The sequence below is a fragment of the Aquitalea sp. LB_tupeE genome (assembly GCF_013391415.1).
GTDB lineage: Bacteria > Pseudomonadota > Gammaproteobacteria > Burkholderiales > Chromobacteriaceae > Aquitalea.
This window is the reverse complement of sequence record NZ_JACAXB010000034.1, coordinates 1-53,860: the sequence shown is the minus strand read 5'-3', so window position 1 is coordinate 53,860 and position 53,860 is coordinate 1. Positions and strand designations below refer to the sequence as shown.

The window sequence follows — 53,860 nt, the reverse complement described above, 5'->3', positions numbered from 1 at the left end:
ATCAATCTCGACTGTCTCGTCAACAGCGGCCCTGATGTGGTTGATCAGGTCGGACAGGTCGCAGCTAGGTTTCAGCAGCATTTGACCCGTGGCCAGCAGGGTAATGGTCAGGCGGGAAACTTCGGTCAGGGCAGCCATTAGCGCACCTCCACGACAGAAAAACCGACGACGGCAGGGGCAATGCGTACAGCGTGGCCAGTGCGAGCCAGATGCAGGCGGGCAAGGGCTTGGGCCTCGGCTAGATTGGCAGCGGTGCCGATGTTGTGAGTAATGGGGGAAAGGCGCGACAACAGGGCGCGGGAAAGCTTAGGCATGGTGGCCTCCAATGTGGGTTTAGACCCGCCATTCCGAGACCAATCGGGGGTGGCAGGCGCATGGCGGGATTGGTCTACCGGCACATTGGAACCGGCGCGTGCAAGCACGCTCCCACCACGGCCTGCCATAGAAAAAGGCGCACCAGTGGTGTGAAACGGACGCAAAAAATGCCGCAAGTGGCGGCTGTCCGCCAATGTGTTCAGGAGACCAATCCCGGTGCCGCTATTGAACAGCACGGGGCTATTGTTGCCCAGCGTTGCCAAGGGGTCAAGGGCCATCATGCTGTCAGCCTCCCGCTTGCGTCGTTCGCAGCAAGGCGCTGGCGCTGTTCCTGGGCGAAGGTGTGCAGGGCTTGCTTGCGCTCGTCGTAGGCCATGCCACGGCCCAGCAATACCATGTCCTGGGCTTCCAGCAATTCCAGCAAGCGTAGGTCGGTCTTGCTCAGGCTGTTGCGGTCAAGGGCGCTACGCTGACCGGTCAGCACTTCATTGATGAGCAATGCCTCGTTGCTGTAGTGGTGCCGTGCCGTGGTCTTGCCATCGGCTTGGCGTGACAGGTTCAGCATGTCGCAGACGCCGCGGAAGCGGCTGGCGGCTTCAATGCGGGCAGTGTGCCAGTCATCCACACCGGCATGGCCACGCATCAGGCCGTCTATCTGTTCGTCACACCAGATGGCAAAGTCGTCATTCAGCCATTGGGCAAAGCGGACAGCCAGTTTTGGATGAAGCCAGGTGCCGCCAGTCTGGCCGCGCTTCGTTTTGAAATACGGGATTTTCCCGTATTTGCGGGCAAGGGCTGCCAGGTATCGCTCGGTATCAGGAAGCCGAAGCCATTCGTTCGGAACCTTGCCGTATTTCTCAGCAGCCACTGTGGCGTTAAACCAGGCATCAGCAGTGAAGTGCATGGCCTGACCGTTAAAGTCAGCCTGAATGATCTGTTTGCTCATGCGTAGTACCCCCCAGCAGCCACTATCTGGCCATCGCACCAAACACCAAAGGTCGGATTGGCCCAGCGGGCAAAGCACACGTACAGGGCCGGGTGCAGCCAAATTCCATCCGGCTTGTGAGCGTACAGGTCAGCAGCGGTGGGCAGCTCCAGATGCTCTGCCATTGCTGCTAGGTACTCTTGCGTCTCAGGCAGGGCCAGCCATTGCGCGGCGGTCTTGCCAGTGCCGCCAACATGCTCGGCCAGTTCGTCGCCGTGCAGCCAGTCTTTGCCGGGTGCGTGGTCAGTCTTGCAGGGGAAGGTCAGGATGTTTTCCATGTCGCCCCCTTATGCCGCGTCGGCCTGATAGTTGACCGGATCGGCAAGAAACTTCCTGATGTCCTCAACTCTCCAGGCGGTCACTCGCTCAGACAGGCGGATAGGTGCCGGGAACGTTGAATTTTTGACACGTCTCCAGACTGTTGAATCAGAAAACGGGATGATCTGGCGCAGGTCGGCAAGGCGGACAAAGCCGGTTGCAGGCAGTGCGCCGTAGGGGGCGAGGATATTGGCCTGTGCGTCGGCAATCTTGATGTGTTGCTGGGAGTGGGCGCGGGCTTTCATTAAGCGGCCCTCTTTGCACGTTGCGCAGACTCCCATGCCTCAAGCTCTTGGATGTCGAATACGACAGCCTTGCCAAGCTTGATAGGGCGGGGGAAGTCTTGCACGGTATCGCCATTCAGCCAGCGATAGATGGTGTTCCGTGTAACGCTATAACGTGCCGCGACTTGCGGCAGGGGAAGAAAATACGGATGCATAAGAATGCCTTTGTGAAAAGGCAAGGGGCATATCGCCAAGCAAAGCAAATATGTCATGCATGACACAATGCGCCACAAAATGGGGCAGTGTGGAACATTCAATTTTACTTGCTAGGGAATTGACGATATAAAGGGCGGGTTTAGTGTTTCGCTAAATATCCACGCCACCCCTCGCCAGGGGTTGGTAACCGGGAAGGGTCTCGTAAACCCGACTCGATCAGTTGCTTTGAAGTGACTGGCAAATCAGGCTGCCTTGCCGGGCGGCCTTTTTTGCGTCCTGATTAAGTCACAGGCCATATTGTACGGCATCACTCTATATGTACGCGCAATTTGCGGCTGAAATTATGATTTAGTCTTGAACCATGCAAAAGTGCAGGTGCGCTACCCCACGTAATTTTGCGTTATTGGCACGTTATTCGATTCTGTGGCTGTGTTGTATACCCGCAACTAATTCAGCATCGTTTTGTCACGTTCTGCCGCATTTGATGGCATTTGCTTGCAAGGTGTGGGTTGGGTTGCTAAGGTTCGCCTCCTCACCTGATTGCCTGCCTTTTCCAATCAATATCTTGTATTTTTCTGTTTCATTAATGCAACATTGTGTGTGTGCTCGCACAACAAAGCATCGCCCCCAATTGTCATCTTGATTAGTTTTTTCTGATATTGCTGGTGTAAATTCAGCGTCAGGCTGACTTAAACAGCGGCGTCACTTTTGCGCCAGCCTTCAAGCCGTCCAGGTAGTCTGCCCAAGACTGCATCATCTTGGTTCGTTCTGGCAGGTACTCGGCATAGTTGTAGGTTGCCCGGATGCTATTGCGCTCGGCGTGTGCCATCTGGCGTTCGATGGCATCCCGGTTCCATCCCTGTTCATTCAGCAGTGTGGACGCCATATGCCGGAAGCCGTGGCCGGTCATGTCCTCTTTGCTGTAGCCAAGGCGGCGTAGGGCGGCGTTGACGGTGTTGTCACTCATTGGTCGGCCATTGGTCCGTGCGCCAGGGAAAACATACTGACGGCTGCCGGTCAGGGCTTGCAGCTCGGTCAGGATGGCCACGGCCTGCTGTGACAGTGGCACAAAATGCTTTTCCCGCATCTTCATGCGTTCAGCCGGTATCGTCCAAACCCGGTTTTCAAGGTCGATCTCGGCCCACTCTGCTTGCCGTAGCTCACCAGGGCGTACAAATACCAGTGGGGCCAGTTTCAGGGCGCACTGAGTGATGAAGCTGCCCTTGTAGCCGTCGATGGCGCGTAGCAGTTCGGCAATCTTGCTGGGGTCTGTGATGGTGGGGAACGATGTTTTGACGGCGGGGGCAATTGCGCCCACCAGGTCGGCAGCCGGGTTGCGTTCGGCTCGGCCAGTGGCAACGGCATAGCGGAATACCTGGCCGCAGTTCTGCATTGCCCGGTGCGCCGTCTCGATGGCATCGCGCTTTTCGATGCGCTGCAAGCTGGCCAGCAGCTCCGGGGCGGTGATTTCAGCAATGGGGCGGTTGCCCAGCCAAGGGAATATGTCGCGCTCCAGGCGGCGGATGATGCGGGTGGCGTGGCCTTCGCTCCAAGTGGGCAGATACTTGGCAAACCACTCGCGGGCAACGGCCTCGAAGCTGTTTTCAGCACTCAGCTTGCTGGTTGCCTTGGTAACTTTGCGCAGTTCGCCTGGGTCGATACCTTCGGCCAGCAGGCGGCGGGCTTCGTCGCGCTTCTCTCTGGCCTCGCCAAGCCCAGTAATTACCTTGTCAGCTATTGCCTTTCCCTTTTCGTCATACTGGGTCGGCCCGCAGTACACGCCAAGGGCAAGGCGCTTTTCTTTGTCATTGAAGCGGTACTTCAATCGCCAATACTTTGCGCCGTTTGGCATGACTTCCAGATACATGCCCCGTTCGTCACTCAGCTTGAAGGGCTTGCCGTTATCGCGGGGTTTAATGTTCTTGCAGGCAGCGACTGTAAGGGGCATAGGGGGCATCTTTCAGGGACTTGGGGGCATCGACTTGTGCCCCCGTTGCTTATGCCCCCTTTTATGCCCCCTGGGGTGGGGGCATGTCAAGACACGTCATGACACGATAAAAGCCATAAAAAAACCCCGGAAGGCTTATTTTCCGGGGTTCTTGGCACACCATGACACGGTGTGAAATGCTAATTTGGTGGAGGCGGCGGGAATCGAACCCGCGTCCGAAAGTCCTCTACAGTGAGTTCTACATACTTAGTCGTGTCATTTGGATTTAACCTCCGCTACGCCGACGGACAGGCTGAGCTTTGGCGAGTTACCTAAAGTTTCGCACCAGACCAAGTAACCCGGAAAGGCACTAGCAGATGTAAAGTGACACTACAGGGTTTTGACGCCCCCGGCCCATCTGCGAACCGTTGTAGTGTCTAGCCGGCCGTTAGGCTGCTAGAGCGTAAGTTTCGTCGTTTGCGACTAAAAAAATTCAGTGTTTTACGGGATGACTGAAATCCCGGTATGCCCCCATCTGCTTCGCAACCCCCGTCGAAACCAGGTCGCCCCCAGATAAGACTGACGATTATATAGATAAACCGTGCTCAGCACCAGCCCGCCTGTGCAGGGCGTTTTGGCTTACTTGCTGGTAATCTGCACGCCCTGGGCGTCCTTGTCGGTGTTGTAGCGGACAACAAGGTGTTTTGCCGGTACGCCGGATGCCACCAGGAACTGCTTCACCGCCACGGCGCGGGCGTGGGCTACGGCACGGGCATTGCTGCTGCCGTGATGGCAGTAGCCGCGGATGATCAGCTTCTTGCTGGACTGGAAGCTGGCAATCTGGCGCAGGATCTGCCCTTTGCCTGCTTCATCCAGCTCGCGGCTGTCGGCAGCAAACGGAATGAAAGCCGGGTTGGCTGCCATATTGGCATCAATCTTCTTCTCCAGCGCTGCCTTGGCCAGTGCTGCGCTGTCTGCTACCGGTTTGGCCGCCTGCGGTGCTACAGCCTGTGGGGCAACGGCAGAGGCTTGCGGCGGTTTGTGGCTGGAACAGGCAGACAGGGCAAGGGTAGCAAGGCAGCAAAGCAGAATGCGTTTCATGTTGGTTTTTTCCAATAAGGGAAAGGGAAGGGTGCTGTTACGCACCTGTGCGCGGCACGGTAGCGCCTGTCTGTATAACGCGGTCAAGCCCGGCGGGATGACAAGCTTGTATGGGAATTTGCTAATGTAATGCAGTCGATGCCCCCATCCATGTCGCAGCCGGGGTAAATGATGGCGTGCAAGGGCAGCCCGCCATGCCGCTGGCCATGCTAGTTTTGCGGCTGGTTTCCATACTTTCCTGCACAGGAGGTGACATGCCCGCCACCGTGACACCCGGCCCGCAAGCCGTTGGCCCGCAGTATGCTCTGGCCAAAATGCTGCATGCCCGCAACCGCACCTTTGCCGCCATCCACCGCATTGCGGCACAGATAAAACCGGGCATGACCGAACAGCAAGCCAAGCAGCTGGCCAAAGCCACCCTGGAAGACATGGGCATGGAGCGCATCTGGCACGCCATCGTCATCCGCTTTGGCAGCAGCACGCTGAAAACCTTCCGTCAGAAGAACGACCCGGACCATGTACTGGGCGAGGACGATATCTATTTCATCGACCTGGGCGTGGTGTGGGACGGCCACGAAGGCGATAGCGGTGCCAGTTTTGTGACTGGCAACAACCCGGCCATGCACGCCTGCGTGGATGCCTGCCATGCCTTGTGGCAGAGGGTGAGCCAGCATTGGCAAGCCACCGCTTGTGCTGGCACAGCGTTGTACGACTATGCCGCCGAGTGTGCTGCGACGCAGGGCTGGCAGCTGAATCTGGAGGTGCGGGGCCACCGCGTGTCCGATTTTCCGCACGCCATTTATCAGGCGGGCAAGCTGGGCGATTTTGCCGACTGCCCGGATGCCGGCGTGTGGATACTGGAAATCCAGATCCGCCATCCGGTCTTGCCCTTTGGCGCGTTTTACGAAGACCTGCTGTTGCGCCAGCCCGCGCCATAAGGCCCGTGCACCATGCAAAACGCCGGCAAGTGCCGGCGTGATGATGCGTGACAGACAGTCACCAGATCAGGGCGTGCCGTCGCAATGGCCGCCCTTGGCCAGTTCCAGCTTCAGCACATCGGCCTTGCCTTCCTCTTCCGTCACCGGCTCCAGCCCGGCACCGCCCACAAACACGCCCAGCTTGATGTACTGGCGGACAAAGTAGTTTCGACCAGCCTCGGTCATCAACGCGATGGTGTTGGAAGAGAATTCCGATTCAGTGTCCAGCTTGTGCATCACGCCGCCAGCTACCTCTGTGCGGAAGAACACGTCCGGAGCGCTTTCGCCCACGCACTTGCCATCAACAAAAATGTCTTTCTTCAGCGCCTTGCCCACAAAGCTGTTGCGATAAATATAAAGCCCGGCCTTGCCTGCGGAAGGGGCGGCAAAGGTTTTGGCACGGGCGGATTCTTCTTTGGACGCCATGTCGACCGAGGCACAGCCGGTCAGCAGTACGGCAGCGATAAGGGCAGCAGCGGTGCAAATCTTCACAACAATCTCCAGTGATGCGTTAACAAAGATTTACATTTTATCGGTTTATTCCCACGTCATGATTATTCATGACAAATAATTTATCGTGGCAGATCTATCGTGCAGCGGCCTGGTGCTGCCCCTGCCGATTACCCAGCAGGTGACGGTTTGCCACTGCTTGACTACAATAGCTATTCAATAAGCTATTCAATAAGCTATTCAATAAGCTATTCAATAATTCATTCATATCATGTCACGTCATACCGAAACCCTGCGTCAGCAACTGGCTGGTGGATTGCACACTGCACGGCAACTTGTTGAAATAACAGGCTTAAGCCAGCCAACGGTATCCCGCGCACTGACCGCGCTGGGCGATGAGGTACTACGCCTGGGGGCCGGGCCAGCTATTCACTATGCACTGCGCGACACCCGGCGCAGCCAGCTGGCACTGCCCATTTACCGTGTCAGCGATGCCGGGCAAATTCGGGAACTGGGCCGCCTGCTGCCGGTACGGCCAGACGGCTTTGTCATGCAGCATGCTGATGGCGTTTGGCTGCACAGCAACGGGCTGCCGTGGTGGCTGGAGGACATGCGACCGCAAGGCTACCTGGGCCGCGCCTATGCCTCTGCCCACGCCGCAAGCCTGGGCCTGCCCGCCAATCCGGAACACTGGGGCGATGCCGACATTCTGCGCGCCTTGCTGACCCATGGTCATGATGTGATTGGCAATCTGCTGATTGGCGACGCTGCCCGTCAGCATTTCCTGTCCATGCCCATACCGCAGGCAATTCAGCGCGAGCAGGGCTTCCCGGCGCTGGCACAAGCCGCCAGTGCGGGCGAACTGCCCGGTTCGTCTGCCGGAGGCGAGCAGCCCAAGTTCTGCGCCTACACCGAACACGGCCATGTGCTGGTGAAATTCACCGCCGCCGAAGACAACGCCGTCAGCCAGCGCTGGCGCGACTTGCTGCTGGCCGAACACCTGGCCCTGGCCGTGCTGGGCGTTACTACCACGCTGTGGGATTTCGGCCCCCAACGCTTTCTGGAAGTGCCACGCTTCGACCGCATCGGCCCGCTGGGTCGGGTGGCGGTGTTTTCCCTGCGCGCGCTGGATGCCGAATTTGTTGGCGCAGCCCATGCACCGTGGCCGGTGGTGGTGCAGCGGCTGGTGGCGGCAGGCCATGTCACACCCCAGTCGCACGCCGCTGCCGCCTTGCTGTGGGCGTTTGGCACGCTGACAGGTAATACCGACATGCACAGCGGCAACCTGTCCTTCATCAGCCTGCATGGCCGCCCCTACCAACTGGCCCCGGCCTACGACATGCTGCCCATGGCCTTTGCCCCACGCGGCGGTGGCGCACTGGCCGACACCGTGCCGGAGGCCAATCTGCGCGCCGAAGTACCCGCCGACATCTGGCGGCAGGCCCTGACGCTGGCGCAAGACTTCCACACCCGTTTGCTGGCGCATGACGGTTTCTCCGCCCGTTTTGCCCCCTGCATTGCTGCGCTGGGCGCGCATATCGACACCGCCGCCGCGCGCATTGCGCGGCTGGGCTGACCCCGGCCCGGCATGCCGCCGGGTTTTACTCCGGTTCCACCGTTCTGTCTTCCGCTGCCTCAATCCGCCACGCCTGTTTGTTCATCCGTCTGGCCAATAGCTGATGGCAAGCCTCCGCCAGTCGCAATAATTCTGCATTGCTGCTGGGCAAACCGTCCGGCGCGGCAATGTGCTGGGCCAATGCCTGCAAGGGCGTGGCCTGGCTGTTGAGTGCCAACAGTCGGCCATGGGCATGGCGGCTGGCATGGTTAGGGGTAAAGCGCAGCGTCAGCAGCCAATGTCCGTGCTGCCAGCCTTGTCCCTGTTCCAGTACCGCACGTAATACCGCATGGCTGATCTGCTGCCCGGCCTCGGCGGCCATGGCCAATGCCTGGTCGTGGCGTGGGGCGTCGCTTGGGCGTTGTTGCAGGGCGGGGAGGACATGGCGGTTCAGCCAGTGGCGCAGCCGTTGCGTAGCGGGGCGATGGCATTGCAGCAGTGCACGCTGCAGATTGGCTTCCGGCCAGTAGATGTCTGTGTTGCTGTGTTGGTGGTGGGTGCAGTGCTGGGTGGTGAGCAGTTGTTGTAGCCGTAGGCGTAGTCGGCTGCCGAACAGGGCGATGATGTCGTCGGCGCGCAGGCAGCAGGTGTGGGGGTGAAGGTGGAGGCGGATGGGTTTGCCGAGGTAGGACAGAGTAAGGGGAGGGGGATGCAGCTTGGTGTCAGTCATGGCGATGTCCTTCACGTGCAATAGACGCAAGTTAATAGGTTGCTTACTTGGTTTTTTGCTGGTGATGGGTCGCCAAACCCGATGCGTTGTTGAACGCAAGTCTTGGAGGCTAGCGGTCAATATCCATTGCGGCAATAGATGGTTGAGCGGATTTGGTGGGCCAAAAGTTCAGTCTGAAGCGGGAATCCGCTGCGCGGATGATGATTTGTGTTGCCGCTTCCGCGCGGCGGACGGGAAAGAGGGCTTGTGTGGCCAAGCCCTCCTTCACCTCCAAGGCCACCCCACAAGCATGGCCTGCGGCTGCCCGACAGGTCCCGACCGAGGCGAGGCGCGCCTGAACTCGCGATTTGCTAACGTCAAATCGCTCAAACAAAGCAGGCGCTTAACACCTCGCCCCGGCCACCCGTCGGCATGCTTGACGGGGCCGGTGGGCGCGTTGGTGCGGTGGTTTTTCGATCGGAAAAGTGGATTTATTCGAAAGTGTGGCGCGGTGGATCGCCCCTTTGGGGCATCCACCCTACGGGTAGGTGCGTAGGGCGGAAGCCCCAGCGATTTACCGGGGCGTTCCGCCGCGAAATATGCCCGTGTTCGCGATTCGCTAAGGTCAAATCGCTCAAACATTACAGGCGATTACATACCTCGCCCGGTCACACAGTATGTGTATTGGTGTTGTAGATTTTGAAAGTGATAGGCTAGCGACAACTACTGGCCAACATAGACTTTCTTTTCTTTATCCCACTGATAAGTTCTGTGCCATGTTCCATTTTTTTCACGTAACAGAATATTTTTATAGCCATGCATTTCTTTGCTTGAAATGATCAGATAGTTTTTGGCAAAGGCTTCTTCAACCATCTGTTTTGTGTGCTTGCTGTTCCATTCCCCTTCAATCGATTTGAAATAACTCATCGGGGCCGAAAAGATGACTTTCAGTTTGTCATCAAACTGGGAAATCAAATACAGTGCAGATGAAGTGCTGGTGCCACTGCCAGCAAAATTGTTTCGCCATTCGGCATTAATGCCAAATGTTGGATATTCTTTATTGATGCGATAGGGCGTGTTGTCAATATATGTCCATACATCAGGAAATGAACTGCCTTTGTTACATGCCTTGAGGTTGCTCAGGCAGTCAGCATCATTGCCGTCTATGTTGGATGCTGTCCAGTCTACCTTGTCTGTTACAGGCATCTCTGTTTTAGCCAATAAAATATACGCTGACTGTTTTTGCGTTATTTCCAGTCCAAAAACGCCAAGATAGAGTTCCGAGCTTTCGTTTGAGCAGCCATCTGCCCTAAGATCAAGTTGATGTCTTGAAATACCATCCTTGGTGGTGCAAAGCGCGACAATGAATTTTCCATTTTCTCCTGGCCACGGCTTGATGATTGCACCAACAAATGCTGACTTGTCCTTTTGGGGCGCTATTGTGCGGATCAGGTAATCTGAACTCCAGCCAGTTGGCAATTTTTCTTCAAAGGATTTGTTAGGTTCTCTGATGGGCTTGGGGGTGGCCTTGGCTAAGTCGGCGTGGCTAAAGCTGCTCAAAACAGCCAAAAATATCACACGGGTTTTTCTTGAGTCGTTCATGCGGTATCCCTTGATTTAAGAACAACTGTCGAAGTTGACCCAGGCCCGTCAGTCCAAGTCTACACAGCCGTGCCTCTCAGGGTAAATGGGCGGTCGGCTGCGAATACACCCGTTAGCGGATTTCAACTGTCTGACCGAGCGCCGCCGCGATATTGACCAGGGCATCCAGCGAAAACGATGCAATCTGGCCGTTCATCAACTGGCTGATGCGCGGCTGGCTGACACCGCAGCGCTGTGCAGCTTCCGCCTGGGTCAGTCCTAGTTCACTCAGCGTGGTGGAAATCTGGCGCATCAATGCGGCACGCACACGCAGATTGGCCGCTTGTTGCGGGTTGGATTCAAGTGCATCCCATACGCTGATGGTGCTGGGTTCCGTGCTCATGGTTTGCCTCTCAATAGTTGGTTTAAGCGCTGCCGTGCCAAGTCAATATCATGCCTTGCTGTCGCCTGGCTTTTCTTCTGGAAGGCATGCAGCACATAAACAGCATCAGCCCTGCGCGCGATGTAGATCACGCGGTAGCTGCCTGTTGCATCCCGGATTCTGATTTCCTCTACGCCACGGCCAATGGTGGTCATTGGCTTGCTGTCTGACGGTTGCAAACCATGCTGCAAGCGATCCAGTTGGTAGCCCGCGTTCTGCCGGGCGGCATCAGGAAATTCCCGCAGGCAAGCAAGCGCGTTGCCTAAGAAATGGACTGGTTTCATTGAGAACTTTATATCGTTATCAGTATAAGTTCCAATGGAAGCATGATTGTGTTTGGCACTCTACCGACCTTTAGGGAGTGTTCGGCAGGCTTGTCCGGCGTGAAAACGCTGGAGAATTAATCGCTTTGCGGGTGATGTCCTGTGTTACCGCTTCCGCGCAGCAGACGGGAAGGAGGGCTTGCTTGGCCAAGCCCTCCTTCATCTCCAAGGCCACCCCACAAGCATGGCCTGCGGCTACCCGACAGGACCCGACCGTGGCGAGGCGCGCCTGAACTCGCGATTTGCTAACGTCAAATCGCTCAGACAAAGCAGGCGCTTAACACCTCGCCCCGTCCACCCGTCGGCATGCTTGACGGGGCCCATGGGCGCGTTGGTGCGGTGGTTCATTTCAGGGCCGCTGATTGCGTCTGGTTTGGCACATATTTCCCGCAAATTACCCTGATATTTATTATTAAAACCTTTGCCGACAGTGACTGGTCCCGTCAGCGCAAGCCGACGCAGCCGTGCCGCCCAGGGTTTTAAGCGGTCGGCTGTCTGAAGCGGCGCGACGCTAGCGCGCCGCAAGTTCCGGCCGCGCCCTGGGCGGTGTGACTGTGTCGGGGTTTCGACGTGCTGCGGGTCGCCTTTTCTTTGGATACTTTCTTTTCGGCGAAGCAAAAGAAAGTATCTCGACGGCGGGGCGAGACCCGCGAAGTTTGTTTTGTCTTGGATTTTTCAGTATTTTCTCGGGCAGTCGGCGCATAGTGCCACCCATGTCTCCGCACACCTGTCAGCCATCTCTCCGGTCTATGCAGGCGAAGAAAAAGCAAAGTATCTTGACGGCAGGGCAAGACCTGCGAAGTTCAATTAATGTGACATTGTGAGTAGGGGTAAGCTGATTGTTGTGTAATTTTGAATGTCGCCATTTTAATTTTATTATGAGGTAATATATGGTTTTTGGTTATGTTGTGTATAAGATAACATTCCCAAATGGTAAAATATATATTGGTAAGGATGAGGGTGGGAAAGGTCACTCCTTGCAGTATTTTGGGAGTTGGGATGCTGAGTCGGTCGAAATGGATTTCAGTAAGGAAGAGTTGTCGGATTTTACATTAAGGAAGGAGATTTTATTTGAAACAAGTGGCAAGGATGAGGTAAGAAGTATGGAAGGTGTTTTTATTCGTCAATTTCAAAGCAACAATCCTGAAATAGGATATAACCGCACTCATAGAAAAGGATGTGATTTTTCATGATCTGATGAATAGAGCATTGTGGTATATATCAATTTTTTATTTGGAATTGGCATGGTTGTTGATTGAAATGATTTTCCAGTTTTGAAGTGATTTAGTATATTTTTATGGATGTGTGCATTTTATAGAAAAGGCCCTGCATTGCAGGGCCTTTGGGTAGGTTTATTGGTTGTTCGTTAACGCCCAATTAGGGAGCATCAATCCCAGCTCAACGCCCCGCCAGTCTGATATTCGGTAACCCGCGTCTCAAAGAAGTTCTTCTCCTTCTTCAAGTCAATCATCTCGCTCATCCACGGGAAGGGGTTGTTCACGCCCGGGAACAGCTGCTCCAGGCCAATCTGCTGCATGCGACGGTTGGCAATAAAGCGCAGGTATTCCTTGAACATGCTGGCGTTCAGGCCCAGTACACCACGCGGCATGGTGTCTTCGGCGTAGGCGTATTCCAGTTCTACGGCGTGCTTGAACAGCTCGACGATTTCGGCCTTGAAGTTTTCGGTCCACAGCTGCGGGTTTTCCAGCTTGATGGTGTTGATCAGGTCGATACCGAAATTGCAGTGGCTGGATTCGTCACGCAGGATGTACTGGTACTGCTCGGCTGCGCCGGTCATCTTGTTTTGACGGCCCAGTGCCAGGATTTGCACGAAGCCGACGTAGAAGAACAGGCCTTCCATGATGCAGGCAAACACGATCAGCGATTTGAGCAGCTTCTGGTCGTTTTCCAGGGTGCCGGTCTTGAAGGCCGGGTCGCACAGTACGTCAATGAAGGGAATCAGGAATTCATCTTTGTCACGGATGGATTTGATTTCGTTGTAGGCGTTGAACACTTCGCCTTCGTCCAGGCCCAGGCTTTCCACGATGTATTGATAGGCGTGGGTGTGGATGGCTTCGTCAAAGGCTTGGCGCAGCAGGTATTGGCGGCATTCCGGGCTGGTGATCTGGCGGTAGGTGCCCAGCACGATGTTGTTGGCGGCCAGGCTGTCGGCGGTGACAAAGAAGCCCAGGTTGCGCTTGACGATGCGCATTTCGTCTTCGGTCAGCTGGCCGGTTTTCCATTGTTCGATGTCGCGCTGCATGTTTACTTCTTGCGGCATCCAGTGGTTGGCACATTGGGCCAGGTATTTTTCCCAGGCCCATTTGTGTTTGAACGGGACCAGCTGGTTGACGTCGGTGGTGCCGTTGATGACTTTCTTGTCCACGGCGTTGACGCGGCCTGCGTTGTTGCTGTCGGTAGGGGCTACGGCCGGTTTTTGTACCGGGGTGTCGTCAAAGCTCAACATGTATTGGATTCTCCGTGTTTATTTGCCGGCCACGCCTTGCGGGGCGGCTGGCTGGATCTGGTATTTGGCGCCGGGCAGGGCATGGGTGCTGGTGGCGGTGTCGGGCTGACAGGGCGCGTGTTCCAGCTCCATGGCGCTCTGGCGCATGATGCGGATGGCGGTACGGGGGCCGGCTGGCGTGTCGCGCAGCGGCTCGGGCAGGTCTACCAGCACCAGGCCCAGTTTGCGAAAGCGGTCTTGTTCCGGGTGCTGTGCGGCGCGGCTGGCGCTGCAAAATAGGGTGGTGCTCATGCCTGTGTCCCCCGTTGTGGTTTGCTTCCGAAGCCGGCTGACTGCCAACCGGCTTGAGAAGCCCGTCCGGCTTAGTGGGCCGGGTGGCTGTGTTCTTCGTACTGGGCTACGCCGTAGATGCGCCAGTCGCCGTCTTCCCGTTTCAGGTGATAGGCGGTAGCAAATATCCACGGTTCGGCCTGCTTGCGTTTGGCGGTCCAGCGGACTTTTACGCTGGCCAGGTCGCTGCCAAAGGCCAACACTTCGGCCACATAGCAGCTGGCGCTGATGACGCCCTGGTCGCGGTAGTAATCCAGGATGCCGACGGTGGCCTGGTACAGGGCGTCGGTATCGCGTTCTCCAAAAACGGCGGTCTGGCCATGGAATACCGCCACAAAAGGGCGGGTGAACATGGCATAGACGGCTTTTGCATCCAGTGCCGAATAGGCCTGGCTGTATTGTTTGAAAAATTCCTGAAGTGTCATGGGCATCTCTGATTGTTAATGCCTTGTGGGCTTGGCTCAGATGATGGCTGGCCGCGGGCTGGCTGCCATCTTGTTTGCTTTTACACTTCCCCATTCTTAAGCGGGCTGCATGGCAACGCGTTTAAGAATGGGTCAGCCTCGTGGGAGGCTGACCATGTGTCTAAATCAGCAATGCCGATTTAGATTTTTATCGACGTCCTTACTGGCAAGCTTCGCACGCCCTGCGGGCTGGACACCGTCGCCTTGCTCCGGTGTCGTCCGGATTGTTGCTTCGCACCAACCGCTGATTGTTCTGCTTGCCTTACTGGCAAGCCTCGCCAGCTTTTCAAGCTAACCCCGCCGCTGTGCGACGGGGATCAGGGTTGTCGCTTCGCGTCAATCCGTCTTGCTTGCCTGCTTACTGGCAGGCTTCGCAATCAGGGTTGTCAATGCTGCAGAACTTGGCGTCGGTGGCCGGGGTGTTGTCCACTTCGGCAACCGGGGCGCTTTGTTCGGTGGCGGCGTTGTAAGCCGGGTTCAGGCCACTGGCCACCGCGTTGAGTTCGCCACCGCGACCGGTGGATTTCTCGGCGCTGGAGGCTGCCAGGGTGCGCAGGTAGTAGGTGGTTTTCACGCCACGAATCCACGCCAGCTTGTACAGGTCATCCAGTTTCTTGCCGGATGCACCAGCCATGTACAGGTTCAGCGACTGGGCCTGGTCAATCCATTTCTGACGACGCGATGCCGCTTCCACCAGCCATTTCGGGTCGATTTCGAAGGCGGTGGCGTAAATGGCTTTCAGGTCGGCCGGAATGCGGTCGATGCGGCCCAGGCTGCCGTCGAAGTACTTGAGGTCGGCTACCATCACTTCATCCCACAGGCCGGCTTTTTTCAGGTCGCGCACCAGGTATTCGTTGGTGACGGTGAATTCGCCGGACAGGTTGGATTTCACAAACAGGTTCTGGTAGGTCGGCTCGATGCTGGCAGACACGCCAATGATGTTGGCGATGGTGGCGGTCGGGGCGATGGCCAGGGTGTTGGAGTTGCGCATGCCGTGTTGCTTGATGCGTTCACGCAGGGCGTTCCAGTCCAGGCGTTCGGTGCGATCCATTTCCAGATAGCCGCCGCGTTCGGCTGCCAGCAGGTTGATGCTGTCTTGCGGCAGCAAGCCACGGTCCCACAGGCTGCCCTTGTACGACGGGTAGCGGCCACGTTCTTCGGCCAGTTCGGTGCCTGCCCAGTAGGCGTAGTAGGCCACCATTTCCATGGATTCGTCGGCAAATTCCACGGCTTCTTGCGAGGCGTAGGGTACGCGCTTCATGTGCAGGCAGTCCTGGAAGCCCATGATGCCCATGCCCACCGGCCGGTGCTTCAGGTTGGAGTTGCGTGCCTTCTTCACCGGGTAGAAGTTGATGTCGATCACGTTGTCCAGCATGCGCAGGGCGATGCGGATGGTGCGTTGCAGCTTCTCGGCGTCCAGCTTGCCGTCGGCACTCATGTGGGCGGCCAGGTTGACCGAACCCAGGTTGCACACGGCGATTTCGTCGTCGTTGGTGTTCAGGGTGATTTCGGTGCACAGGTTGGAGCTGTGTACCACGCCCATGTGCTGCTGCGGGCTGCGGATGTTGCACGGGTCCTTGAAGGTGACCCACGGGTGGCCGGTTTCAAACAGCATGGTCAGCATCTTGCGCCACAGGCTGAGGGCCGGAATGCGCTTGTACACTTTCAGCTCGCCACGTTCGCCCATGGCTTCGTAGTGCTGGTAGCGCTTTTCGAAGGCGGCACCGTACAGGTCGTGCAGGTCCGGGGTTTCGGATGGGGAGAACAAGCTCCATTCCGCGCCTTCCATCACGCGCTTCATGAACAGGTCCGGAATCCAGTTGGCGGTGTTCATGTCGTGGGTGCGGCGGCGGTCGTCACCGGTGTTCTTGCGCAGTTCCAGGAATTCTTCCACGTCGGCGTGCCAGGTTTCCAGGTAGGCGCATACCGCGCCCTTGCGCTTGCCACCCTGGTTTACCGCCACGGCGGTGTCATTCACCACTTTCAGGAAGGGAACAATACCTTGCGACTTGCCGTTGGTGCCCTTGATATGGGAGCCCATGGCGCGCACCGGGGTCCAGTCGTTACCCAGGCCGCCGGCAAATTTGGACAGCAGGGCGTTTTCCTTCAGGCCTTCGTAAATGCCGTCCAGGTCATCGGCAATGGTGGTCAGGTAGCAGCTGGACAGCTGGCTGCGACGGGTGCCGGAGTTGAACAGTGTCGGGGTGGACGACATGAAGTCGAAGCTGGACAGCACGTTGTAGAACTCGATGGCGCGGGCTTCGCGGTTCACTTCGTTCAGTGCCAGGCCCATGGCGACACGCATGTAGAAGGCCTGCGGCATTTCGATGCGGGTGCCGTCGATGTGCAGGAAGTAGCGGTCGAACAGGGTTTGCAGGCCCAGGTAGCCGAATTTCAGGTCGCGCTTGGCGTCCAGGGCGGCACCCAGTTTTTTCAGGTCGAACTCGGCCAGGCGTTCGTCCAGCAGCTCGGCCTGAATGCCTTTCTTGATGAATTGCGGGAAGTAGTCGGCATAGCGCTCGGCCATTTCTTCCTGGCTTACCGATTCATCCATGATTTCCAGGCGGATGCTGTCCAGCAGCAGGCGGGCGGTGACGTAGTCGTAGGCCGGGTCCTGTTCGATCATGGAGCGGGCAGCCAGAATGGCGGACTTGTTCACTTCGTCCAGCGACACGCCGTCGTAAATGTTCTTCAGGGTTTCGGACAGGATGGCGTCGATATCGATACCGGCCAGGCCCTGGGCGGCGGATTCAATGCCGGCGCGCAGGCGGGCAATGTCCAGCGGCTGCTTGCGGCCATCCTTGCGGATGACGTTGATTTGAATCTGGGTCAGCGCTTCGCCACGGGCGGCGCGTTCTTGCGAGCGTTGTTCGCGGTACAGCACATAAGCGCGGGCCACGTCGTGTTCGCCAAAGCGCATCAGGCTCAGTTCCACCTGGTCCTGGATGTCTTCGATGTGAATGGCACCGCCTTCGGGCTTGCGGCGCATCAGGGCGTTGACCACCAGTTCGGTCAGCTGGGCAACCTTGTCACGAATGCTGGCGGAGGTGGCGCCTTGATGCCCCATCACAGCCAGGAAAGCCTTGGTCATGGCGATGGAGATCTTGACCGGCTCGAATGCCACTACGGCACCATTGCGGCGAATGGTCTTGTAGTGGCTGAAGTCGGCCTGGGGGGCGGCGGCACGGCCGAGTTCGGCGGCGGTTTGCCCTTCAAAGGTGGTCAGTTGCATGGAGCCCTCTTTGGGTGGTTTGCGTCTTTCGCGCTGCTGCTGGCAGGTTGGCCAGGCAGGGCTGTGGACAAGTCTGTTGAAAAGCTGTGTGTTCGTTGTGAATAAACACAATATGTATGTTTGTACTGCTAAGTTGGCCCAAATTCTAGTGGTCTGTTCGTTGCGGGACAAGTCTTGACAGGGGGCGGAAAATTGTGAAATCCACGCCAGATAAGGCTTACAGGGGCATCGCTTTTTTTTGGGGCAGGCGCGCCTGTATTTGGTGCCGGCAAGAAATCCAGTAAAGACAAGCATCTGGGTGCTGGTGCGGCTTTACCGCAAGATATGGTGTTGGCCCTGTGTTGCGAAGGCGCTACGCCTTTGGCATGAAAAATTGATGACGTTTCATCTTTTTCTGCATTGCCTGCCAGCAAGACGGTATGAAAAAACGGCAGCCTGCACGGGGCGGGCTGCCGTTCCGGGTGGCGTGCTGCTCAATCTTGCGGCTGCAGCCAGATCAGGCTGGCCATGCGGCCGGTAATCTTGTCACGGCGATAGGAGAAGAAGCGCTCGCGGTCGATGACGGTGCAGAAATCCCCACCGTATATCCGGTCAATACCCAGTGCCGCCAGCCGCTGGCGCGCCAGCAGGTAGATGTCGGCCAGGTATTTGTCTTCACCAATGGCTGTAAAGGCGTGCTCGGCTGCCGTGTCCTGCGCCATGAAGGCGGCGCGTACTTCTGCACCCACTTCGAAGGCATCCGGGCCGATGGCCGGGCCCAGCCAGGCCATCAGGCTGGAGGCTTCCACGCCGGTGGCGGCTACGCTGGCTTCCAGCACACCATCGCACAGGCCGCGCCAGCCGGCATGCGCGGCCGCCACCACGCTGCCTGCGTCATTGCACAGCAATACCGGCAGGCAGTCTGCCGTCATCACCACGCATACCTTGCCGGGCGTGCTGCTGTAGCTGGCATCGGCATCCTGCAGGGTATCGCCTGTTTCGGCAGCATTCACCACATGGGTGCCGTGTACCTGATTCAGCCAGGCCGGTTCGTCCGGCAGGTAGCTGCGCAGCAGTTCGCGGTTGGCGGCCACTGCGTCGGCATCATCCCCGACATGGCTGCCCAGGTTGAAACTGTTGAACGGCTGCAGGCTGCGGCCACCCTGACGGGTGGTAATCAGGGTGTGCACATTGGCCGGGGCAGGCCAGTCGGCCTTGAGCCACTGGCTGGCGGGGTCAGTCGCGGACATAGATCACCTCGATGTCGCCATCGTCGTCTTCATCATCCTCGTCGTCCCAGTCTTCTTCATCGCCCTCATCACCCAGGGCGGCCTGTTCCAGCCGTTCGCCGCCTTCGCCGCGCAAGGTGTTGAGCAAGTGCATGAAGTCATCCGGTATCGGGGCCTGCCAGCTGCGCTCCTCGCCGGTAGCCGGGTGTACCAGTGCCAGCTTGTAGGCGTGCAGGGCCTGGCGGGCCAGCAGCTTGACTGCGTCGGCCACGTAGTCATCCATCTTGTGGCGCGGGTTGCCGTAGACGGCGTCGCCGGCCAGCGGATGGCGCGCTTCGCGCATGTGGACGCGAATCTGGTGGGTGCGGCCGGTTTCCAGCTTGCATTCGATATAGGAATGGCTGTCAAAGCGTTCCAGCACGCGTACATGGGTAATGGCAGGCTTGCCACCAAACTTCAGCACCGCCATTTTCAGGCGGTTGTGCGGGTCGCGGCCTATCTGGGTGCTGATGGTGCCGTCAAACGGCACCACGCCATCGGCAATGGCGCGGTAAATGCGTTTTACCGTGCGTGCTTGCAGCTGACGGACCAGTTCGGTCTGGGCCGGAACTGTCTTGGCCACTACCATCAGGCCGGAGGTGTCCTTGTCCAGCCGGTGCACAATGCCGGCGCGCGGCACATGGGCCAGTGCAGGGCAGTGATGCAGCAGGCCGTTGAGCAGGGTGCCGGTCCAGTTGCCACTGGCCGGATGCACCACCAGACCGGCCGGTTTGTTGACTACCAGGATGTGGTCGTCTTCGTAAATAATGGGCAAATCCATGGCTTCCGCCTGGTAAGCCATTTCTTCATTTGACTGAACAATGGTAACGTCCAGCTTTTCGCCACCCAGCAGCCTGGTTTTCGGGGGGACGACTTTGCCGTCCACCAGTACATGGCCATCCTTGATCCATTGGGTCAGGCGGCTGCGGGAGTAATCGGGGAGGAGTTTGGCAAGAGCTGCATCGAGGCGTTCGCTACACATGGATAGCGGAACCTCCAGCTGTTGACTTGCAGATACCTCGTTTTCCGAGATATCGCTATAATCCTCCGAGTCATAGTAAGGATCGGTCATGAAAAGATACGTTGTAGCAGCAATGTTGGTGATGGGGCTTGCCGGTTGTGCAACCACGGAAACCTACGACGAAACGCGCGGCTGGACCGTGGAAAAGCTCTACTCGGAAGCTCGGGATGAACTGAACAGCGGTAATTATACCCGTGCTGTCAAGCTGTACGAAACGCTGGAAGCGCGCTACCCCTATGGTCGCTATGCCCAGCAGGCCGAAATGGACCTGGCCTACACCCATTACAAGGATAACGAACCCGAGCTGGCTGTCGCCGCTGCCGACCGATTCATCAAGCTGCACCCGGCCCACCCGAATGTGGACTACGTGTACTACCTGAAGGGTTTGGTCTACTACAACGACGACCAGGGCATGCTGTCGAAGTGGGCTGGCCAGGACATGAGCGAGCGCGACCCGAAAGCCGCCCGCGAATCCTTCCTTGCCTTCCGCGAGCTGACCACGCGCTTCCCGAACAGCAAGTATAGTGCGGATGCGCTGGAAAAGATGAACCGTCTGGTGGATGCGCTGGGTGGTGGCGAAATGCACGTGGCGCGTTATTACATGAAACGCGGTGCTTACCTGGCTGCGGCCAACCGTGCGCAGAACGTGGTGAAGGAATACTCCAACACCAAGTATCCGGAAGAAGCACTGGCGCTGATGTCGGTGGCTTACGACAAGCTGGGCATGACCAAGCTGGGTGACGATGCCAAGCGCGTGCTGGCGCTCAACTACCCCAAGAGTGCCTATCTGACCCAGCCGTGGCAGGTGGAAGAAATGCCGTGGTGGAAGGTGTGGAAGTAAGCCATTTCTGATGCAGTATGCAAAAAAGGCCGCGTTTGCGGCCTTTTTGTTTGCCTGCCATCCGGGTGGGCGGGATGGCGCGGGCTGATCAAATCGCGTCTTCGTTGGTTTCGCCGGTACGGATACGCACCACTTGCTCGACGGCAGTGACAAAAATCTTGCCGTCGCCAATCTTGCCGGTGCGGGCGGCTGCCACGATGGCTTCGATGGCGCGGTCTACCAGGTCGTCCGCCAGAATCACTTCCACTTTGACCTTGGGCAGGAAATCCACCACGTATTCGGCACCGCGATACAGTTCGGTATGGCCTTTCTGGCGGCCAAAGCCCTTGACCTCGGTAACGGTCAGGCCGTTGATGCCAAGGTCGGACAGGGCTTCACGCACTTCATCCAGTTTGAAGGGTTTGATCACGGCTTCGATTTTTTTCATGCTCAGGTGCTCCTTGCGGTGACTTTATTGTTCCGTAAATGCGCTGTGGACGATTGATAGCCCGACATTCGCCGCAGAATGGCCTTAATGTACGGCCTGTTTTGCTGTATTATGACGCGCTTTCCTGATACTTGTCGCGAGTGTTGCATGTCGACCATTCTCAAGCTGCGGGGCGGTGCTGCCCTGTCCCAGTTTCGTCTTGAAAAACTTCTCGCTGCCGCCCAAGAGGCCGGTTTGCCCGAGATCAGCCTGAAAGCCGAATTCTGGCATTTTGCCGAGAGCGAAAGCGAACTCTCGACCGAACAGCAAGGCATTCTGGGCAAGTTGCTCAACTACGGCGAGGCACCTTACGCCGAAGCGCCGCAGGGCGAATTGTTCCTGGTGACGCCACGACTGGGTACGCTTTCCCCATGGGCCTCCAAGGCTACCGATATTGCCCGTCACTGCGGGCTGGAACAAGTGCTGCGGATCGAGCGCGGCACCGCTTACTGGGTAAGCACCGCTGGTATATCTTTAAGTGAAGAGGCTCGTCAGATTCTGGCGGGCCTCTTGCACGATCGCATGACCGAAACCGTGCTGGGCGCGCTGGACGATGCCGACAAGCTGTTCGTCCACATGGACCCGCAGCCGCTCACCAGCGTGGACATCCTGGCCGGTGGCCGTGCCGCACTGGAAGCCGCCAACCGCACACTGGGCCTGGCGCTGTCCGAAGACGAAATCGTCTACCTGGTGGAAAACTTCACCCGCATGGGCCGCAATCCCACCGACGTTGAGCTGATGATGTTTGCCCAGGCTAACTCGGAACATTGCCGTCACAAGATTTTTAATGCACAGTTCGTGATCGACGGCGTAGAGCAGGGCAAGTCCTTGTTCCGCATGATTCGTGACACGCATGATGCACATCCGGAAGGCACGCTGGTGGCCTACAAGGATAATGCCTCGGTGATTGAAGGCGCGTTCATCGACCGTTTCTATCCGGCCCCGGAATCGGCCGAGTACGGCTTCACCACCGAACCGACCGACATCCTGATGAAGGTGGAAACCCACAACCACCCGACCGCCATTTCCCCGTTCCCTGGTGCATCCACCGGCTCCGGCGGTGAAATCCGTGACGAAGGCGCCACCGGCCGTGGTTCGCGCCCCAAGGCTGGCCTGACCGGCTTTACCGTATCCAACCTGAACATTCCGGGCTTTGTGCAGCCGTGGGAAGTGTACAGCGAAGACAAGGCCGAATACGGCCGTCCGGGTCGCATTGCTTCCGCCCTGCAAATCATGCTGGACGGCCCGATTGGCGGCGCTGCCTTCAATAACGAATTCGGCCGTCCCAACCTGACTGGCTACTTCCGTACCTTCGAAGAAGTGGTCGACGGCGAAATGCGCGGCTACCACAAGCCCATCATGATTGCCGGTGGCCTGGGCAGCATTCAGCAGCAACAGATTCACAAGAATGAAATTCCGGAAGGTGCCTTGCTGATCCAGCTGGGTGGCCCCAGCCTGCTGATCGGCCTGGGTGGTGGTGCGGCATCCTCCATGGACACCGGTGCCAACAGCGAAAACCTGGACTTCGATTCGGTACAGCGTGGCAACCCGGAAATCGAACGCCGCTGTCAGGAAGTGATTGACCGCTGCTGGCAGTACGGTGCCGACAACCCCATCGTGTCCATTCACGACGTGGGTGCCGGTGGCCTGTCCAATGCCTTCCCGGAGCTGGTGAACGACGCCGGTCGCGGTGCCATCTTCCACCTGCGCAAGGTGCACCTGGAAGAAAAGGGCATGACCCCGATGCAGATCTGGTCCAACGAATCGCAAGAGCGTTACGTGCTGGCCATCCTGCCGCAGGATCTGGACCGCTTCACCGCCATTTGTGAACGCGAGCGTTGCCCGTTTGCCGTACTGGGCGTGGCCACCGACGACGGCCACCTGCAAGTACGCGACGACCACTTCAACAACAATCCGGTGGACATGCCGCTGGAAGTATTGCTGGGCAAGCCGCCGCGCATGACGCGCGACGTGAAGACCGTGCCGCTGGAATTCCGCGTGTTCGACGCTTCGCGCTTCCCACTGAAGGAAACCGCTTACCGCGTGCTGCGCAATCCGGCCGTGGCAGACAAATCCTTCCTGATCACCATCGGCGACCGCTCGGTGGGCGGCATGACCGCACGCGACCAGATGGTTGGTCCGTGGCAGGTGCCGGTGGCCGACGTTGCCGTCACCACCATGGGCTTTAACAGCCATCGTGGTGAAGCCATGGCCATGGGCGAGCGCACGCCGACTGCCTTGTTCAATGCCGCGGCTTCCGGCCGCATGGCGATTGGTGAATCGCTCACCAATATGGCCGCCAGCTTTGTCGGCCATATTGGCAATATCAAGCTGTCCGCCAACTGGATGGCCGCTGCCGGCCACCCGGGTGAAGACGCGCGCCTGTACGAAACCGTGGAAGCGGTATCGAAACTGAGTCAGGACCTGGGCGTCAGCATTCCGGTGGGTAAGGACTCGCTGTCGATGAAGACGGTATGGGAAGAAAACGGCGAGAAGAAGTCGGTGACGGCACCGGTTTCGCTGATCGTCACTGCCTTTTCCCCGGTGGAAGATGTGCGCAAGACGGTAACCCCGCAACTGCGTAACGAAAAAGACACTGACATCATCCTGGTAGATCTGGGTTATGGCCGCTGCCGCCTGGGTGGCTCCATCTACGGCCAGGTCTGGAAAGCCATGGAAGGCCGTGCGCCGGACGTGGAAAGCCCGGCCCAGCTGGCTGCCTTCTTCAACACCGTGCAAAGCCTGCTGCGTGACGACATGCTGCTGGCTTATCACGACCGTGCCGATGGCGGCCTGTTCTCCACGCTGGCGGAAATGATGTTTGCCGGTCACGTCGGCCTGACTGTTGACTTGCAAGAGCTGGTGATCGAACGCAAGAACACCCAGCGCCTGATCGACGACTTTGTACAACCTACCCCGGAAGCCGCAGCACACGGTCGCATCATGCGCGTGCTGTTCAATGAAGAACTGGGTGCCGTGTTGCAGGTGAAGAAGGCGCACACCGCTGAAGTGATTTCCCGCTTCATGGCCGCCGGTATTGGCCGCGAGCTGTTCGTGCTGGGCAAGATCAACAGCAAGGACCGCCTGATCATCAATCATCATGGTGAAGAGCTGTTCAACGAAAGCCGTGTGGATCTGCACAAGGCCTGGAGCGAAACCAGCTATCGCCTGCAGCGCATGCGCGACAACCCGGCCTGCGCCGACAGCGAACACGTGCTGCTGTCCGACACCCAGTCGCAAGGCCTGTTTGCCAAGCTGTCGTTTGACACCGAAGAAAACCCGGCGGCACCGTTCATCGCCACTGGCGCGCGTCCGCGCATGGCCATCCTGCGTGAGCAGGGGGTGAATGGTCAGCTGGAAATGGCTGCGGCATTCGACCGTGCTGGTTTCCAGGCGGTAGACGTGCACATGAGCGACATCATCAGCGGTCGCGTGTCGCTGGCCGACTTCAAGGGCCTGGCTGCCTGCGGCGGTTTCAGTTACGGCGACGTGCTGGGTGCCGGTGAAGGCTGGGCCAAGAGCGTGCTGTTCAATCTGCGTGCCCGCGAGCAGTTTGAAGCCTTCTTCCAGCGTGGTGACACCTTCGCGCTGGGTGTGTGCAACGGTTGTCAGATGATGTCCAACCTGTCCGGCATCATTCCGGGTGCCCAGCACTGGCCGAAGTTCCAGCGCAATGCGTCCGAGCAGTTCGAAGCCCGCTTCACCATGGTGGAAGTCACCGAATCGCCGTCCATCTTCCTGGCGGACATGGTGGGCAGCCAGCTGCCAGTCGTGGTCAGCCACGGTGAAGGCCGTGCCGTGTTTGCCCCGGGCGCACAAGATGGTGTGATCACCGCCCTGCGTTATGTGGACTTCAACGGCAAGCCGACCGAAACCTATCCGCTGAACCCGAACGGTTCACCGGCAGGCATTACCGGTGTCACCACCGCCGATGGCCGCTTTACCATCATGATGCCGCACCCGGAGCGCGTGTTCCGCACCGTGCAAAACAGCTGGCATCCGGAAAACTGGGGCGAAAACGGTGCCTGGTTCCGCATGTTTGCTTCGGCCCGTCGCTGGGTTGGTTAACAGCAGTTCACAGTGCGGCGCGCGTTGCGGCGCTGCAAAACAAAACGGAAGCCTGCTGGCTTCCGTTTTTTTATCTGTGATTGCAGGGAAAGGTTCAGGTTTGACTGGCGGCGTCGGCAAGGTTTTGCGGGCCGAAAGCATGGGGCAGCAGCTGGTCCAGCGTGGTGTTGATACGGGCTTGGCCGTCGCAGATGCTGCGCACCAGCATGTATGGCCCAAATTCGTTCAGCACCTGGCGGCAGGCCCCGCATGGGGAGGTCGGGGTGGCCGTGGGGGTGTAGACGCACACCGCGACCACCTGTTGCAGGCCATGCAGCACCCGGGCGGAAAACAGTGCGGTGCGTTCCGCGCAATTACCCAGGCCATAGCTGGCGTTTTCCACATTGCAGCCAGGGTGTATCAGGCCTTTGTCGTCCAGAATGGCAGCGCCAACGGCAAAGCGGCTGTACGGCACATAAGCCTGACGGGCTGCGGCGCGGGCAGCAGCTTCCAGCGCTGCCCATTGCTCGGGGCTGGGGTTGTTGTTTGCCATGGATTCTCCGGATGGATCAAGCAGGGCGCGTGATCTTGCGCCGCGCACAACATGCTGTCAACCGGCTTTGTGTGTGAATCAGGCTGGATCGCCTTGGCGTAATACCCGGGCAGCATGATGCAGCAAGGCTGCGCTCAGTGCTTGAGCCAGTGACGATTCCACCCGCCAGTGATGCCAGTACAGTGGCAGGTCCACGTACTGACCGGGCAGCAGGTTGATCAGCCGACCGCTGGCCAGATCGTCGTCTATCATCAGCTCCGGCAGCAGGCTGTAGGCCAGCCCCAGCCGGGTTGCCTGCACAAAGCCTTGCGGTGTGGGCAGCGTCAGGTGCGGTGTGCTGCCTTCATACGCGGCAAACTGTTGCAGAAATTCGCTGTGCAGGTCGTCCTTGCCGCTGAAAATGATGGCTGGTGCCTGGGCCAGTGCCGCCGGGGTGAAGCCATCGGCAAAATAGCGGGCGGCAAAATCCGGCGTGGCCAGGCAGAGGTAACGCATGCTGCCCAGAAAGTGACACTCGCCACCCTGAATCGGCGTGGGCCGGGTGCCGATGCAGCCGACGACATGGCCATTGCGCATCAGCTCGTGGGTGTAGTCCTGATCGTCCATCATCACGTCAATCAGCAGGCGACGCTCGTGCACGACGGTTTGCACCGCAGGCAAAAACCAGGTGGCCAGGCTGTCGGCATTCACACCCACCGTCAGCGTGGTGAAACTGCTGTCTTCCGTGTCGGGTTGCAGTGTGCTGCGCAGTTCGCCCTCCATCAGGCACAGCTGCTGGTAATGGCGTAACAATAAACGGCCACTGATGGTGGGAGCGGGCGGAATGGTGCGGGTGAGTACCGGCTGGCCAAGGTTTTCTTCCAGCTGGCGTATGCGCTGTGAAATGGCGGACTGGGTCAGAAACAGTTTGCGTGCCGCCTTGTCAAAGCCGCCGGTTTCCACCACAGCTGACAATGCTTCCAGTTGTTTTGGGTCCAGCACCGGACGCTCCCGCGTGAACAAGGTGGCTCATGCTAATGGCTGCGCGGCCGGATGGCAAACAGGACGGCAGCGAGTACTACTCCGGCCAGAAACAGGGGGCGCGCCACGCTCCAGTCGGTGCTGCCCGCCACCAGGGCGGCAAGTAGCAAGGGGCCTAGCAATTGGCCCAGATTGGCCAGCTGCACGAAATAGCCTTGCAAGACAGCCAGCTGCACCGGGCTTTGGCTGAGTCCATGCGCTGAGGACAGAGCGGCGGGCGGCACCGCACCGCCACAAAAGGCAAGCAGCAGGCACAGCAGGTAGGCTGCATCCGCCGGCAAGCCGGGCCAGTAAGCCAGCACGCCGCTGAAACCCATCAGCCCCAGTGCACAACAAATCAGCGTATCGCGCGCCATACCACGCTTAAGCAGCCAGGCCCCGGCAAGGTTGCCGGGAATATTGGCCACCACAGCCAGTGCCGACAGCAGTGCAATATGGCTGGCATTCAAATCCGGCCGGGCTTGCAACATGGTTGGCAGCCAGACAAAAACCGCCCACAGCATCAGGGTATACAGCATGAAAGCGAGGCCATAACGCCACACCGCCGACTGGCGTAACACGGCAAATGGCGCTGCCGGTGGTGGAGTGCTTGCTAGCGTCTGCGCGTTGCGCTGCCGGAAAACCGGCTTGCATGCCAGCAGTAACAGCAAGGCCAGCAGTTGCAGCACCATGCCTGCCAGCCAGGCCAGTCGCCAGCCACCCATGGTGGCCAGTGCCGGTGTCAGCAGCATGCCGATAGCGGCACCCAGCGGCAGGTTGACCGCCCACAGGCTGAGTGCCAGGTGTTTGTCCTTGTTGCATGCCAGGCTGATGATCATGCCCGGCATGGCTACCGAGACCAGCAAGAAGCCGATGCCTTCGATCACCCGTGAGCTCAGCATCATGGTAAGGCCATGTGCAGGTAAAGCCACTGCACCGCCAAGCAATAACAGCAAGAGGCCGATGATGCCTGCTTGCAGTGCATTCCAGCGCATCAGCAGCAAACCCATGAACAGACTGAGCACGATGGCCAGGCTATTGAAGGCAGAAGCAATCCAGCCGCCTTCAACCAGGCTCAGGCCCAGTTCCTGTCGCAGCAGACCCAGCACTGCCGGCACCTTGCCCAGGCAGAAAGCCCCGGCAGCTCCGGCAAAAATGGCAATCAGCACGGCCGGCCAATGAGTGGCCTGCATGGCTGGCTGCTGGCTGGGCGCGCTCATGCGGACGTATGGCTGTTGCGCAGCCAGTCGTCCTTCAACTGCCCGAACTCACCGCGCTGATACGCGCGGATGCGGTCGTTGATTTCCTGGCTGCTATTCATCACGAAGGGGCCGTGCTTGACCAGCGGCTCGCGCAGCGCCGGGCCGGACAGCAAGACAAAATGACAGCCCTCAGCTGCGAAAAGCTTTAACTCAGCTGCTTGCGTCGCTGTAGTATCCAGGCCGATGCCAATGGCAGATCCGGCCGGGATGATCGAATTTTGTCCGTCGGCGCTCAGTTGTAGCGGCGCGTCGATGGCGTAGAGCATGGCATTCCAGCCAGGCGGCAGTTGATGGGTGAAACGCTGGCCTGCATCAATAAAACCATCCAGCAAGGTAAAGGCTTCCGGTAGTGCTGATGTGTGGGCGGCGTGGATGCCGTTGCTGCTGCCGGCTGCAATACGTACCCGCACGCCTGGTGCATGATATTCCGGGATGTCTGCCGGTTCGGCATGTACAGCAAACGGTGCCTGCATTTTCTTGCTGGCTGGCAGGTTGACGAAGATTTGCAGTGCATGTACGTGCGGGTTTGTGCCTTCCGGCTGTTCGGTATGCACCGCGCCGCGCCCGGCGGCCAGCCAGTGCAGGGCACCGGGCACGATGGGGCCCTGGTTGCCCATGGAGTCGTAATTGACATGCGGGCTAGTGGCATCCTCGAACATATAGGTCACGGCGGAAATGCCGGCGTGCGGATGTGGTTCGAAGGTGGGGCTGGTCATGTGGAAGTGATCCACCATCACCACCGGGTCGATCAGGCCTTGGAACATCTGTTCGCCAAAGTGCCGGGCCTGAAAGCCGGTGTCGATGGTGAGTGCTTCGCCGTGAACCGGTGCAGAAATCTTCAGTTGGGTCATGGTGCTGGTTTCCTGATTGCCGCTGGGCCCTAAGGTCGCAGCGTGGTGAAAGAGGGAGGGGATGCCAGTGCCGCAACAGGCGCTCTGCGGCAAACATGCTTTGCACCTTGGCGAAGTAGGGCAGGTAATACGTCTGCTGCAGTTGTACCTGTTCCAGATGCCGGCGGCTGCTCCAGCCTTCCAACAGCAAGATGCGGCACAGGTTGTCAGCGTCCTGGAAGATTTCAAAGCGCAGGCAGTCTGCTTCTTGCTGCCGAATGAAACAGCTGAACTGCTGCCGTTCATGCAGAAAATCCGCCAGCCTTTCCGGCTTGATGGTGAGCTCAACCGTCAGAACGTGCATGTTTGTTGCACCTTACAGGGCAGCGGTCAGGCCGCCATCGGTCAGCAGGGTGCGGCCGGTAATCCAGCGTGCATCGTCACTGGCAAGGAATGCCACAACATCGGCGATATCCTCTGGCCGTGCCACCCGTCCCAGTGGTGTGCCATTGGCAACGGCTTCGCGGCGGGCCGGTGGCGTGGCTGCGGTCATGTCGGTTTCGGTCATCGCCGGGGCCACCGCATTGACGGTAATGCCACGCGGACCAAGCTCCAGCGCATAGGCGTGGGTCAGTACCGACACGGCTGCCTTGCTGGCCGAGTAAATGGCGGTGCCGATGCGCGGCGAGTAGATCAGGTTGCTGGACAGGTTGACGATGCGGCCGCCACGCGCGGGGAAAAACGGCAGGGCATGGCGGGTCATCAACAACATGCTACCCATATTGCCGTCGAACACCCGGGCGATGTGATCGGCATCCACTTCGCCAAGCGGCCGTCCTTCAAATACGCCGGCATTGTTGATCAGGATGTCGATATGGCCATGGCGCTGGGCTACTTCATCAAGCAACTGGCGTACTTCCTGCTCCTGGGTGACATCTGCCGCATAGGCTTCTGCCTTGCCCCCCTGGCGGATGATGTCAGCAACAACATGTTCTGCCTGTTGCTGATTGTTGCGATACACAATCACCACCTCAGCCCCCTCGCGTGCCAGTTTGCGGGCGATGGCTGCGCCAATGCCGCGTGAACCACCAGTGACAATGGCTACCATGTCTGCTTGTTTCATGATGAATCTGACCTGCCTGTTTTGATATAAAGGTGTCCGCAGCCAGCACTGCCAAAGGCGCACTGGCTGTAGTCAACATACTGGCTTATTTCTTGGTGAAACCGCTTTGCATCTGCCATACCAGGGTGGCGAACGGCATATCCAGGTCGCTATAGACATCGTGTGCCTTGGGGTCGGTATTGCTGCGCAGCATTTCCACCGCTGCAGTGGCATAGTCGGTGACCGGAATGCCGGCACCCAGCAGGCGTTGCAGGCCAGCAGTACGCTTGGCTTCGTTAAAGGTGCCGGAGGCATCCAGTACTACACGGGTGTCGTAGCCAGCAGCCTTGGCTGATAAGGCCGGGAAGCTGGCGCAGATTTCCAGCGAAACCCCAGCCACGATGATTTGCTTGCGGCCGGTTTTTTCAATGGCAGCACGTACTTTCGGGTCATCCCAGGCATTGATCATGGTGCGGCTGATGACTTGTACACCCGGCAAGGCGGCGGTCAGTTCCGGCATGGTCGGGCCCCACATGCCGTCCGGCATGGTAGCCGTCACGATGACCGGCACGCCCAGGGTACGCGCAGCCTTGGCCAGTGCAACCACGTTATGTTTCAGATCACCCACCGTGGTATCGCGCACACCGCTGATCAGACCTACCTGATGATCCACCAGCAGCAGCACGGCATTGTCACGCGACAGCATGCTGAGGTTGGCGTTTTGCTGGGTGGCGGCAACGGTTGTTGCGGCAGCCACTGGCAGGGAAATGCTGGCGGCAGAGAGGGTGGCAAGACCAAACAGGGTGGCGTTCAGGATGTGACGAAGTTTCATGGCGAAGTCCTTGTATGTGAGTGGTATGCAGCTTGCGTGCTTGTCATGAGGCCTGCTTGGTTGGAGCTGTCCTCAAGGCCTGGATGCGTGGACATAGTATGCGTAGTGCGGCAGGGGCAAAAAAATAGGAAAAGTCTTGTTTATCGTTCCATCAATGGAACATTAAGATGATGAAAACGGGAGGGGTGATGACTGCGCTACCACTGGATCTGAATGATTTGTTTTTGTTTGCCCAAGTGGTGCAACGCCAGGGTTTCAGTGCGGCGGCACGCGCGCTGGGTCTGCCAAAATCCAGGCTGTCACGACGCGTCAGCCTGCTGGAAGAGCGTTTGGGCACGCGTTTGCTGCAGCGGGGGCCACGTGCGCTGAGCCTGACCGATGCAGGGGAGGCTCTTTATGTTCACTGCCAGGCCATGCTGGCCGAGGCCCGCGCGGGGGAGCAGGCGGTCAGGCAACGCATGCAGGAGCCTAGCGGTACGGTACGGCTGAGCATGCCGGTGGCCATTGCCGATGCCGTGCTGTCACGTTTGTTGCCGCAGTTCATGCTGCATTACCCCAAGGTGCGTCTGGCGGTACAGGCTTGCAATCGCCAAGTGGATTTGCTCGAAGAGGGGGTGGATGTGGTGGTGCGAGGTGTGAACCAAGCCTTGCTGCCCTCCAGCCTGGTTCAGCTTCCCTTGTGCATTGCCCGCTGGGGCCTGCTGGCTGCGCCAGCTCTGGCATTAAGTGGTGTTCTGCAGCCGCAACTGTTGGCAGGTCACAATGCCTTGCTGTTTGCGCCGCAAGGAGATGGCAGTGATGTCTTGCGTTTACGGAGTGATGCTGGGCTAAGTTGCGACTTGCAGATGAATGTCTTGTTGCGTAGCGACCATATTCCCACCCTTAAGCAGGCTGCCCTGGCCGGTATCGGCATTGCCGACCTGCCTTTGTATGCCTGCACCCAGGAGTTGGCCGACGGACAGTTACAGCTGTTGCTGCCAGATTGGCATAGCCGCGATGGTCGACTGGTCATGCTGTACCCGAGTCGGCGCGGCTTGTCGCCGGCGGTGCGGGCCCTGATCGACTTCGTGAAGCGTGAATTGCCTGCCCTGCTGGAGTACCACACGGTCGAGTCCGTGAATAAAAATTAGAAATACTTATTACATATAAAAATTATTAGTTTAACTTTTTATCGCCGTCGCATTAGTCTGTGAGCATTGTCAATCAAGCAGGTCTGGCCGATAGGGCAGCAAACTGCAGTGCAGCAGGAAAAATATGTTCAATTTGAGTGTGTATCTGGCCGCGCTCGGCCTTTCCGGTAGTCAGATCGTGGGAATCGGCCCGCAAAACGCTTTTATTATCCGGCAGGGGATTGGTCGCAGTCACATTTTGCCCATTATGCTGATCTGCATTGTGGCGGATGTCATTCTTATCAGCTGCGGGGTATTGGGCATGGGCAAAATCATTGGTGCCATTCCCGGGTTTGTACAGACCGTTGCCTGGCTGGGGGCCGGTTTCTTATTATGGCTGGGTTTCAAGTCCTTCCGGGCTGCGCTGCATCCGGGAGCGCTGAAACTGGATGGTTCGGTGGAACGGGACAGGAAAAAGGCGATTCGCACCATTTTGCTGGTGACTTTGCTGAACCCCTATGTGTGGCTGGATACGGTCATCCTGATCGGCAGCGTGGCTTCGGTATACGGTAGTCAGTCGGCACCATCTTTTATCCTGGGCAGCATTACCGCCTCGGTCAGCTGGTTTGTCGGGATCGGATTTTTTGCCAGCAAGCTGGCGCCGTTGTTCCAGCAAGAGCGAAGCTGGCGCATTCTTGACTGTGCCATTGGCCTGATCATGCTGTTCACCAGCAGTTTGTTGGTCTGGAATTACGGCTTTACACACTAGGTTGCCACTGCAGAATGCAAAAAAGCCGGACGATGTCCGGCTTTTTCATTTGGGACCAGGCTTTACTCGGCGGCGGCATCCAGTTCCAGGCCCTTGATCAGGTCGTCGCGGGTCAGCAGGAAGACAAAGCCATCGCCGCTGGCGGTTTCCATCCACATGAAGGGCAGATTGGGAAAGCACTCTTCCAGCATGTCACGGTTATGGCCGATTTCCACCAGCAGCACGCCATGTTCGGTCAGCAGATCTGGTGCGCGGCGCAGGATTTCACGGGTGGCATCCAGACCATCTTCGCCCGAACCCAAGGCAATTTCAGGCTCGTGCAGGTATTCCTGCGGCAGCGCGTCTACCGACTCGGCGTCCACATACGGCGGGTTGGCGATGATCAGGTCGTAGGGTTCTTCCAAGCCTTCGCACAGGTCGCTGTGAATCAGCTGAATCTGATCCTCCAGGCCGTAGTTCTGCACATTGATGGCCGCGACTTCCAGTGCATCCAGCGAAATATCGACGGCGTCGACTTCGGCATCCGGATAATGATGGGCCAGTTGAATGGCCAGGCAGCCGGAGCCGGTGCACAAGTCCAGCGCGCGATGTACCAGTTCGGGATGTTCAATCCACGGTTGCAGCGGTTCGCCCAGCAGTTCGTAGATAAAAGAGCGCGGCACCAGCACGCGTTCGTCCACATAGAAGCTGAATTCACCCTGCCAGGCTTCGTGGGTGAGGTAGGCCACCGGCACTTTTTCTTCAGCACGGCGTTCGATCAGGTCCACCACGTCCTTGACTTCGGTAGGCAGCAGGCGAGCATCCAGGTAGGGCTCCAGCCGGTCGATTGGCAGCTTCAGTGTGGTGAGGATGAGGTAGGCGGCTTCGTCGTGGGCATTGTCGGTGCCGTGGCCATAGGTGAGTCCGGCCTGATTGAAACGCGACACCGCAAAACGCAGCAGATCGCGTACGGTGCTAAAGCTGCTGGCAGCCTGTGCGTACATGCTTGTCCTTTCTTGGCAGGGCAGGAAACACCCTGCTGATAATGACAAGGGACATGGCTTGCCATGTCCCTTGTGTTCTGGTTCGGTAGTCTGGTTTGGTCGCCATTATAGCCAAGCGACCATTACCGTACTACGTCTGTATCTTGCAGATTGCGCCTATGGTGAGTTCCAGGTCGCTGTCGCGCAATCCAGTTGGCTCAGAACGGCAGCGCGGCATCCGTGGCGGCAGACAGTACGCGACGGAAGTCGGCCTTGATGCGCTCCAGCGCCTCGGCATTGTCCGCTTCAAAACGCAGCACGATCACCGGTGTGGTGTTGGAGGCGCGCGCCAGGCCAAAGCCGTCGGCATACTCGACACGCAGGCCGTCCAGCGTATTCACTTCGTCAGCACCTTCGAACTTGGCCGATGCCTGCAGCTTGGCGATCAGCGCGTGGTTTTCGCCTTCAGCCTTCATCTTGAGGTTGAGTTCCGGCGTGGAAATGGCATTGGGCAGGGCGTTGAGCACGGCGCTGGGATCTTCCACGCGCGACAGCACTTCCAGCAGGCGCACGCCAGCGTACATGCCGTCATCAAAGCCATACCAGCGCTCCTTGAAGAACACGTGGCCGCTCATTTCGCCGGCTAGCAGAGCACCGGTTTCTTTGATCTTGGCCTTGATGAAGCTATGACCGGTACGGGCCATCACCGGCTCGCCGCCGTTTTCCAGAATCCACGGCTTGAGCAGACGGGTGGATTTGACGTCGTAGATGATCTTGGCCTTCGGGTTGCGCTCCAGCACATCAGCGGCAAACAGCATCAGCTGGCGATCCGGCCAGATGATGTTGCCATCCTTGGTGACCACGCCCAGGCGGTCACCATCACCGTCGAAAGCCAGGCCCAGTTCGGAGTCGGTCTTGGCCAGCGCTTCGATCACATCTTGCAGGTTTTCCGGTTTGGCCGGGTCCGGATGGTGATTGGGGAAGGTACCATCCACTTCGCAGAACAGCTCGCGTACGCGGCAGCCCAGGCGGCGGAACAGAACCGGCGCAAAAGCACCCGCCACGCCATTGCCGCAATCCACCACGATATTCATATTTCGCTCCAGCTTGATGTCGCTGGTGATGCGGTCCAGATAGGCATCCACGATATCGTGCGTGCGATAGCTGCCTTCGCCGTGGCTCAGGTCTTGGTCCTTGATACGCTGGAACAGGCCCTGGATATCGTCGCCGGCCAGGGTATCGCCAGCCAGCATCATTTTGAAGCCGTTGTAATCCGGCGGGTTGTGGCTGCCGGTCACCATCACGCCGGACAAGGTGCCCAGCTCGTAAGCGGCAAAATACAGCATCGGGGTGGCTACCCGGCCCACATCAATCACATCCACGCCCGCAGCGCGAATACCCGTGGCCAGTGCTTCGCTCAGGTCCGGGCCGGACAGGCGGCCATCACGGCCGATCACAATGGCTTTCACCTTGCGGACTTGGGCTTCTGAGCCAATGGCGTGGCCGATCTGGCGGGCCACTTCAACAGTCAGGGTCTTGCCGACGATGCCACGGATATCGTAGGCCTTGAAAATGTCTTTGGACGGTGTGCTCATGATGGTAGGCAAAATCTCGTAAACAGAAATCAGTAAAACCGGCCGTCGGGCAATGACGGCCGCGAAAAAAAAAGTATAAAACTCAGGCAGACAAGGACTGGCTGAGCTTGATCAACTGCTCCAGCTTCTGCCGGGCCTTGCCCTCGCGCAGTACCTGGCGCGCCAGTGCAATCCCCTCGCTCAGGCTGGCACAAACATCGGCAGTATAAATGGCTGCGCCGGCATTGAGTACGACAATGTCGTAAGCGGGGCCGGGCTGATTATCCAGTACCGACAGCAAAATGTCGCGCGATTCTGCAGCAGTACCGGCCTGGATTTCCTTGAGCTCGAAGAATGTAAAGCCAAGCTCGCGCGGGTCCAGTGTGTATTCTTCAATGCGGCCATCTTTTAACTCGGCCACCAGCGTGCAGGCGCTGAGGGTAATTTCATCCAGCCCGTCCTGCCCGTGCACAATCATCACGTGCTTGCTGCCCAGTTGCTTGAGCACGCGCGACTGGATGCCCACCAAGTCGGGGTGAAACACACCCATCACCTGATGATCAGCCCCGGCAGGGTTGGTCAGCGGGCCGAGAATATTGAAAATGGTACGTGCGCCCAACTCCTTGCGAATGGGGGCTACATGCTTCATGGCACTGTGGTGGTTGGGGGCGAACATGAAACCGACACCGATTTCATCAATGCAACGGGCAACTTGTTCCGGGGTCAGGTTCAGGTTGACGCCCAGCAGTTCCAGCACATCGGCGCTGCCAGAACTTGACGACACCGAACGGCCGCCATGTTTGGCCACGCGCGCGCCGGCAGCGGCAGCCACAAATGCAGCAGTGGTGGAAATGTTGAAGGTATGGCTCTTGTCACCACCGGTGCCGCAAGTGTCGATCAGATGATCATGACGGGTCACCGGCACTGGCGTTGCGAATTCGCGCATTACCGTGGCCGCAGCGGCAATTTCCGACACGCTTTCCACTTTGGTACGCAGGCCGATCAGGATGGCTGCGGTTTGTGCCGGGGTCAGTTCGCCACGCATGATCTGACGCATCAGATCCAGCATTTCGTCAAAAAACAGTTCGTTGCCATCAATCAGCCGATTCAGAGCGGCCTGAGGGGTAAGCATGCAGATATCCTTAGATTCACAATGGCCGGCACAGAAAGCAGACCGTCACAGGCAAGAACCTCGCTGCAACAGCGAGGTGTCGCTATTGTTCAGGCAAATTCCTTGAGGAAGTTGTCCAGCATCTGATGACCGTGCTCGGTCAGGATGGATTCCGGGTGAAACTGTACACCCTCGATCGGCAAGGTTTTGTGACGTACGCCCATGATTTCGCCATCTTCGGTCCATGCGGTGATTTCCAGGCAGTCCGGCAAGGACTCGCGCTCAATCACCAGCGAGTGATAGCGGGTGCAGTTAACCGGGTTGGGCAGACCACGGAACATGCCGATATCATGATGATGCACCGGCGACACCTTGCCGTGCATCAGTTGTTTGGCATGAATGATCTTGCCGCCGAAGGCCTGGCCAATTCCCTGATGACCCAGGCAAACCCCCATGATGGGCAACTTGCCAGCAAAGTGCTGGATAGCTGCCACCGAAATACCTGCTTCGTTTGGCGTGCACGGGCCGGGGGAGATCACCAGATATTGCGGTGCCAGCGCTTCAATCTCTTCAATGGTGATTTCATCATTGCGATAAACGCGGACTTCCTGCTTAAGCTCACTGAAATACTGCACCAGGTTATAAGTAAAGGAGTCGTAGTTGTCGATCATGAGTAACATATTTAGCTTAACACCCTGTATTGATTGACTTTATTTGTCGATATTGCAGCCCGTTACTCACAACATTACTCACATTGCTGTTCGATGGGCTTGTTCTTCCATTCGAGATAGATTTCTTCAGGCCATCGAGATGAGAATTCGTACTTGACCGGGGCCGGGAAAGTTTTGTCCTTAATCTTACGGTAGATGGTGCTCTTGTGCCAGCCGGTTAACTCCGAGATTTCCTTGATGGTTAGTAGCTTTCCGCGCATTTCAAACTCCTTTTATATGTCAATTCGGGACCTGTTTCTGTAAGTGGAAACAGTTGTTTGGCCGGCCTGTTTAAGGTTGAAAATCATCAGCCAGGCTGGTTGTGTGCAGTCGTTTCAAGGGTGAGTGTCGCCTTGTCGTGCAGCACAGCTTCTCCGCAAAACGGGCAGTAGTGGCCGATCATGCTTTGAGTGACTTTCTTTTCCCGCTGTCGGCCTGCTTTGCTGGTGACGGTATGGGTGGCAATGACTTTCATGGCCGGGTACTCCTGCGGTGTTTCGCCCAGTACCAGGGCGTAGCCGGTAATTTCCAGCTGGTGGTTTTGGGTGTCAGGGTGCTGTTGCTTGAAGCGCTCCAGCAGCTTGGCTTCCAGATCAGTGCGGCAGGTGCAGGGCAAGTTTTCTCCTGGTGCGATGTGTGCCGGTCAAGATTGGGCGTCAGGTGTTGTGTGTCTCCGGCGTAAACGGTGTGACGGTTTCCTTGAGGTACACCACCCCCAGCAACCTGCGCACCGGTTTGGGCATGGGGCGGCCGCTTTCGTAGCGGCTGCCGCCGGATTGGGTGACGTCGATGCGTTGCCAGAATTCGGACTGGTTCATGCCCAACTGACGGCGTAGTTGGCGTGGATCGACTGCAGGCAGCTTGGTGCTCATGGTTTTTCCTTTGCTTGATTAGAGTGGAAGCCAGCCTTGGCGGCTGGCGGTTTCGGCCAGTGCATCGAGCAGGGCCAGGGCGAGGGTGGCGAGGCCGCCGTAGAGCAGGCCTCGGCCGAAGATGTAGAGCAGGACGTCGCGCAGCATCAGACGGGCTCCGTGGCCGGGCGGGTGATGGCGCTGCTGCAGAGGTATTGCACCGGGCCGTTGCGCACCAGGCAGATGTTGCGTGGACCGTATTGGTCGTCCTTGTACCAGGTGTGGATGTATTCGATCAGCGGCAGGTTTTGCTCCAGGGCGATTTGCAGGGCGTCGGGGTGGGTGTCCGGGTCGGCGTTGATGTGGATGTCCAGACCGCTGCTGCTGGCGTAAACGGTGACTTTGCCGTCCAGGGCCATGGCGATGGCGGCGGTGTGCTGGATGACTTCGGGGGTGATGAGCGCAGCGGCCTGGCTGGTGCTGCTGATTTGCTGGATCAGGTCGTTGTGCATCTGGTGTTGGAGTAGCAGGGTGTTCATGGTGTGCTCCTGTGTTATTCCACGCGGGTGGGGTGCGGGCAAAAAAAGGCCCTCGGTGGAGGGCGGGCGGTGTTGCGGCGTGGCGTGCGGTCACTGGTAGCCGTCGGCGGTGCGTTCCTTGAAGAACTGCCGGTCGTCGTAGTCGTTGCGGCGGCGACGCAGTTCGCTGGCTTGTCTGATGGCCTCGGCCGGTAGTGTGGGCGGCGCTGTGGCGTAGAGCAGGGCTTCGCGGGCGTCGAGGATGGTGCGGCGCAGGTAGCGGGATGAGACGGGCTGAATGTTCATGCGAAGTGCCTCATGGTGTGGATGGGCTGGCCCCAGCGGTTCCAGCCTTCAAAGTGCAGTCGTTTGCCACGCTGACGCAGGTGCTGGGCAAGGGCCTCGCTGATGTGGCCGATGATCAGGTCGGTGTTACGCCAGTTGATGTACATGCTTGCTCCTGGTGTGGTGGCGGGCCGTGTTGGGCTTTGCCGTTGAGATAGGCGACGCGTTCGGCAGCGGCGTGACGGTTGCTGTGGTCGCTTTCGGGTATCCAGTTGCCCTTGGGGTCGTAGAAGCCGACGGTGAGCAGGCCGGGTTCGGTGCGGGTGTAGACGTACATGGCTGTCCTTTTGGTAAGTTGGTGATGGTATTTGTGTGGGGATGTGCTGGCCTTTCACTTCGCCAGCGCGGAGGCCGTGGTAGATATCAGTTTTCGCACTTACTTCACCACGGAGGATTGCTATGGATGTCTTCGGTTTGTTTGTCGTGACAGGAGAGGTGAAATGAGCGTTTTAGATAACCAGATTGTTGAGATGGCCTGTCCGAATTGCGGCAAGAAATTCAAGAAGCCGCTGCGATGGTTCAAGGTGAATCACCAGCCTTGCCCCCAGGGTTGCGGTGTAACTTTTGAAACCGAACAGTTCCGGGTGGAGATTGCAAAGGTCGAGCGCCAGCTGGCGAACCTCCTGCGGGGCCTGTGACAGGGCTTGGCTGAGTTGTTCCACCGCCTGGCGGTAAAGCTGGGTATCTGTATCCAGCTGCAGGAGTAAGTCTGGTTTGGGGATGTCCTGGTTTGAGTCGGGCTTGCTGTTATTCGTCATCACATCTCCTTTGCTTCCATGAGGCCGCTCTAAGAGCGGCCTTTTGTTTGTGTCACGTTCAAAGCGCGCGCTGCGGTGGGGCGTGCAGGGCTGCTGACGTGAGTGTGGCCACGACAGTGCTTTGCGGTGTGGGGTTGCCGACCGGGCGGGTCGGGGCGCATTCGTGGGTTGTTAAAGAGCAATGTGCTGCGTTTGCTCAAAATTAACCCTATGGTTTATTTAAATCAACATCAAAAGGTTAATTTTCTGGGGTTTCAATTCTTTAGGACAGAGAATGAAAAAAACCCGCGAGTGCGGGCTTTGGGGTGTTCAGAGGTCGTCTGGTGGTATCAGTGGGAGACTTATTTGCCTCATGCCTTTTCGATGCTCGATGACGTGAAGGATGGTGTATTCGGAGCGGAGGCGGTCTCCACCTTCCAACCTTTGTTTTTCTTCCAGTTCAACACGCAGGGTGTCGCCTTTGAAAAAACCAGCATCATTCTGTGCAATGCGTTCCAGGAACGCCTTGTCAGCAATAGATGCATAGAAGGAGCTAGTACCATCATTGAATCGCCATTTGTTGGACTCGGCGAATTCGATCCGTTCTATCTGGAGTGTTGTCTGGTAGATGTTGGTATCGAGTATTTCCGAAGCTGGAGGTGGTGACTTGAACCAGGTAATTTCTTCTTTGCGGATTTGCTCGTATATGGCGGCGTCTGTTCCGATGGTGAACGTATCGATACCTTCATGCTCCAGTGGGGAGAGCATTGCTTCGATCGAACGGCGTAGTTCGTAGTCACGAATCATTTCCAGCACTTGGAGTTCCACTTCTATGGATTCGTCTTCTACGTAGATACGTGCCTTTTCATCCTCGGTTTCAATTTTGCGGATGTTGCGGCCACGTGCCCAGCGGATGAACTTGATTACGCTGTTGTAGCCATCTTTGGCACTGAATCCCAGCATAGCCATGAGTGCGAGTGCAGCGGTGACTTCTTTGCCGGTGAGGAAGTCGACGGCTTGGGTAAAGAAACCTTGTACGACGGCAAAGTCGATATTGACTGAGCCGGTTTGCAAGGAGCCTTTGACATTGACGGCTACCTTGGCATTGTTCTGATTGATGATTCGATTGGCATGTTCAAGGACGTTACCTACTGCCAAAAGTGCGGGGGCTAACAGGCGGACATCAATCTCATGGTTGGAGAGGGCTTGCCCATCGTAGCTGATACGAAAGTTCTCTTGCTTCATGCAGTACATTATTGTGGATTCTCAGGCTGTTTTCCATGAGCTGCCATGGAGTTGAAGAATATCCACACGCTATCAGGCATGAAGTGAGGGTTTTACTGACCATATTTACGGTCATTTGTCATTTTGTGCGATGGCTATCTTTGCCGCCGTGCGTGTTTGCTCAGCTTTGCTTCCGAATCTCCTCAGCCAGTTTGCTGATGAACTCGAAAGCTGCCTTGCCTTTGAGCTGTCTGCCGAGCTGTCTGGCAAGATCATCGATATTGCTGGCACTGATTTGGTATTGCGGCACTTGCTGCGGGCTTTTGCTGCCCGCTTCCACCTTGTTTTCCGTGTCGACCTGGTCAATTGACAGGTCTAGCCAGCCGGTGTGCAGGCCACAGGCGGTTTCGATTTTGTCTCGCATCTTTTCGCCCATGTTTTTTGATCCGGTGATGTATCCGGATATCAATGCAGGGGCGACACCTATCCTTTCGGCCAGTAACACTTGCCGATCATTGAATTGCTCTTTGATGAGCTGGACAAGCCTTGTCTGGCGGACTTCTTGGCGTTTTTTCATGCTGTCGATTCTGGGTAATGTTTACCAAAGAGTAAATATCTATCGGGTTGATTTAAATTAACCCTGTGGTTATCTTTGTGGCGCTATCCATAAGGAGCCGCCATGAATCTACGTACCTTCCTCAACAGCATGAAGCCTGCCGAGCAGGCTGAATTTGCTCGTCGTTGTGATACGTCCATTGCTTATCTGCGCAAGGCAATCAGCTCAAGACAGCCTTTGCGCGTGGCTTTGTGTGTCGATATCGAGCGCGAGAGCGGTCGTTTGGTAACGCGTCAGGAGCTACGTGCTGACTGGGCCAGGCTATGGCCGGAGTTAATTTCCGCGAATGCTGATGCGTCTTTAGCGTGACTGAAATTAAAGCTTAATTCCGACTTAAAAGCCGGAATATTCCTGCGAAGTATAGCGAGGCATCCCATGCAAAACCTGCAATTCAAACCACAAGAAACCCCCATCGGTGCGTTGCGTAACGCACTGCATGCCTGGCGGCAACGCGAGCGTTGGTCGATGGAGACGCTGGCCACGGTGGTGGTGGAGCATTACTACGCCAGCGGCTTCGATAGGGTGTGGCTGGTGGAATTCCAGCAGCCGGGCCGGGGCAGTGATGCGGCGCGGGTGATGAAGACCAATGCGGAGCGGCTGGGGCGTTGGCTGGATGACCAGACCAAGGATTGCACTTTGCTGCCGTTCAATCTGCTGCCGGTGCTGCTGTCGGCCTTGCCTGCGGATTTGCGCTTGCAGTGCGCGGTGGAGTTGTTGCTGCCGGTTGGTCTTGATGTGTCGTTGCGCGCTGGCGAGGCGGTGCAGGCTAGCCATGCGTCTGTGTTGGCCTGCCTGGCGAAGGAGGCGGGCGAGGGGCTGGCGGCTTTTGCGCTGCTGGCCGACCAGATGGGGCCGCATGAGTTGAAGCAGGCTTTGGTGGAGCTGGAGGAGTCGAGCCAGGCGCATTTCAGGGCCTTGGGTCATATCCGTGCCTTGCTGGATGTGGGTGACTGAGATGGCTGTGCCGGTGCAGCGTATGCGCTTTCGCCTGGTGATGCGGTCGGCATTTCGAGCGCGTTATTGCCCGCGGGAGTTGAAGCGGGTGCGGGGTAAGCAGTGCCTGCAGGCGTTGTTGGCCTTGCTGGATGAGAAGCTGCAGGCGTCGGCCCGGGAGAAGGGCCGTGTGGCCTGATTTGTGGGTGAAGGTGAGCGGCGATGTGGTGAAGGATGCTGCTTATCTGCTTTCCTTGCGCGGGGTGGCAGGTGGTTATGCCGCCCGACAGCGGGAGTTGAAGCGTTTGGCTGTGTTGTATGGCGCGGGTTACCGCATGGATGTGGAGCGGGTGGTCAGGGATGGCCCGGGTGCGTTTGTGCCTGCGGTGTCGTCACCAGGCCAGCGTGAGGCTGCGCTGGCTGAGGCGAGGGCGATTTTGTCGAGGAAGGGGGCGGGGTGAGCGAGGGTATTTTTCTGACCATGGTGGAGTGGGAGGCTTTGAATGGCCTGCCGGATCAGGATTGCCGGATGTATGTGTTGATGCGGCAGTGGATGGATCTGGCCAGCGGTATTGTGGGTGGTCGGCCCGGTCCTTTGATCAGCTATCGGCGCTTTCGTGAGCATATGGAGGTGCAGCGCGAGCGTGGCTCGACGGCGGCACCAACACGTCGGTCGGATGATTCGCTGCGGGCGTCGGTGGCCAGGCTGGTGCGGTTTGGCTTGATCAAGCGGGTGGTGGTGAAGGGGGCGGGGCGTTTTGTTTTTTGCTATCGCTTGTTGCTGGCCAAGTTGCGTCCAAATGAGGAGCCCCGCGTGGATATGGGGCGTGTCACGGATGGGCCGGTTACGCCGGAAGCCACGTCGTATGTGGCTTTGCTGCGGGAGCGGGCACAGCGTTTGTGGGGGCGAAAGCCTGACCATGAGCGCCAGCCATCTGGGGTACCCCGTATTGATAAAACAGCCCGTAAGGCTGGTGGCGCTGTGGATAAGCCAGCCCCGATGCCGCTGGCTGACCCGTGGCGGTTGGCGGCAGAGCAGGCTTTAGGGCCGTTGTTGCTGGGGCATGAGCTGCTGTGTCCACATTTGCCATCCGCCTTCGACCGGCTGGCTGCGGTGATGCGGGTGCGTACGGTGAGCCATGCGGAGTTGGGGCGTTGTCTGGCCATTGCCCGGCGCATGCGCAAGGTGGTGTCGATTCCGGCCTACGCGGTGGGGATTGTGCTGGATGGCACGGAGCTGCGGCGTTTGCAGCGGGTGGGTGGTGGCAAGCCTGCTGCTGTCCAGGTGCGTCCAGCGGTGGAGCCGTTTACCGGGCCGCTGGTGCAAACGCGTGCGGTGCAGCGGGATGCTTTGTCTGCAGCAAGGCGGATTCTGAGTCGGGTGGGTGCTGGCCTGTAGCAACGTGGCTTCGTCGGGAGGTGGTATGGAGGCGGTGCGGCGTGAGGATTTCCCGCAGTATTTGTGGCTGGTCATGGAGGATTGGGCGTGGTGTATGACTTCCCCCAGGCATGCCTGGTCTATCACTGGTAGTGCTGAGTGCCGGGTAAGAAGTTGTCGTTGTCCTCTTTGTTATCAGCTAGATGACCCATGTTCTTCATGTGCTCGTTTATCTAATCAACCGCGGCGTGTAGTCGATGTTGACCTGTCCGAAAGTATTGAACGTGTCTGGGCGAGGATGTCAGTCAAGCGAGTGGAGAAACAGTTGCTGCGTGGCTTTTTCATTTGGCGTAAGTCCCCACGGCGCTTGGCTTTTGATGCCGGAGTAAGGCGTGATGATTTCTGGTTCTTGCTGTTGCGCGGTGCCAAGGAGGTTTATGAGTTGGCCAGGGTTGAGCAGTTCAGGGCTTGCAGCAAGGCTGGTTTCAGCCAAGAATGCAGCCATCGCGAAAGTGATCAGGCGGGATGCCGGATAAATGTGGGGCCAGAGGCCTCACCGGTCGCGACCAGGTAAAACGCAAGTCAGACAAGCCCTTCAGGAAACTGAGGGGCTTTTTGCATATTGGGGGGCTGTATGGTTCATGTACCCAAGCGGCCTTGTACCACTCCGGGATGCAGGGAGTTTTCCCGGCCGGGCTCCAGCAAGTGTGAAATGCATGAGGCACACCGGCGCCAGCAGGTGGAAGCGCGGCGAGCCGCTGACCCGGAGAAAGCGAGATACCGGCGGTGGTACAAATTGCGGATCTGGTATGCCCGTCGGCATGACTGCCTGAAGGCCGCACTGTTTCGTTGTGCCACACCGGGTTGCTTGGAGCGGGCGACGGATGTGGATCACATCAAACCGCATCGAGGGAATTGGGATTTGTTTGTAGACCGGAACAACTTGCAGGCGCTGTGCAAGAGCTGCCACTCGCGCAAAACCGCCCGCGAGGACGGTGGTTTTGGTGGGTGAGGGTGGGTCTTGCGTCAGGGCCAGTCATACGGGAGGGGGGATAAAATCCTCCGGAAGGCCCGACCAACGAGGACCGCATGCCTAACCACGTGTTTTCTTTTGGTGAAAAATCATAGGGGGGGGTCTAAACCCCTTCACTAAGCCCCGATCGGGGCTTTTTCCGTTTTTGATGTTCCGTTTGCCGAGAAAGGCTGGCTATGGTCACGACAAGCCCCAACACGGCGGCTTCTGTGGTGATACCCAAGCCGCCTGCATTTTTGAAGTCCCGACGGGCCCGCGAAGTATGGCGCTACATCATCAGAACCTTGTCCCAGGCAGGTTTCGATTACCAGTCCGCCTTGCTGCAGATCGCACTACTGGCTGACAAGGTTGACAGTTGGCGCTGCCATGTTGATGCCATCGAGTTGGCTGGTTGGCGTTATGACGAAGACAGCAATGGCGGCTCGCTGGAAACAGACGAATCCCGGGCCGAGCGCCGGGCCCGTAGCGAAGTGCTGAAAGACCTGGACGAAGGTGGCCTCACTGTCATTGCCGCAGGTCGGGTCCGTGCCATCAACAATCTGCTGACGGGAGACCTGTTCGCCGCCGACCCCTTTGCCATGCTCGAAACCCTGGATCAATCAGGCAGCCTGCTGCCGGAAGATCCACCCTGGCGGTTGACCAAGGCCGAGCGCAAGTTATGGAAAGATTTGCAGCCGCTGCTTTCTGGTAGCGGCTTCGACTTTTCCACCGCCGGCATCGCCCTGGGGCTGATCTGCGCCGCCATCGTTGACTGGTTGGCTTGCAAGGAGTGGATCGAGGCCAACAAGGGCAAGCTGTTTGCCATCGCGAAAGACACCGGCCGACCCTACGAAGTCAGCGCCAGTTACAACCGGCCCAAGATTGCCAGCCAGATCCGGCTGATGTTGAAGAAAAACGGAATGACGGTCAGCGCATGCGCCAGAAACAAACTACTCAGCAAGGGCAGGGTGCTCAGCGAAGAACTGGTCGAACTGCTCAACTTCATCAACGACCGGCCAGACTGATTCCAGCTGGCTATGTGCTGCAACCGTGGGACCAGTACGGCCTGGATGTACTGGAAGGGCGCATCAAGAGCGGCCGCTACACGCGCCTCGCAGTCGAGCGGCATTTTCGAGATATTCGGCACCAGGCAGACCGCCAACTGATCTGGCGACCGGAAATGGCCTGCCATGTGCTGGAATTTTTCCCGCGCTACTGTCGCCATTTCGATGGCCAATGGAATGGCAAACCGGTCGAACTGGCACCCTGGCAAGCCTTCTGGCTGGCAGTAGAGTTTGGCTGGTACCGCGAAGACGGCCGCCGCCGTTTTCGCACCTGGTACGAAGAAGTCGCCCGCAAAAATGGCAAATCCACCAAGCTGGCCGGGCTGGGTATCTACCTGTTCGCCCTCGACAAAGAAGCCGGCGCGCAGGTCTACACCGCGGCCACCAAGCTGGACCAGGCCAAGATTACCCACTCTGCAGCAGAAATGATGGTGGCCAAATCACCGGCACTGCGCCAGCTGGTGCAGAACAACAAGAACATCCTGCGGATTCCAGGCACTGCCAACCGCTATGTCCCGCTGGGGGCGGATGCCAACACTCTCGATGGCCTCAATGTGCACGGCGCCATCATGGACGAACTGCACGCCCACCCCACCCGGGCCTTGTGGGACGTCATCGACACCGGTCGTGGTTCGCGCCGCAACAGCATCATGCACGCCATCACCACCGCCGGTTTCAACCAGGAAGGCTCGATCTGCCTGGAACAACGTGGCTACCTGATCCAGATACTGGAAGGCCAACTGCAAGACGACAGCTACGGCGGCGTCATCTACACCCTGGACGAAGGCGACGACTGGTTCGACCAAAGCAACTGGGTCAAGGCCAACCCCAATCTGGCGGTCTCGGTCAATTTGGAAGAACTGGACAGCCAGGCCCAGAAAGCTCGGCACGAACCGGCAGCACTCAACAACTTTCTCACCAAGCGGCTCAACATCTGGACGCAGGTCGAACGCAGCTGGTTATCACTGGATGCCTGGAACAACAACGCCCAGCCAGTTGATGCCGAAGCCCTGAAAGGCCGTACCTGCTTCGGCGGTCTCGATCTGGCCAACAAGATCGACATCGCCGCCTGGGTGCTACTGTTTCCACCGGTCGAGCCCGGCGACAAATGGGCCATCCTGCCGCGCTTCTTTGTCCCGGCCGACAACATCGCCCTGCGCGACCGGCAAGACCGTGTGTCCTATACCAGCTGGGCCCGGCAAGGCTACATCACCGCCACTGCCGGGGTGCAGATCAACCAGGACGCCATCCGGACGCAAATCCTGCAGGACGCAGCCGATTACGACATCCAGTCCATCGGCTTCGACGAATGGAACGCCGGCAAGCTGGCCAGCGAGCTGATCGAGGACGGGCTGGAGCTGGTGGCACTCAGCCAGAACTTCCAGAACCTGTCCGAACCCTCGAAAGAACTGGAAGCCCGGCTGCTGGCTGGCGACTTCGCCCACGGCGGCAACCCTGTACTGCGCTGGATGGCTGGCAACGTGGTCGTCATCAGCGACAGCAACGGCAACTACCGCCCTAGCAAAAAGAAATCGCGCGAAAAGATCGACGGCATCGTCGGCCTCATCATGGCGCTCAACCGCGCCCTGTACCACAAACCGGCCACACCCTACGTGTCGGCCTACGAAAACGAGGTCTGCCTGTGAGCAAACTGGATATCGCCACCTTGCTGGTTGGCCTGAGTGGCGCCGCTGCCGTTACCACTGGCGCGGCCTTGCTACACCCGGCCGCGGGCTGGGTCTGCGGTGGCAGCTTCGCCCTGGTCTGGTCCTACCGCACAGCCCGTGCCGCGGCACAGAAAGGCCAATAATGTTCACCGCCCAGCAGTTTGGCCCGCAAAGTGCCGCCAGTCCGGACAAAGGATGGATCTCCAGCCTGTTCGGCAGTGCCGCCCGCAGCGCCGCCGGCATGCAGGTGAGCCCGGATACCGCGCTGGCCCTCACCACCTACCAGGCCTGCGTCTCACTGATTGCCGAATCCGTCGCCCAGCTGCCGTGCGAGCTGTACCGCCGTCAGGGCGATCAGCGCGAGCGCGCCACAGACCATCCGGTCTATCAGTTGGTGCACCACCAGCCCAACGCCTGGCAAACCGCATTTGAATACCTGGAACAGCAGCAAATCGCCAACGGCCTGCGCGGCAACAGCTACGCCTTCATCGAGCGCGACCGGGCAGGGCGGCCCACCGCACTGCTACCGCTGGACACCGACAAGGTGCAGGTCCTCAAGGGCAGCGACAACCTGCCGTACTACCGCCTCAACGGTGGCAGCCCGCTGCCAAAACGCATGATTCACCATGTGCGCTGGTTCACCCTCAACGGCTACACCGGCGTCAGTCCGGTCCAACTGCACTGCAACACCCTCGGCCTGGCCATGGCCACCCAGAACCACGCCAGCAAGGTGTTTGCCAACGGCACCCACTTGGCCGGTGTGCTGGAACGCCCGGCCATGGTCGGCCAGCAAGAACTCAAGGCACTCACCAGCGACAAGATCCAGAAGGTGAAAGAGGCCTGGAAGAACGAATACAGTGGCGCAGACAACGCCATGAAAGTCGCCGTACTGCAAGACGGCATGAGCTTCCGCGCCCTGTCCATGACCAACGAAGACGCCCAGTTGCTCGACAGCCGCAAACTGTCCGCGCTGGAAGTCGCGCAAATCCTCAAGGTACCGCCCCACAAGGTCGGCCTGCTGGAGCGCGCCACCAACAATAACATCGAGCACCAGGGCATCGAATACGTCATCTACTGCCTCATGCCCTGGCTCAAACGCTTCGAACAGGCGCTGATGCGTGACCTGCTGCTGCCCGACGAACGCGCCGACTACTACATCGAATTCAACGTCGGCGGGCTGCTGCGTGGCGACCAGTCCAGCCGCTACGAAGCCTATGCCAAAGGCCGCCAATGGGGCTGGCTGTCGGTCAACGACATCCGCCGCCTGGAAAACCTGCCACCGGTCCCCGGCGGCGACATTTACCTGCAGCCGCTCAATATGGTGCCGGCCGGCAGCACCCCGGAGCTACAACCATGAAAAAACACCTGTTCCTGCACCAGCTGTTCAACCAGCCACTGCTGGTCCTGCCCGATGTCCTGCACGAAGCCATCGCCTGGGCCGGTGGCCGCATGGGCATCAACCTGCAACAGGTCAACATCCAGCTGCCGGCGCTGGCCGGTGCTGATCTTGGCCAGCCTGCCATGCAAGCCCCGGCCCAGCCCACCGCCAGCCAGCAGCAGGGCGTCCTCACCATCCCGGTCCATGGCATTCTGGTACCACGCGCTAACGACGTCGGTCTGTGCAGCAACCAGACCAGCTACGAAAGCATCCGCCAGCAGCTCAATGCCGGCCTGGCCGACCCCGCCATCGGCCACATTGTGCTGGACCTGGCCACCCCCGGCGGCGCTGCCGTCGGCTGCTACGAACTGGCTGCTGACATCCGCGCCGCTACCGCCCGCAAGCCGGTCACCGCCATCGTGCATTACACCGCCTACAGCGCCGGCTACGCACTGGCCAGCGCCTGCAGCGAAATCGTGCTGTCCCAATCTGCCGGTGTTGGCAGCATTGGCGTCATCATCAAGCACCTCGACATCAGCCAGCAACTGGCCGAAGAGGGCATCGTCGTCACCACCCTGTACCGTGGCGAACACAAAAACGACATGGCCAGCGAAGCCCCGCTCAGCGAAGCCGCACTGGCCACCGTCAACACACTGCTGGACCGCCACTACCAGCAATTCTGCCAGCAGGTGGCAACTCACCGTGGGCTGGACATCGGTGCGGTACAAGCCACTCAGGCCGGGCTGTTCTTCGGAGCCGATGCCGTTGCCGCAGGCTTGGCTGACCGGGTGGAGACCCAGCAGCAAGCTATAGATCGAATTGTCGCAGAGCGAGCTGTGTCAGTTTTATATCCTCGCCAGCGGTTGCATGCTTTAGCAGCTGCAATGCAAATGAGACTGTGAATGTTCGTAAATATTTCATGTAACGGTTGCAAAAAAATGCAATAATCATAATTTATCAATAACATTTAATTGGATCAGCTTGCAATATGAGTGATTTGCAATATGTATTCTCAGATGATAAGCAGCATCTTGCTGAATATGTTTACCTGCGAAAACGTCAGGCAGTAAATGTTCATAATGTTGATTTTTACACTGACGATGAAGTTGAAGCAGGAAAAGATGGTGATGTTTTGATAATTAGTAGTAATGGGCAGTGTGTCGGTGGTGTTATTATTTTGTTTGAGGAGCATGGTGGTGGATTGGATGTGCTTCAAAAATTTGGCGGCTGTGATATTCGAAGCCAGCTTGTCGAGCATGAGTTTGGTGAGTCGGTTTATGCTCAATTGAAGGGCTTGTCTCTCTCTCCAGGTTATGGTGGTATGGATGTGCTTCGAAGGGTATTTTCCATCCTGATAGAAAGGGCTCTAAAAAATAATGTCAATGTGTTGTTTGCAATGACACCGGTTGTGAATGCCAGGCTGTATAGAATGTGCTTTAAAAGAATGGGGTATGTTGATATGAAAATGAGTGATGCTCTTGAGAAAATCCCTCGCGGTAATTTTGATGGTGAATTAGATACTTGTGTATTTAGTTTGAGAATTTGAATTGCATTTTCTAGAACCGCCCCCGAGGCGGTTTTTTGTTGCCTGTCGGTTTGTTTAACCCACCCCTTCGATCAGTTTCCCCCAAGCACCCACTCAGGCTAGCCTGCGGTCAGGTGCTGATAACACCAGTCGTTTCGCCACAGCGTGCTCAAAAGGGCCGCATCGGGTACCATTCCTGTGCGGTTTTTTTGCGTCTGTCGATTCTTTCGATGGGCGGGAGTGCGAGGAATACAAAACCCGCAAGGGAAATTACTCCGCCGGCTGTGGACGGTTATCAGCTCCTGCCCGCCCGTCTGATAAACGGGTTTGTCGAACCTCTTCCAACAGGAGAATCGCCATGACAACGCATTCCCATATCCCGCCGCCGGCCTACGTGCTGGTCAATGAGTTGTGCTGTATGGCCGAAGACAACACGGTCATCACCATGCAACAGGCCGATGCCCTGTGCGGCATCCTCTCTGCCATCGCGCGCCTGTCGCAAGACGACACCATCACCCAGCTCGCCATTCACGGCAAAGGACTCACCCAGGTTCTGCACAACGATGCCGATGTTTATCGCGAAAACGTGGTCACCCTGAGCCTGGGGGTGCTGCCATGACTGGCCTGATGATGACGGACACCGTGCTGACCATGAGCAGCCGGGAGATTGCCGAGCTGTGTGAAAAACAGCATCAGCATGTGCGGCGAGATATCGAGAATATGCTTGATGTGCTGAAAATAGATGCGTCCAGTTTTGGACACATCTATCTGGACTCGATGAACCGCAAGCAAACCGAGTATCGCCTCGACAAGGAACTCACCATCACCTTGGTCGCCGGCTACAACGTCACCTTGCGCAACCGTATCGTCAAACGCTGGTTGGAACTGGAACAGCAGCGCGCCACCGCCGCCGTGCTACCGGACTTCACCGACCCGGTCATCGCCGCCCGCGCCTGGGCCGACCAGCTGGAAAAGCGTGCCCTTGCCGAGCAACAGAATGCCCTGCTGGAACACAAAGTCGCCGAGCAAGCCCCCAAGGCCCAGTTCCACGACGACGTGGCCAGCAGCATCAACGCCCAAACCTTCGACCAGGTAGCCAAAGAGCTGCGCACCGGCCGCATCCGCCTGTGCCGCTGGCTGCGCGAACAGGGCTATCTGATGCACAGCAACGAGCCTTACCAGCGCTACATCGACCAGGGCCTGTTCCGCATGGTGCCACGCGTCCGGCGCGACAAGCGCACCGGCGAAAACATCAACTACAGCAAAACCCTGATCACCGGCAAAGGGCTGACCCACATCTACCACCGCATCCAGGAGCTGGCCGAATGCATCGACCTGCTGGCCGAGGATGACCAGCTGGAACAAGGCCAACGGCGTATCACCCGGCACTGATACGCAGCCCGGCACCGCCTGCGGGTGGTGTTGGCTTGCCCGGCCGGGCTGGCCAGAGTGATGGCTTTTGTCTGCTTCGCGCCGGGCTGCGCCATGCTACCGTGAGTGCATGGCAAAAGCGCAAACCGTCACCCAAGGCCATATTGATGCGCTCAATACCGCCTTGTTTGGTGAATATCCCCCCAGCGAATTCCTCCTGAAACAATGGGAGAGAGACGCACGTGCCTTGATCCGCAAGGGCGGCAACGAGGCCGCAGATGGCTATCAACTCCTCGGTGTGCTTGCGGTATTCGACAACGACGTCGAACAGATAGATGCCAATTTCCAGAAGGCCATGCGTCTGGCCCCGGGCACCGCTTTGATTGCGGAGAACTACGCAACTGCGCTACTGGCAACCCTGCATTCCCGCCGTGCCTGCCAACGGGTGGTGGACTTCAGTCTGGACCGGCTGCTGCGGCAGGGGAGCGATGCAAGCAAAGCCCTGGCCGTCCTGCTTTCAGTCTGTGGCCATGTTGGCAAGGCACTGGAACTGATAGGCGATACTGGAGAACCCATGGAAACAAGCCAAACCACATCGGCAGAAATCAGCATCCAGTGGATTGCCTGTGCGCATGCCGAACTAAAGGAAGTCGGCCTGAATGACGATGCGCTTGCCTGCTGGATAGACTGTGCGGAAACCGTACTGCGCGAAAGGCTGCCCGAAACCGATTGCAAACCCTGGCAATTGCGCGCCGAGTATCTGTATATGGAAGAGTTCGGTTGCGCAATTGACTATCACGCACCAGTCACTGCAGGGCAGGCGCTGGAACTCAACATGGCCATTTTCGCCGCCCAGGCCCGGCTGGATTATCCTACCGTGCTCAGTTTCCCCACCATCTCCGTGGTGCCGCATCGTGCCGGTTAGCCCCGAACACTTCCTGCGCGCCGCCGAACTGATGCTGGCCAGCGGTAGTGAAATGGCATGCCGTAACAGTGCCAGCCGTGCTTACTACGCGGCCTATCACCATGCCTTCCAATACGCAGCAAAGGCAAGGCCGGCTCCAGTCGCAACCAGCTCCGGCTTGCACCGGCAACTATCCCTGCGTTTTGAGCAGGCCCGTGCCAAGGAAATCGCACAACTACTCAAGGCCATGCACAAATGCCGTTGCAAGGCGGATTACCGGCTGACACAAACCATCACCGTGCAGGAAGCCCAGCTACAGTGTCAGGCAGCGCAGGCGCTCATGATCAGTTTGTAAACCGCACCACCTGCCAATGAAAGCCCTTCATCCGAAGGGCTTTTTACGTCCCACACCGCCCCCGAGGCGGTTTTTTTACGTCTGGAGAAACCATGCCCACCATTCTGGAAATGAAAGCCCGCCGCGCCGATATCGCCGCCCAGGTCCAACAACTGGCCGAGCTGGAGCAGGCCGGTACCGAACTCACCGCCGAACAGCTGCAACAAGTCACCGAACTGCAGCAGGAATTCACCGCACTGGGCAACAAGCTGGCGCGGGCCGAGGCCGCCGAACAGATGCAGGCTGCAGCGGCGCAACAAGTGGAAACGCTCAACGCCCAGGGCGCGCCGCCAGTCTTGCTGCCTGCCACCCCGGCCGCACCGCGCGTCAAGGGCGCGGCCGTTGCCCGCATGGCCATGGCGCTGATCCAGGCCCAGGGCAATTACCAGCTGGCGGCGGATATCGCCGACAAGGGCGGCTACGGTGGCGAAGTCGCCGCCGCGCTCAACAGCGCCACGCCGTCGGCCGGTGGCGTGCTGATTCCCAGCAACCTCGCCAGCGAAGTCATCGAGCTGCTGCGCCCCAAGGCCGTGGTACGCCGCATGGGCACCCGCTCGCTGCCGCTCAACAATGGCAACCTCACCTTGCCACGCATGAAGGGCGGGGCGGCGGTCGGCTACATCGGCAGCGATACCGATGCCCCGGTTACCGGTGCCGAATTCGACGACCTCAAGCTGTCGTCCAAGAAAATGGCCGCACTGGTGCCCATCAGCAACGACCTGCTCGGCCACGCCGGCATCAGCCCCAATGTCGACCAGGTGGTGGTGGACGACCTCACCGCCGCCATCGGCGCCCGTGAGGACAAAGCCTTCATCCGTGACAACGGCAGCGGCAATCTGCCCAAGGGCCTGCGCTTCTGGGTGCTGGACGGCAATGTGTTCAAGGCCCCGGA

The 53,860-nt window shown here is 58.2% G+C and carries 64 protein-coding genes, 1 other RNA gene and 2 pseudogenes (1 of these 67 cut by a window edge); 23 read left to right on the top strand and 44 right to left on the bottom strand.

Going from position 1 to position 53,860, the window contains the following annotated elements:
- The 9 genes from HWX34_RS17915 to HWX34_RS17875 all read right to left on the bottom strand — a co-directional run.
- Nucleotides 1-138, bottom strand: partial view of a hypothetical protein gene (locus HWX34_RS17915; RefSeq protein WP_178973540.1) — the 5' end (the start) only. Its footprint begins 159 nt before the window's first position; 138 of the gene's 297 nt are visible here — the first part of the coding sequence; the start codon lies at nt 136-138; the stop codon falls past the left edge of the window.
- Nucleotides 138-314, bottom strand: coding sequence for a hypothetical protein (locus tag HWX34_RS17910; RefSeq protein WP_178973539.1), 177 nt, complete (start codon nt 312-314; stop codon nt 138-140). The genes HWX34_RS17915 and HWX34_RS17910 overlap by 1 nt, the downstream gene beginning before the upstream one ends.
- Before the next feature lie 278 nt (nt 315-592).
- Nucleotides 593-1,261, bottom strand: coding sequence for a KilA-N domain-containing protein (locus tag HWX34_RS17905; protein ID WP_178973538.1), 669 nt, complete (start codon nt 1,259-1,261; stop codon nt 593-595).
- Nucleotides 1,258-1,578: a KilA-N domain-containing protein gene (locus HWX34_RS17900; RefSeq protein WP_178973537.1), complete on the bottom strand. Its 321-nt coding sequence runs from the start codon at nt 1,576-1,578 to the stop codon at nt 1,258-1,260. Before HWX34_RS17900 ends, HWX34_RS17905 begins: the two co-directional genes overlap by 4 nt.
- A 9-nt stretch (nt 1,579-1,587) precedes the next feature.
- Nucleotides 1,588-1,863: an AlpA family transcriptional regulator gene (locus HWX34_RS17895; RefSeq protein ID WP_178973536.1), complete on the bottom strand. Its 276-nt coding sequence runs from the start codon at nt 1,861-1,863 to the stop codon at nt 1,588-1,590.
- On the bottom strand, nt 1,863-2,057 hold the full coding sequence (locus tag HWX34_RS21635; RefSeq protein ID WP_178973535.1) for an AlpA family phage regulatory protein: 195 nt from the start codon (nt 2,055-2,057) through the stop codon (nt 1,863-1,865). Before HWX34_RS21635 ends, HWX34_RS17895 begins: the two co-directional genes overlap by 1 nt.
- A 680-nt stretch (nt 2,058-2,737) precedes the next feature.
- Complete coding sequence (locus HWX34_RS17885; RefSeq protein WP_178973534.1) at nt 2,738-4,006, bottom strand: tyrosine-type recombinase/integrase; 1,269 nt, start codon at nt 4,004-4,006, stop codon at nt 2,738-2,740.
- A gap of 185 nt (nt 4,007-4,191) precedes the next feature.
- Nucleotides 4,192-4,556, bottom strand: a transfer-messenger RNA (tmRNA) gene (ssrA, locus tag HWX34_RS17880).
- Nucleotides 4,557-4,624: 68 nt separating this feature from the next.
- Nucleotides 4,625-5,086 carry an OmpA family protein gene (locus tag HWX34_RS17875; RefSeq protein ID WP_178973533.1) on the bottom strand — a complete coding sequence of 154 codons (462 nt, stop codon included), beginning with the start codon at nt 5,084-5,086 and terminating at the stop codon, nt 4,625-4,627.
- Between the two features lie 254 nt (nt 5,087-5,340).
- Here HWX34_RS17875 and HWX34_RS17870 point away from each other — a divergent pair, with 254 nt between their 5' ends.
- On the top strand, nt 5,341-6,024 hold the full coding sequence (locus HWX34_RS17870; protein ID WP_178973532.1) for a M24 family metallopeptidase: 684 nt from the start codon (nt 5,341-5,343) through the stop codon (nt 6,022-6,024).
- 66 nt (nt 6,025-6,090) lie between these two features.
- Here HWX34_RS17870 and HWX34_RS17865 read toward each other — a convergent pair whose 3' ends face one another.
- On the bottom strand, nt 6,091-6,555 hold the full coding sequence (locus HWX34_RS17865; protein WP_370459779.1) for a DUF2846 domain-containing protein: 465 nt from the start codon (nt 6,553-6,555) through the stop codon (nt 6,091-6,093).
- 229 nt (nt 6,556-6,784) lie between these two features.
- Between HWX34_RS17865 and yjjJ the strand changes: the two genes are divergently transcribed.
- Nucleotides 6,785-8,089, top strand: a complete 1,305-nt coding sequence (gene yjjJ, locus HWX34_RS17860) for a type II toxin-antitoxin system HipA family toxin YjjJ (RefSeq protein ID WP_178973531.1) — start codon at nt 6,785-6,787, stop codon at nt 8,087-8,089.
- A 25-nt stretch (nt 8,090-8,114) separates the two neighbouring features.
- Here the strand turns inward: yjjJ and HWX34_RS17855 are convergent, their stop codons facing one another.
- The 4 genes from HWX34_RS17855 to HWX34_RS17840 form a co-directional block, all read right to left on the bottom strand.
- Nucleotides 8,115-8,798 (bottom strand): hypothetical protein, encoded by a 684-nt coding sequence (locus tag HWX34_RS17855; protein WP_178973530.1) that lies wholly within the window; start codon nt 8,796-8,798, stop codon nt 8,115-8,117.
- A 702-nt stretch (nt 8,799-9,500) separates the two neighbouring features.
- A complete protein-coding gene (locus tag HWX34_RS17850; protein ID WP_178973529.1) occupies nt 9,501-10,379 on the bottom strand; it encodes a hypothetical protein in 879 nt (292 codons plus the stop codon).
- A gap of 112 nt (nt 10,380-10,491) precedes the next feature.
- Complete coding sequence (locus tag HWX34_RS17845) at nt 10,492-10,761, bottom strand: helix-turn-helix domain-containing protein (RefSeq protein ID WP_178973528.1); 270 nt, start codon at nt 10,759-10,761, stop codon at nt 10,492-10,494.
- On the bottom strand, nt 10,758-11,084 hold the full coding sequence (locus HWX34_RS17840) for a type II toxin-antitoxin system RelE/ParE family toxin (protein ID WP_178973527.1): 327 nt from the start codon (nt 11,082-11,084) through the stop codon (nt 10,758-10,760). The genes HWX34_RS17845 and HWX34_RS17840 overlap by 4 nt, the downstream gene beginning before the upstream one ends.
- Before the next feature lie 929 nt (nt 11,085-12,013).
- Between HWX34_RS17840 and HWX34_RS17835 the strand changes: the two genes are divergently transcribed.
- Nucleotides 12,014-12,316, top strand: a complete 303-nt coding sequence (locus HWX34_RS17835) for a GIY-YIG nuclease family protein (RefSeq protein WP_178973526.1) — start codon at nt 12,014-12,016, stop codon at nt 12,314-12,316.
- Between the two features lie 194 nt (nt 12,317-12,510).
- Here HWX34_RS17835 and HWX34_RS17830 read toward each other — a convergent pair whose 3' ends face one another.
- The 6 genes from HWX34_RS17830 to rluD all read right to left on the bottom strand — a co-directional run bounded on the left by HWX34_RS17830 (nt 12,511) and on the right by rluD (nt 19,935).
- Nucleotides 12,511-13,590, bottom strand: a complete 1,080-nt coding sequence (locus tag HWX34_RS17830; protein ID WP_178973525.1) for a ribonucleotide-diphosphate reductase subunit beta — start codon at nt 13,588-13,590, stop codon at nt 12,511-12,513.
- Nucleotides 13,591-13,608: 18 nt separating this feature from the next.
- Nucleotides 13,609-13,881: a hypothetical protein gene (locus tag HWX34_RS17825; protein WP_178973524.1), complete on the bottom strand. Its 273-nt coding sequence runs from the start codon at nt 13,879-13,881 to the stop codon at nt 13,609-13,611.
- Between the two features lie 71 nt (nt 13,882-13,952).
- A complete protein-coding gene (locus tag HWX34_RS17820; protein ID WP_178973523.1) occupies nt 13,953-14,345 on the bottom strand; it encodes a hypothetical protein in 393 nt (130 codons plus the stop codon).
- A 397-nt stretch (nt 14,346-14,742) separates the two neighbouring features.
- Nucleotides 14,743-17,616, bottom strand: a complete 2,874-nt coding sequence (locus tag HWX34_RS17815) for a ribonucleoside-diphosphate reductase subunit alpha (protein ID WP_178973522.1) — start codon at nt 17,614-17,616, stop codon at nt 14,743-14,745.
- 473 nt (nt 17,617-18,089) lie between these two features.
- Nucleotides 18,090-18,845, bottom strand: a complete 756-nt coding sequence (gene pgeF, locus HWX34_RS17810; protein ID WP_178973521.1) for a peptidoglycan editing factor PgeF — start codon at nt 18,843-18,845, stop codon at nt 18,090-18,092.
- Complete coding sequence (gene rluD, locus HWX34_RS17805; protein ID WP_178973520.1) at nt 18,832-19,935, bottom strand: 23S rRNA pseudouridine(1911/1915/1917) synthase RluD; 1,104 nt, start codon at nt 19,933-19,935, stop codon at nt 18,832-18,834. The genes pgeF and rluD overlap by 14 nt, the downstream gene beginning before the upstream one ends.
- Here rluD and HWX34_RS17800 point away from each other — a divergent pair.
- The gene (locus tag HWX34_RS17800; RefSeq protein WP_178973519.1) at nt 19,934-20,725 is read left to right on the top strand and encodes an outer membrane protein assembly factor BamD; all 792 of its coding nucleotides are present in this window, start codon (nt 19,934-19,936) and stop codon (nt 20,723-20,725) included. The two genes, rluD and HWX34_RS17800, sit on opposite strands and share 2 nt — an antisense overlap.
- An 88-nt stretch (nt 20,726-20,813) precedes the next feature.
- Here the strand turns inward: HWX34_RS17800 and HWX34_RS17795 are convergent, their stop codons facing one another.
- Entirely contained in the window at nt 20,814-21,152 is a 339-nt protein-coding gene (locus HWX34_RS17795) for a P-II family nitrogen regulator (protein WP_045846995.1), read from the bottom strand.
- A gap of 147 nt (nt 21,153-21,299) precedes the next feature.
- Here HWX34_RS17795 and purL point away from each other — a divergent pair, with 147 nt between their 5' ends.
- Nucleotides 21,300-25,259, top strand: a complete 3,960-nt coding sequence (gene purL, locus HWX34_RS17790) for a phosphoribosylformylglycinamidine synthase (RefSeq protein WP_178973518.1) — start codon at nt 21,300-21,302, stop codon at nt 25,257-25,259.
- A gap of 94 nt (nt 25,260-25,353) precedes the next feature.
- On the opposite strand, the gene HWX34_RS17785 is transcribed toward purL, so the two are convergent.
- The 7 genes and pseudogenes from HWX34_RS17785 to HWX34_RS17760 all read right to left on the bottom strand — a co-directional run bounded on the left by HWX34_RS17785 (nt 25,354) and on the right by HWX34_RS17760 (nt 30,816).
- Entirely contained in the window at nt 25,354-25,839 is a 486-nt protein-coding gene (locus tag HWX34_RS17785; protein WP_370459777.1) for a cytidine deaminase, read from the bottom strand.
- Between the two features lie 30 nt (nt 25,840-25,869).
- Nucleotides 25,870-26,772 carry a LysR family transcriptional regulator ArgP gene (locus tag HWX34_RS17780; protein WP_178973516.1) on the bottom strand — a complete coding sequence of 301 codons (903 nt, stop codon included), beginning with the start codon at nt 26,770-26,772 and terminating at the stop codon, nt 25,870-25,872.
- A 32-nt stretch (nt 26,773-26,804) separates the two neighbouring features.
- Nucleotides 26,805-28,010, bottom strand: coding sequence for a CynX/NimT family MFS transporter (locus HWX34_RS17775; protein ID WP_178973515.1), 1,206 nt, complete (start codon nt 28,008-28,010; stop codon nt 26,805-26,807).
- Complete coding sequence (locus HWX34_RS17770) at nt 28,007-28,903, bottom strand: pirin family protein (protein ID WP_178973514.1); 897 nt, start codon at nt 28,901-28,903, stop codon at nt 28,007-28,009. Before HWX34_RS17770 ends, HWX34_RS17775 begins: the two co-directional genes overlap by 4 nt.
- Before the next feature lie 160 nt (nt 28,904-29,063).
- Nucleotides 29,064-29,246 (bottom strand): annotated as a pseudogene (locus HWX34_RS21630) (putative quinol monooxygenase); the annotation flags it as partial.
- A gap of 12 nt (nt 29,247-29,258) precedes the next feature.
- Nucleotides 29,259-30,005 carry an SDR family NAD(P)-dependent oxidoreductase gene (locus HWX34_RS17765; RefSeq protein WP_178973513.1) on the bottom strand — a complete coding sequence of 249 codons (747 nt, stop codon included), beginning with the start codon at nt 30,003-30,005 and terminating at the stop codon, nt 29,259-29,261.
- 85 nt (nt 30,006-30,090) lie between these two features.
- Nucleotides 30,091-30,816, bottom strand: a complete 726-nt coding sequence (locus tag HWX34_RS17760; RefSeq protein WP_178973512.1) for an isochorismatase family protein — start codon at nt 30,814-30,816, stop codon at nt 30,091-30,093.
- A gap of 167 nt (nt 30,817-30,983) precedes the next feature.
- Here HWX34_RS17760 and HWX34_RS17755 point away from each other — a divergent pair, with 167 nt between their 5' ends.
- Nucleotides 30,984-31,946, top strand: a complete 963-nt coding sequence (locus tag HWX34_RS17755) for a LysR substrate-binding domain-containing protein (protein ID WP_218645242.1) — start codon at nt 30,984-30,986, stop codon at nt 31,944-31,946.
- Between the two features lie 124 nt (nt 31,947-32,070).
- Nucleotides 32,071-32,694, top strand: coding sequence for a LysE/ArgO family amino acid transporter (locus HWX34_RS17750; RefSeq protein WP_178973511.1), 624 nt, complete (start codon nt 32,071-32,073; stop codon nt 32,692-32,694).
- A 62-nt stretch (nt 32,695-32,756) separates the two neighbouring features.
- Here HWX34_RS17750 and prmB read toward each other — a convergent pair whose 3' ends face one another.
- From prmB to HWX34_RS17680, 15 genes and pseudogenes are all read right to left on the bottom strand, one after another.
- Nucleotides 32,757-33,677 (bottom strand): 50S ribosomal protein L3 N(5)-glutamine methyltransferase, encoded by a 921-nt coding sequence (gene prmB, locus HWX34_RS17745; RefSeq protein WP_178973510.1) that lies wholly within the window; start codon nt 33,675-33,677, stop codon nt 32,757-32,759.
- A 197-nt stretch (nt 33,678-33,874) separates the two neighbouring features.
- Nucleotides 33,875-35,251 carry a phosphomannomutase/phosphoglucomutase gene (locus HWX34_RS17740; protein ID WP_178973509.1) on the bottom strand — a complete coding sequence of 459 codons (1,377 nt, stop codon included), beginning with the start codon at nt 35,249-35,251 and terminating at the stop codon, nt 33,875-33,877.
- An 82-nt stretch (nt 35,252-35,333) separates the two neighbouring features.
- The gene (gene trpD, locus HWX34_RS17735) at nt 35,334-36,362 is read right to left on the bottom strand and encodes an anthranilate phosphoribosyltransferase (protein ID WP_178973508.1); all 1,029 of its coding nucleotides are present in this window, start codon (nt 36,360-36,362) and stop codon (nt 35,334-35,336) included.
- An 89-nt stretch (nt 36,363-36,451) separates the two neighbouring features.
- The gene (locus tag HWX34_RS17730) at nt 36,452-37,021 is read right to left on the bottom strand and encodes an aminodeoxychorismate/anthranilate synthase component II (protein WP_178973507.1); all 570 of its coding nucleotides are present in this window, start codon (nt 37,019-37,021) and stop codon (nt 36,452-36,454) included.
- 65 nt (nt 37,022-37,086) lie between these two features.
- Nucleotides 37,087-37,272, bottom strand: a complete 186-nt coding sequence (locus HWX34_RS17725; RefSeq protein ID WP_178973506.1) for an AlpA family transcriptional regulator — start codon at nt 37,270-37,272, stop codon at nt 37,087-37,089.
- A gap of 86 nt (nt 37,273-37,358) precedes the next feature.
- Nucleotides 37,359-37,667: a hypothetical protein gene (locus tag HWX34_RS17720; protein WP_178973505.1), complete on the bottom strand. Its 309-nt coding sequence runs from the start codon at nt 37,665-37,667 to the stop codon at nt 37,359-37,361.
- Nucleotides 37,668-37,746: 79 nt separating this feature from the next.
- Nucleotides 37,747-37,923: pseudogene (locus HWX34_RS17715) on the bottom strand (helix-turn-helix domain-containing protein); the annotation flags it as partial.
- A gap of 18 nt (nt 37,924-37,941) precedes the next feature.
- Nucleotides 37,942-38,070, bottom strand: a complete 129-nt coding sequence (locus HWX34_RS21390; RefSeq protein WP_255497386.1) for a hypothetical protein — start codon at nt 38,068-38,070, stop codon at nt 37,942-37,944.
- A complete protein-coding gene (locus tag HWX34_RS17710; RefSeq protein WP_178973503.1) occupies nt 38,070-38,441 on the bottom strand; it encodes a hypothetical protein in 372 nt (123 codons plus the stop codon). Before HWX34_RS17710 ends, HWX34_RS21390 begins: the two co-directional genes overlap by 1 nt.
- Nucleotides 38,442-38,531: 90 nt before the next feature.
- Nucleotides 38,532-38,726, bottom strand: a complete 195-nt coding sequence (locus HWX34_RS17705) for a hypothetical protein (protein ID WP_178973502.1) — start codon at nt 38,724-38,726, stop codon at nt 38,532-38,534.
- Nucleotides 38,723-38,872, bottom strand: coding sequence for a hypothetical protein (locus tag HWX34_RS17700; protein WP_178973501.1), 150 nt, complete (start codon nt 38,870-38,872; stop codon nt 38,723-38,725). Before HWX34_RS17700 ends, HWX34_RS17705 begins: the two co-directional genes overlap by 4 nt.
- Entirely contained in the window at nt 38,842-39,042 is a 201-nt protein-coding gene (locus HWX34_RS17695; RefSeq protein ID WP_178973500.1) for a hypothetical protein, read from the bottom strand. The genes HWX34_RS17700 and HWX34_RS17695 overlap by 31 nt, the downstream gene beginning before the upstream one ends.
- 172 nt (nt 39,043-39,214) lie before the next feature.
- Entirely contained in the window at nt 39,215-39,523 is a 309-nt protein-coding gene (locus tag HWX34_RS17690; protein ID WP_178973499.1) for a hypothetical protein, read from the bottom strand.
- Nucleotides 39,524-39,832: 309 nt separating this feature from the next.
- Nucleotides 39,833-40,747, bottom strand: a complete 915-nt coding sequence (locus HWX34_RS17685) for a hypothetical protein (protein ID WP_178973498.1) — start codon at nt 40,745-40,747, stop codon at nt 39,833-39,835.
- A 160-nt stretch (nt 40,748-40,907) separates the two neighbouring features.
- On the bottom strand, nt 40,908-41,303 hold the full coding sequence (locus HWX34_RS17680; protein WP_178973497.1) for a hypothetical protein: 396 nt from the start codon (nt 41,301-41,303) through the stop codon (nt 40,908-40,910).
- 102 nt (nt 41,304-41,405) lie between these two features.
- Between HWX34_RS17680 and HWX34_RS17675 the strand changes: the two genes are divergently transcribed.
- From HWX34_RS17675 to HWX34_RS17660, 4 genes are all read left to right on the top strand, one after another.
- Nucleotides 41,406-41,651, top strand: coding sequence for a YdaS family helix-turn-helix protein (locus HWX34_RS17675; RefSeq protein ID WP_178973496.1), 246 nt, complete (start codon nt 41,406-41,408; stop codon nt 41,649-41,651).
- Nucleotides 41,652-41,717: 66 nt separating this feature from the next.
- Entirely contained in the window at nt 41,718-42,296 is a 579-nt protein-coding gene (locus HWX34_RS17670) for a hypothetical protein (RefSeq protein ID WP_178973495.1), read from the top strand.
- A 167-nt stretch (nt 42,297-42,463) separates the two neighbouring features.
- Nucleotides 42,464-42,736: a hypothetical protein gene (locus tag HWX34_RS17665; protein WP_178973494.1), complete on the top strand. Its 273-nt coding sequence runs from the start codon at nt 42,464-42,466 to the stop codon at nt 42,734-42,736.
- Nucleotides 42,733-43,674, top strand: coding sequence for a hypothetical protein (locus HWX34_RS17660; protein ID WP_178973493.1), 942 nt, complete (start codon nt 42,733-42,735; stop codon nt 43,672-43,674). The genes HWX34_RS17665 and HWX34_RS17660 overlap by 4 nt, the downstream gene beginning before the upstream one ends.
- Before the next feature lie 280 nt (nt 43,675-43,954).
- Here HWX34_RS17660 and HWX34_RS17655 read toward each other — a convergent pair whose 3' ends face one another.
- Entirely contained in the window at nt 43,955-44,146 is a 192-nt protein-coding gene (locus HWX34_RS17655; RefSeq protein WP_178973492.1) for a hypothetical protein, read from the bottom strand.
- Nucleotides 44,147-44,287: 141 nt separating this feature from the next.
- Between HWX34_RS17655 and HWX34_RS17650 the strand changes: the two genes are divergently transcribed.
- The 12 genes from HWX34_RS17650 to HWX34_RS17595 all read left to right on the top strand — a co-directional run.
- A complete protein-coding gene (locus HWX34_RS17650) occupies nt 44,288-44,665 on the top strand; it encodes an HNH endonuclease signature motif containing protein (protein WP_370459775.1) in 378 nt (125 codons plus the stop codon).
- Nucleotides 44,666-44,922: 257 nt separating this feature from the next.
- On the top strand, nt 44,923-45,690 hold the full coding sequence (locus HWX34_RS17645; protein ID WP_178973490.1) for a hypothetical protein: 768 nt from the start codon (nt 44,923-44,925) through the stop codon (nt 45,688-45,690).
- A 14-nt stretch (nt 45,691-45,704) separates the two neighbouring features.
- Nucleotides 45,705-47,375, top strand: coding sequence for a terminase TerL endonuclease subunit (locus tag HWX34_RS17640; protein WP_178973489.1), 1,671 nt, complete (start codon nt 45,705-45,707; stop codon nt 47,373-47,375).
- Complete coding sequence (locus HWX34_RS17635) at nt 47,372-47,539, top strand: hypothetical protein (protein ID WP_178973488.1); 168 nt, start codon at nt 47,372-47,374, stop codon at nt 47,537-47,539. Before HWX34_RS17640 ends, HWX34_RS17635 begins: the two co-directional genes overlap by 4 nt.
- On the top strand, nt 47,539-48,753 hold the full coding sequence (locus HWX34_RS17630) for a phage portal protein (RefSeq protein WP_178973487.1): 1,215 nt from the start codon (nt 47,539-47,541) through the stop codon (nt 48,751-48,753). The genes HWX34_RS17635 and HWX34_RS17630 overlap by 1 nt, the downstream gene beginning before the upstream one ends.
- The gene (locus tag HWX34_RS17625; protein ID WP_178973486.1) at nt 48,750-49,676 is read left to right on the top strand and encodes a S49 family peptidase; all 927 of its coding nucleotides are present in this window, start codon (nt 48,750-48,752) and stop codon (nt 49,674-49,676) included. The genes HWX34_RS17630 and HWX34_RS17625 overlap by 4 nt, the downstream gene beginning before the upstream one ends.
- 86 nt (nt 49,677-49,762) lie before the next feature.
- On the top strand, nt 49,763-50,320 hold the full coding sequence (locus tag HWX34_RS17620; RefSeq protein ID WP_178973485.1) for a hypothetical protein: 558 nt from the start codon (nt 49,763-49,765) through the stop codon (nt 50,318-50,320).
- Nucleotides 50,321-50,657: 337 nt separating this feature from the next.
- Nucleotides 50,658-50,918, top strand: a complete 261-nt coding sequence (locus HWX34_RS17615; RefSeq protein WP_178973484.1) for a hypothetical protein — start codon at nt 50,658-50,660, stop codon at nt 50,916-50,918.
- Nucleotides 50,915-51,691: a phage regulatory protein/antirepressor Ant gene (locus HWX34_RS17610; protein ID WP_178973483.1), complete on the top strand. Its 777-nt coding sequence runs from the start codon at nt 50,915-50,917 to the stop codon at nt 51,689-51,691. The genes HWX34_RS17615 and HWX34_RS17610 overlap by 4 nt, the downstream gene beginning before the upstream one ends.
- 109 nt (nt 51,692-51,800) lie before the next feature.
- The gene (locus HWX34_RS17605; protein ID WP_178973482.1) at nt 51,801-52,595 is read left to right on the top strand and encodes a hypothetical protein; all 795 of its coding nucleotides are present in this window, start codon (nt 51,801-51,803) and stop codon (nt 52,593-52,595) included.
- On the top strand, nt 52,585-52,929 hold the full coding sequence (locus HWX34_RS17600; protein ID WP_178973481.1) for a hypothetical protein: 345 nt from the start codon (nt 52,585-52,587) through the stop codon (nt 52,927-52,929). The genes HWX34_RS17605 and HWX34_RS17600 overlap by 11 nt, the downstream gene beginning before the upstream one ends.
- A gap of 92 nt (nt 52,930-53,021) precedes the next feature.
- Nucleotides 53,022-53,860 (top strand): phage major capsid protein (locus tag HWX34_RS17595; protein WP_178973480.1); only part of this gene is annotated, 839 nt, incomplete at its 3' end.

What these genes read in the sequence shown, in the direction of transcription:
- purL (WP_178973518.1), top strand. Translation starts at nt 21,300, where the DNA reads ATGTCGACCATTCTCAAGCTGCGGGGCGGTGCTGCCCTGTCCCAGTTT.
- HWX34_RS17820 (WP_178973523.1), bottom strand. Translation starts at nt 14,345, where the DNA reads ATGACACTTCAGGAATTTTTCAAACAATACAGCCAGGCCTATTCGGCA.
- HWX34_RS17850 (WP_178973529.1), bottom strand. Translation starts at nt 10,379, where the DNA reads ATGAACGACTCAAGAAAAACCCGTGTGATATTTTTGGCTGTTTTGAGC.
- HWX34_RS17650 (WP_370459775.1), top strand. Translation starts at nt 44,288, where the DNA reads ATGGTTCATGTACCCAAGCGGCCTTGTACCACTCCGGGATGCAGGGAG.
- HWX34_RS17605 (WP_178973482.1), top strand. Translation starts at nt 51,801, where the DNA reads ATGGCAAAAGCGCAAACCGTCACCCAAGGCCATATTGATGCGCTCAAT.
- HWX34_RS17685 (WP_178973498.1), bottom strand. Translation starts at nt 40,747, where the DNA reads ATGAAGCAAGAGAACTTTCGTATCAGCTACGATGGGCAAGCCCTCTCC.
- HWX34_RS17620 (WP_178973485.1), top strand. Translation starts at nt 49,763, where the DNA reads ATGAGTGATTTGCAATATGTATTCTCAGATGATAAGCAGCATCTTGCT.
- HWX34_RS17875 (WP_178973533.1), bottom strand. Translation starts at nt 5,086, where the DNA reads ATGAAACGCATTCTGCTTTGCTGCCTTGCTACCCTTGCCCTGTCTGCC.
- HWX34_RS17755 (WP_218645242.1), top strand. Translation starts at nt 30,984, where the DNA reads ATGATGAAAACGGGAGGGGTGATGACTGCGCTACCACTGGATCTGAAT.
- HWX34_RS17625 (WP_178973486.1), top strand. Translation starts at nt 48,750, where the DNA reads ATGAAAAAACACCTGTTCCTGCACCAGCTGTTCAACCAGCCACTGCTG.
- HWX34_RS17770 (WP_178973514.1), bottom strand. Translation starts at nt 28,903, where the DNA reads ATGACCCAACTGAAGATTTCTGCACCGGTTCACGGCGAAGCACTCACC.
- HWX34_RS21390 (WP_255497386.1), bottom strand. Translation starts at nt 38,070, where the DNA reads ATGCTGCGCGACGTCCTGCTCTACATCTTCGGCCGAGGCCTGCTCTAC.
- HWX34_RS17695 (WP_178973500.1), bottom strand. Translation starts at nt 39,042, where the DNA reads ATGTACGTCTACACCCGCACCGAACCCGGCCTGCTCACCGTCGGCTTC.
- HWX34_RS17910 (WP_178973539.1), bottom strand. Translation starts at nt 314, where the DNA reads ATGCCTAAGCTTTCCCGCGCCCTGTTGTCGCGCCTTTCCCCCATTACT.
- HWX34_RS17675 (WP_178973496.1), top strand. Translation starts at nt 41,406, where the DNA reads ATGAATCTACGTACCTTCCTCAACAGCATGAAGCCTGCCGAGCAGGCT.
- HWX34_RS17795 (WP_045846995.1), bottom strand. Translation starts at nt 21,152, where the DNA reads ATGAAAAAAATCGAAGCCGTGATCAAACCCTTCAAACTGGATGAAGTG.
- pgeF (WP_178973521.1), bottom strand. Translation starts at nt 18,845, where the DNA reads ATGTCCGCGACTGACCCCGCCAGCCAGTGGCTCAAGGCCGACTGGCCT.
- rluD (WP_178973520.1), bottom strand. Translation starts at nt 19,935, where the DNA reads ATGACCGATCCTTACTATGACTCGGAGGATTATAGCGATATCTCGGAA.
- HWX34_RS17750 (WP_178973511.1), top strand. Translation starts at nt 32,071, where the DNA reads ATGTTCAATTTGAGTGTGTATCTGGCCGCGCTCGGCCTTTCCGGTAGT.
- HWX34_RS17870 (WP_178973532.1), top strand. Translation starts at nt 5,341, where the DNA reads ATGCCCGCCACCGTGACACCCGGCCCGCAAGCCGTTGGCCCGCAGTAT.
- trpD (WP_178973508.1), bottom strand. Translation starts at nt 36,362, where the DNA reads ATGCTTACCCCTCAGGCCGCTCTGAATCGGCTGATTGATGGCAACGAA.
- HWX34_RS17855 (WP_178973530.1), bottom strand. Translation starts at nt 8,798, where the DNA reads ATGACTGACACCAAGCTGCATCCCCCTCCCCTTACTCTGTCCTACCTC.
- HWX34_RS17885 (WP_178973534.1), bottom strand. Translation starts at nt 4,006, where the DNA reads ATGCCCCTTACAGTCGCTGCCTGCAAGAACATTAAACCCCGCGATAAC.
- HWX34_RS17740 (WP_178973509.1), bottom strand. Translation starts at nt 35,251, where the DNA reads ATGAGCACACCGTCCAAAGACATTTTCAAGGCCTACGATATCCGTGGC.
- HWX34_RS17800 (WP_178973519.1), top strand. Translation starts at nt 19,934, where the DNA reads ATGAAAAGATACGTTGTAGCAGCAATGTTGGTGATGGGGCTTGCCGGT.
- HWX34_RS17825 (WP_178973524.1), bottom strand. Translation starts at nt 13,881, where the DNA reads ATGAGCACCACCCTATTTTGCAGCGCCAGCCGCGCCGCACAGCACCCG.
- HWX34_RS17680 (WP_178973497.1), bottom strand. Translation starts at nt 41,303, where the DNA reads ATGAAAAAACGCCAAGAAGTCCGCCAGACAAGGCTTGTCCAGCTCATC.
- HWX34_RS21635 (WP_178973535.1), bottom strand. Translation starts at nt 2,057, where the DNA reads ATGCATCCGTATTTTCTTCCCCTGCCGCAAGTCGCGGCACGTTATAGC.
- HWX34_RS17670 (WP_178973495.1), top strand. Translation starts at nt 41,718, where the DNA reads ATGCAAAACCTGCAATTCAAACCACAAGAAACCCCCATCGGTGCGTTG.
- HWX34_RS17765 (WP_178973513.1), bottom strand. Translation starts at nt 30,005, where the DNA reads ATGAAACAAGCAGACATGGTAGCCATTGTCACTGGTGGTTCACGCGGC.
- HWX34_RS17775 (WP_178973515.1), bottom strand. Translation starts at nt 28,010, where the DNA reads ATGAGCGCGCCCAGCCAGCAGCCAGCCATGCAGGCCACTCATTGGCCG.
- HWX34_RS17630 (WP_178973487.1), top strand. Translation starts at nt 47,539, where the DNA reads ATGTTCACCGCCCAGCAGTTTGGCCCGCAAAGTGCCGCCAGTCCGGAC.
- HWX34_RS17840 (WP_178973527.1), bottom strand. Translation starts at nt 11,084, where the DNA reads ATGAAACCAGTCCATTTCTTAGGCAACGCGCTTGCTTGCCTGCGGGAA.
- prmB (WP_178973510.1), bottom strand. Translation starts at nt 33,677, where the DNA reads ATGTACGCACAGGCTGCCAGCAGCTTTAGCACCGTACGCGATCTGCTG.
- HWX34_RS17830 (WP_178973525.1), bottom strand. Translation starts at nt 13,590, where the DNA reads ATGTTGAGCTTTGACGACACCCCGGTACAAAAACCGGCCGTAGCCCCT.
- HWX34_RS17760 (WP_178973512.1), bottom strand. Translation starts at nt 30,816, where the DNA reads ATGAAACTTCGTCACATCCTGAACGCCACCCTGTTTGGTCTTGCCACC.
- HWX34_RS17895 (WP_178973536.1), bottom strand. Translation starts at nt 1,863, where the DNA reads ATGAAAGCCCGCGCCCACTCCCAGCAACACATCAAGATTGCCGACGCA.
- HWX34_RS17705 (WP_178973502.1), bottom strand. Translation starts at nt 38,726, where the DNA reads ATGAACATTCAGCCCGTCTCATCCCGCTACCTGCGCCGCACCATCCTC.
- HWX34_RS17690 (WP_178973499.1), bottom strand. Translation starts at nt 39,523, where the DNA reads ATGACGAATAACAGCAAGCCCGACTCAAACCAGGACATCCCCAAACCA.
- HWX34_RS17610 (WP_178973483.1), top strand. Translation starts at nt 50,915, where the DNA reads ATGACTGGCCTGATGATGACGGACACCGTGCTGACCATGAGCAGCCGG.
- HWX34_RS17700 (WP_178973501.1), bottom strand. Translation starts at nt 38,872, where the DNA reads ATGTACATCAACTGGCGTAACACCGACCTGATCATCGGCCACATCAGC.
- yjjJ (WP_178973531.1), top strand. Translation starts at nt 6,785, where the DNA reads ATGTCACGTCATACCGAAACCCTGCGTCAGCAACTGGCTGGTGGATTG.
- HWX34_RS17615 (WP_178973484.1), top strand. Translation starts at nt 50,658, where the DNA reads ATGACAACGCATTCCCATATCCCGCCGCCGGCCTACGTGCTGGTCAAT.
- HWX34_RS17730 (WP_178973507.1), bottom strand. Translation starts at nt 37,021, where the DNA reads ATGTTACTCATGATCGACAACTACGACTCCTTTACTTATAACCTGGTG.
- HWX34_RS17815 (WP_178973522.1), bottom strand. Translation starts at nt 17,616, where the DNA reads ATGCAACTGACCACCTTTGAAGGGCAAACCGCCGCCGAACTCGGCCGT.
- HWX34_RS17905 (WP_178973538.1), bottom strand. Translation starts at nt 1,261, where the DNA reads ATGAGCAAACAGATCATTCAGGCTGACTTTAACGGTCAGGCCATGCAC.
- HWX34_RS17845 (WP_178973528.1), bottom strand. Translation starts at nt 10,761, where the DNA reads ATGAGCACGGAACCCAGCACCATCAGCGTATGGGATGCACTTGAATCC.
- HWX34_RS17900 (WP_178973537.1), bottom strand. Translation starts at nt 1,578, where the DNA reads ATGGAAAACATCCTGACCTTCCCCTGCAAGACTGACCACGCACCCGGC.
- HWX34_RS17725 (WP_178973506.1), bottom strand. Translation starts at nt 37,272, where the DNA reads ATGCGCGGAAAGCTACTAACCATCAAGGAAATCTCGGAGTTAACCGGC.
- HWX34_RS17710 (WP_178973503.1), bottom strand. Translation starts at nt 38,441, where the DNA reads ATGAACACCCTGCTACTCCAACACCAGATGCACAACGACCTGATCCAG.
- HWX34_RS17835 (WP_178973526.1), top strand. Translation starts at nt 12,014, where the DNA reads ATGGTTTTTGGTTATGTTGTGTATAAGATAACATTCCCAAATGGTAAA.